Raw genomic sequence first — 47,415 nt, 5'->3', positions numbered from 1 at the left:
CAGAAAAATCCGACCTAACAAAACGACACCAAAACTGGCATCAAAAAAAACAACAGGTCACACCCTAAACGGGAAAAAGAATGCAACCAAAAAACAACAAACAAAAACCACCAAACACACTATTGAGTTCTCAAACAACACACCCGAGCCAACCGCACAGTCATCCCGCGGCCAAAAGCCGCAGAACCAAGGGCGGACAGTAAGAAACCCCCACCAAAGTGGGAGACTCACTCGGACTTTGTCTTCACTCCCCGGCCTCAGACCGTGTCGCTCTGACCTGCAATAAGTTACGCCAGGGCTAACGGGGAGTCAAATCGCCTGGTCACTCCCGCAACACTGCAGGTCCCAGCCTAGAGAGCCGGCCAGCTGGGCTGTTGGTCGCGCGATTCGTGCCGCTCAAATCAGGTCCAGTCCTGAGCTGCCCAACTGGCTGAGGGCTTCACAATGCGCGCAACGGCACGGTTCCCTATTCACCCGCCGTCCGGAAAACAATTGCAGTTATTTCCTCCGGTGCGCCACGTTGCGAATCGTCGACCGCATAAAGCGCGGCAAGCCACACACTCGGCTGGCCTCTGATCAACCTGGCGTATTGGAGTTCTCGGTGCCCAGCTCGCGGAGTCCGAGGTGCGGCCGCACCGTGTTGGACTCCAGTGCGTACATGCCGCGCCGAGTCAGTCCGAGTACCGGAACAGAAATTGTTGTGGAGTCTCCTGCGACGAACCGCATGAGCAAGCGGGACTGTTCCAAGACTTGGATGGCTTCCGCGATCGGTCGCAGGTCGGGATCGGTGTACGGGTTGCCCTGCCGGTAGATGAACTTGGGTTCGGCCCACAGACCCGTCCTGCACCACCCTGCGATGTTGAAGATGGCGAAGCCTTCGTGCACGTGCGGTGACATATGCGGGTAGGAGAACAGCGGAAGGATCGTCGCCGCCAACTCCTCGGGCGCGATCGCGATCCACCACGGCGAACTACCGGTCATGCGCGAATTGAACCACCCTGCGCAGCGGCGGCGTCAACATCGAGTTCGCGCGTCGTGCGCGGGCGTCACACTCAACAAAGACGCAGGCCAGGGGATGTCTCCCCTGGCCTGCCACGTAGCTAGAACGCTCCTACAACATGCAGCTGACGCAACCTTCGACTTCGGTGCCCTCCAAAGCCATCTGCCGCAGTCGGATGTAGTAGAGCGTCTTGATGCCCTTGCGCCAGGCGTAGATCTGCGCCTTGTTGACGTCGCGTGTGTTGGCGGTGTCCTTGAAGAACAGCGTCAGGCTCAGCCCCTGGTCCACATGCTGAGTGGCCGCGGCGTACGTGTCGATGATCTTCTCGTAGCCGATCTCATACGCGTCCTGGTAATACTCCAGGTTGTCGTTGGTGAGGAACGGCGCCGGGTAGTAGACCCGCCCGATCTTGCCTTCCTTGCGGATCTCGATCTTGCTGGCCACGGGGTGGATCGACGACGTCGAGTGGTTGATGTAGGAGATCGACCCGGTCGGCGGAACGGCCTGCAGATTCTGGTTGTAGATACCGTGCGCCTGCACGGACTCCTTCAGCGAGCGCCAATCATCCTGTGTCGGAACATGAATGCCGGCGTCAGTGAAGATCTGCCGCACCTTGTCGGTCTTCGGCTCCCACACCTGCTCGGTGTACTTGTCGAAGAACTCACCCGAGGCGTACTTCGACTTCTCGAAACCGCCGAAGCGCGTCCCGCGTTCGATGGCGATGAGGTTCGAGGCCCGCAGTGCGTGGAACAGCACTGTGTAGAAGTAGATGTTGGTGAAGTCGATGCCCTCTTCAGAGCCGTAGAAGATCCGCTCGCGAGCCAGATACCCGTGCAGGTTCATCTGGCCGAGGCCGATCGCGTGCGAGCTGTTGTTGCCCTGCTCGATCGATGGCACCGACCAGATGTGAGTCTGGTCGCTCACCGCGGTAAGCGCCCGGATGGCCACCTCGATGGTCTGGGCGAAGTCGGGTGAATCCATGGTCTTGGCGATGTTGAGCGAGCCGAGGTTGCAGGAGATGTCCTTGCCGACCTGCGCGTAGGACAGATCGTCGTTGAACACCGACGGTGTCGACACCTGCAGGATCTCCGAGCACAGGTTGCTGTGGGTGATCTTGCCGTCGATCGGGTTGGCCCGGTTCACGGTGTCTTCGAACATGATGTACGGGTAGCCCGATTCGAACTGCAGCTCAGCCAGCGTCTGGAAGAACTCGCGCGCCTTGATCTTGGTCTTGCGGATCTGCGCGTTGTCGACCATCTCGTAGTACTTCTCGGTGACGTTGATGTCGGCGAACGGCAGACCGTACACGCGCTCGACGTCGTAGGGCGAGAACAGGTACATGTCCTCGTTCTTCTTGGCCAGCTCGAAGGTGATGTCCGGGATCACCACGCCTAGGCTCAGCGTCTTGATCCGGATCTTCTCGTCGGCGTTCTCGCGCTTGGTGTCGAGGAAGCGGTAGATGTCCGGGTGGTGAGCGTGCAGGTACACCGCGCCCGCGCCCTGGCGGGCACCGAGCTGGTTGGCGTAGGAGAACGAGTCCTCCAGCAGCTTCATGATCGGGATGACACCAGACGACTGGTTCTCGATATTCTTGATCGGGGCGCCATGCTCACGAATGTTGCTGAGCAGCAATGCAACTCCGCCACCGCGCTTGGACAGCTGCAGTGCGGAGTTGATGGAGCGCCCGATGGACTCCATGTTGTCCTCGATGCGCAGCAGGAAGCAGCTCACCGGCTCGCCGCGCTGTTTCTTGCCCGAGTTGAGGAACGTCGGGGTGGCCGGCTGGAACCGACCGTCGATGATCTCGTCGACCAGCTTCTCGGCGAGGTCGGTGTCACCGGCCGCCAGGGTCAGCGCAACCATGACGACACGATCCTCGAACCGCTCCAGGTAACGCTTGCCGTCGAAGGTCTTCAGCGTGTAGCTCGTGTAGTACTTGAACGCGCCCAGGAAGGTCGGGAACCGGAACTTCTTGGCGTAGGCCCGGTCCAGCAGCGACTTCACGAAGTTGCGGCTGTACTGGTCGAGCACCTCGCGCTCGTAGTAGTTCTTCTCGATCAGGTAGTCGAGCTTCTCGTCCTGACTGTGGAAGAAGACCGTGTTCTGGTTGACGTGCTGCAGGAAGTACTCGCGCGCCGCCTGCTTGTCCTTGTCGAACTGAATCTTGCCGTCTTTGTCGTACAGATTCAGCATCGCGTTGAGGGCGTGGTAATCCGTCTCCCCCGGAAGCGCGTGCGTGCTGTCGCTTACAGGCTCTGCAGCTGTGACGGTCGGTGGCACGTCTGTTCCTTCCAGAAGTCTTCCAGCCCTGCACGGACGGCTTCCACGTCGTCAGGGGTACCCATGAGTTCGAAGCGATACAAGTACGGGACGCCACACTTGCGCGAGACCACATTGCCCGCGTAGGCGAACTCCGCACCGAAGTTGTTGTTGCCCGCGGCGATGACGCCGCGGATCAACGACCGGTTGTGTTCATTGTTGAGAAACGCGATGACCTGCTTGGGCACATAGCCACCGTTGTTGATGTCGGGGGTGGCCCGGCCTCCGCCGTACGTGGGCAGGATCAAAACGAATGGTTCGTCCACCTCGATACGGCCGTGCAGCGGGATCCGGGTCGCGGGGATGCCCAGCTTCTCGACGAACCGATGAGTGTTTTCCGAGACGCTGGAGAAGTAGACGAGATTGGTCATCCTGTCCCCGATCCTTCCCCATGGTTACTTCCTCCGTTACGCGCTGACCGCTGCGCCGCTGAGCGCCTTGATCCGGTCCGGACGGAAGCCTGACCAGTGCTCGTTGCCGGCCACGACAACCGGAGCCTGCAGGTAACCCAGGGCCATCACGAAGTCGCGGGCCTCACTGTCGAGGGTGATGTCCACCTTCTCGTAAGCGATGCCCTGCTTGTCCAGCGCCTTGTAGGTGGCGTTGCACTGCACGCATGCGGGCTTGGTGTACACGGTGACGGTCATCTTCGGTACGGCTCCTCTTGCGGTAAGTGAAAGATCGAAACCCGGACTGGCAACTTGGTTGGATCACTGTGTTCGCTAAACTTCAGCGACCTCCAGCCCTCCAAAATTCCTGGCGCCAGAAGCCGCCCTCCGGTCGGTCCTGGGACCGATTCCGCCGGATTCGCTGCGCTCCGGCGGGCTCCCGAACCGTGGTGGCCTGTCGGTGTCACAGACACTACACCTAGTGGCCGATCATCCGAAGCCATACAAGATGTTCTGAATAACATTTCTGAAATTCCCAGGTCGTAAGCTCATCGCAAGCCCCGCGCCCGGCGTGTCGCAAGCGGCCGCAGGGCGCGTGTCGCGCTATATCTATGGGTGTACCACCAGCCACCGACAAGTACGCCTCGCCTAGCACATCAAGATCGCCGGTAGCAAACCCGCTGCAGGCGGTCTGCGGCTGTACGCGCCCGCTCGGCGAGGCGCTCGGGGCCGGTGGACCGATCCCGTGCCGCGACGCGCAGATCTGGCGAAGATCCCGACATGACAAAGCTGGGCCGACATTGTCGACCCAGCCCTGGTATTGACCGTGCCGGCCCAGCGGAGCCGACTGAGATTCGCCGCCTCAGTTCACCTCGGCAGCGAGCTTGCCGACGATGTCGCGCACTGTCGCGGCGACCTCTTCGTTCTCCCGGGGGTGACGTCCGTCCAGAGCCTTGCCGGGCAGTGACAGTTTGAGGTCTTCGACAACCCGGGGCCCGGCGATGCCGAAGGACTTGCGCGTCTCGTCGTGCGCCCACACCCCGCCGTACTGGCCCAGCGCCGTGCCGACCACCGCCAGCGGCTTGTCCTTGAGCGCACCGTTGCCGAACGGCCGCGACAGCCAGTCGATGGCGTTCTTCAGCACACCCGGGATGCTTCCGTTGTATTCAGGCGTGACCACGAGTGCCGCGTCGGCCCCGGCAGCCGCGCTGCGCAATGCCGTCACCGACTCGGCCACATCGTCACCGTCGATGTCCTCGTTGTAGAACGGCAGCTCCCCCAGCTGGTCGAAGATCCGCAGGTCCACGCCGTCCGGCGCGACCTCGACGGCAAGCTCGGCGAGCTGCCGGTTGGTCGACGCCGCCCGCAGGCTGCCCACCAGTACCAGAACCTTGATATCGGCCATGTCATTACTCCCTATGTCGTCTGACCCGATCTTCGCCCACAGCAACCGGACTGTGGTCCGATTAATTCCGCCTGAGTTAAAGTTCAAAGGTGACTGCTTCTGACCGACGAGCCAGGCTCGCGGTCACCGATGCGACGCCGGCCGAACGAGGCGATGCCGCCCGCAACCGCGAACTCCTGCTCGACGCCGCACGGCGCCTCATCGCAGAACGCGGACCCGACGCGGTGAGTACCGACGATATCGCGGTCGCCGCCGGCGTGGGCAAGGGAACATTGTTCCGCCGGTTCGGCAGCCGCGCCGGACTGATGATGGTCCTGCTCGACGAGGACGAAAAGGTCGAACAGGAAGCGTTCATGTTCGGACCTCCCCCACTCGGCCCCGGCGCACCGCCCCTCGAACGGCTGCTCGCCTACGGCCGCGACCGGCTGCGGTTCGTGCATTGCCACCACGCGCTGCTGTCTGATGCAGCCCGCGACCCGCAGACCCGCTACGCAGGCCCGGCGATGTTGCACCGCGCACACGTCCGGATGCTGCTCGAAGCCGCAAACACCACAGGCGATCTCGATGCTCAGGCCGATGCGCTGATCGCCCTGCTGGATGCCGACTATGTCGCACATCAGCTCAACGACCGTGGCCGGACCCTCGACGAGCTCGGCGCGGCATGGGAGGCGACGGCACGCAAACTCTGCGGTTGCTAGCTCGATGAGCGGCTGGATTCTTCACGTCGACCTCGACCAGTTCCTGGCGTCGGTGGAGTTGCGGCGCCACCCCGAGTTGGTCGGCCTTCCGGTCATCGTCGGCGGCAACGGCGACCCCACGGAACCCCGCAAGGTCGTCACCTGTGCGTCGTATCAAGCCCGGGAGTTCGGCGTGCACGCCGGTATGCCACTGCGAACCGCGGCCCGCAAGTGTCCGGACGCCACCTTCCTGCCGTCCGACCCGGCCGCGTACGACGAGGCGTCCGAACAGGTCATGGGCCTGCTGCGCGATCTCGGCCATCCGCTGGAGGTCTGGGGATGGGACGAGGCGTACCTGGGCACCGACGATACGGTCGATCCCGTCGAACTGGCCGAACGCATCCGCACAGTGGTGGCCGCCGAGACGGGGCTGTCGTGCTCGGTGGGCATCAGCGACAACAAGCAGCGGGCCAAGATCGCCACCGGGCTGGCCAAGCCGACGCGCACGCGAGGAGCAGATCAGACCCCAGGCGTGTACCGGCTCACAGCGGACAGCTGGATGGACGTGATGGGCGACCGCCCGCCCGACGCCCTGTGGGGCGTCGGGCCGAAGACCACCAAAAAGCTTGCCACGCTTGGTATCACGACGGTCGCACAGCTGGCTGCCACCGACGCGGAGGTGCTCACGTCGGCATTCGGTCCGACCACCGGTCTGTGGATCCTGTTGCTCGCCAAGGGCGGTGGTGACACCGAGGTCAGCGCGGAACCGTGGGTGCCGCGGTCGCGTAGCCACGTCATCACCTTCGCCCACGATCTCACCGACCGCACGGAGATCGACGCGGCGGTACGTGACCTGAGCCTGCGCACCCTGACCGAGGTGGTCGAACAGGAACGCGTCGTGACCCGGGTGGCGGTTACCGTGCGCACCAACACGTTCTATACGCGCACCAAGATCCGCAAACTGCCGCAACCGGGCACCGACGCCGAGGTGATCACCGATACCGCCCTGGCCGTGCTGGACCTGTTCAAACTCGACCGGCCGATCCGGTTGCTCGGTGTGCGGCTCGAGCTGGCCATGCCACCGAGTGCTGGTGTCGGACCGGGTCAATAACCTGGTCGCATGCTGCAGACCATCGCCATCCGGGGCTACCGGTCACTGCGCGACGTAACGCTGCCGCTGGCCGACCTCACCGTCGTCACCGGCGCCAACGGCACCGGCAAGTCGTCGATCTATCGGGCGCTGCGCCTGCTCGCCGATTGCGGAGGCGGCCAGGTGATCGGATCGCTGGCGCGGGAGGGCGGGTTGCAATCAGTGCTGTGGGCCGGGCCGGAGCAGCCGGCCGAGGTGGCGCAAGGCACCACCCGTACCCGCCCGGTTTCACTCGAACTTGGTTTCGCTTCAGACGATTTCGGCTACCTGGTCGATCTTGGCCTACCGCAGATGGCAGGCACCGGGCCGACGGCGTTCGCGCTGGATCCCGAGATCAAACGCGAGATGGTCTTCGCGGGCCCGGTGTTGCGCCCCAGTTCGGCACTGGTGCGTCGCACTCGCGAATACGCCGAGGTGGCAGCCGAATCCGGCCGCGGTTTCGATGAACTGAGCCGGTCGCTGCCCTCCTACCGCAGCGTGCTCGCCGAGTACGCCCATCCCCACGCCCTGCCGGAGCTGTCGGCGGTCTCCGAACGGCTGCGCGACTGGCGGTTCTACGACGGCTTCCGCGTCGACGCGGCCGCCCCGGCGCGCCAGCCTCAGGTGGGCACCCGCACCCCGGTGCTCTCCGACGACGGAGCCGATCTCGCCGCGGCCACCCAGACCATCATCGAGGCCGGGCTGGACGACCTGGCCCGGGCGGTCGCCGACGCGTTCGACGGCGCCACCGTCTCAGTCGCCGTCAACGACGGCCTTTTCGATCTGCAGCTGCACCAACGCGGTATGTTGCGGCCCCTGCGCGCCGCTGAATTGTCCGACGGCACACTGCGTTTCCTGCTGTGGGCGGCGGCCTTGTTGAGTCCAAGACCGCCGTCTCTGATGGTGCTCAACGAACCGGAGACGTCGTTGCACCCAGACCTGGTTCGGCCCTTGGCGACCCTGATCGCCACGGCCGCGAACCAGACGCAGGTGGTGGTGGTCACGCACTCCCGGGCCCTGCTGGAATTCCTCGACACCACACCGGTCGCCGACGAGGAACGCGGCCGCGCCATCGAGGTGGAGCTCTACAAGCAGTGGGGTGAAACGAAAGTCGCAGGACTGGGCTTGCTGACCACGCCTGCGTGGCACTGGGGAAATCGCTGAGCCAGAAGGCCGTCCGCCCGGTGGACACCGGCGGTCCACCTCGGAGGGTTCAGACGAGGAGGCTTCGATCAGCGGCGTGGCCGCAGGGCCCGGGTGAACAGCACGTTCACCTGGCGCATCGCCACGCTGTATGGCCACCAGGCGAGGCGTTTGAAGGCGTACAGGGCGCGGATGTCGGGTGAGGTGTAAATCAGGAATCGGTTACGGCGCACGCCGGCCAGGATCTTGACGGCTGCCTTCTCCGGGGACACGGCATGCCCGGCGAACCGGTCCACCCACTTCTGCACATCGGGATCGTCGCGGTCGACGCCGGCAATCTGAACCGTCTGCACCAGACCGGTTTTCACCGCGCCGGGCACCACCACCGACACCCCGATGCGGTGCCGAGCCAGGTCGAACCGAAGCACCTCGCTGAGCCCCCGCAGCCCGTACTTGCTGGCGCTGTAGGCACTGTGCCAGGGCAGGGCCACGATGCCTGCGGCCGACGACACGTTCACCAGCTGACCACCCCTGCGGGCGGCGACCATCGGCGGCACGAACGTCTCGATGACGTGGATCGGACCCATGAGGTTGACGTCGATCATCGAGCGCCAGTGCTGATGGGTCAGCTGATCGACGGTGCCCCACGCGGAGATGCCCGCGACGTTCATCACCACGTCCATCGCGGAGTGCGCAGCGTGGATGTCGGCTGCGAATGCGGCGACCTGGTCGTAGTCCGAGATGTCCAGTGCCCGGTGCGCGGGCACCTGCGCGCCAAGCGCCTGTGCGTCAGCCACCGTCTGTGCCAGACCGTCGGCGTCGCGGTCGGTCAGATACAGTTCGGCGCCCTGCGCCGCCAGGGCGAGCGCAGTGGCCCGCCCGATCCCGCTCGCCGCCCCCGTGATGAAGCAACGTTTCCCCCGAAAATCGCTCCCCTGCGCCATAGCGGTGACCATACCGGGGCGGCTAGCGGTGCTGACCGCCCCACAGGGCATTGAGCCAGAGTCGTTCCAGCACGTCGACCGCGCGCTGCGGATCCTCGCCGCGGCCGATGAACGCCGGATCGTGGGACAGCGTCATCGCGGTGGTCGCAACCAGCATGCGCACCAGCCCGGAGATGTCCTCGGAGATCGGGCGAGCCCCGCTGTCCTGCTCGACGAGGCCGACAATCTTGGCGATCACCCCGTCCTCGAAGTCGTTCATCAGCTCGCGGATCTGCGCATCGGTGTTCTGCGCGATGGTGCAGGCCGACATGATCGGGTCGTTGGTGGCGAATACCAGGGCGGCATTGCCGACCATCCGCTTGGCGAACGCCGCGGGTTCCTCGTCGGGCTCGCGCGGCGCGTAGTTGTGCGTGAGTTGGTCGAGCTGCTCCATCGCCTCGGCCACGATGACCGCGAGGACCGCGTACTTGGTGTCGAAGTAGAAGTAGAAACCCGAGCGGGCCACCCCGGCGCGTTCGCTGATCGCGCTGACCGACAGGTCGGCGAACGACTGCTCCTCGAGCAGCTCCCGAACAGCCTTGACGATGGCCTCGCGCTGCCGGTCACCACGGCTGCGCCGCACCGGGCCTTCGTTGCTGTCCTCCGGGATCTGTTCGGCGGTCATGGCACTAGACCTTCGCATTGCGACAGGCCAGAACAAAACTTGACATGCGTCAAGTCTGACAGCCAGGATGGCCTCAGGTGGTGACATCGACCACACATTGTCAATTTCAGCGGCCTCAGGAGCGGTTCATGGCAACGATCAGCACTCCGCACTATCTCCTTGATCAGGCAAAGCGACGCTTCACTCCGACACCGAACACGCTGCCGGGCATGGCCGCCGTGGAGAAGCGCCTGAAGGAGAAGGACTGGGATCAGTTCGTCTTCGCCGAGCCACCGGCGGGCAGCGACCTCAAGCCGGTCCTGGGCGACTCGGGGCTGCCGATCATCGGCCACATGATCGAGATCTTCCGTGGCGGTCCGGACTTCATCCTCGAGCTGTACCGCAAGCACGGCCCGGTCTACTACGCGCACACGCCTGCGTTGTCACAGGTGATGGCACTGGGCCCGGACGCCACGCAGATCGTGTTCTCCAATCGCAACAAGGACTTCTCCCAGCGCGCGTGGGACCCGGTGATCGGCCCGTTCTTCGAGGGCGGCCTCATGCTCCTGGATTTCGACGAGCACATGTTCCACCGCCGGATCATGCAGGAAGCCTTCACGCGGACCAGGCTGACGGGCTACGTCTCACACATCGATTCGGTCGCGACGCAGGTGCTGGCCAACGACTGGGTCGCCAACGACCCGCGGTTCCTGTTCCACCCCGCGGCCAAAGAGCTGACCCTCGACATCGCCTCCGAGGTCTTCATGGGCCACCCCGCGGGTACCGACCACAAGCTCGTGACCACCATCAACCAGGCCTTCACCACCACGACCCGGGCCGGCAACGCGATTGTGCGCACGCCCGTGCCGCCGCTGTCGTGGTGGCGCGGCATCCAGGCCCGCAAAACCCTGGAGGACTACTTCGCCGGTCGGATCGCGGAGAAGCGCCGGTCGGAGGGCTCCGACATGTTCAGCGTGCTCTGTCACGCCCAGGACGAGGACGGCCAAAGCTTCACCGACGACCAGATCGTCGCGCACATGATCTTCCTGATGATGGCCGCGCACGACACCACGACGTCGACGCTGACCACCATGGCGTATCACCTGGCGGCCAACCCGCAGTGGCAGGACAAGCTGCGCGAGGAATCCGAACGCATCGGTGATGCTCCGCTGGACATCGAGGCGCTGGAGAAGCTGGAGACCTACGACCTGGTGATCAACGAAGCGCTGCGGATGCAGACGCCGCTGGGCTTCAACTTCCGGCGCGCCGTGCGTGACACCGAGATACTCGGCTACTACATTCCCGCAGGCACCGATGTGGTCACCTGGCCGGCGATCAATCACCGGCTACCCGAATTGTGGACGGACCCAGAACGTTTCGACCCCGACCGCTTCGCCGAGCCGCGCAGCGAGCACAAGAAGCACCGCTACGCGTTCGCGCCGTTCGGCGGTGGCGCGCACAAGTGCATCGGCATGGTGTTCGGTCAGCTGGAGATCAAGACCGTCATGCACCGGCTCATGCGCCGGTACCGGTTGGAGTTGGCGCACCCGGGCTATCAGCCGTGGTACGACTACGGCGGCATGGCCGTGCCGGTCGACGGCATGCCGATCGTGCTGCGCCCGATCCACTGAGGCAGTTTCAGGCGCTCATCAACCGGTTCACGCACGCGATGACGGCCCGCAGCGCCGACAGCTCCGGGTCGTCGTCCAGGCCCATCGCCCACATGCTGTGGGTTCCGTCGCTGCCCTGCAGGAAGGTGGCGGTGCGTCCGCCGGTCGGCAGCTGGTGAAACGACATGGTCTCCAGGGCGATACCGCGGTCGTACAGCATCGCGGTCAGCGCGGCGATCGGACCGCTGGCGGCGGCACGTGACGTGCTGACGGTGTCGCCGACGGCAATCGTGGCCTGGTAGCGGCGGCTCTGCGGTCCCAGCCTGTATCCCGGGCGGGCGGTGTCGGCGCAGCTCCACTGACGCATGCGCAGCGGCCCGCCACTGGGGGCGTACTCGGCCACGAAATCATCCCAGGACACCGACTCCGCGGCGGCGCGCACGCCGCGCGGCAGCGGCGCGGTGAAACTGGCCGCGAACACGGGGCGGTGGTGCGTGGCTGGTGTTGCCGATGAGGGATACATGTGCCGGCCTTCTCTTGTCCAGAGGAATTGACCGACGACGTAGCAATGACCCACAGCGAGGGGTCGGTCGAGATCAGACCCCGCTGCGGGTTGCTACTACAAGTCGCCTTGGCACGTTGGCGATGCTAGACGCTCCCCCGGCAGTCGCGCAATCACTTTCACTCGGTAACGTCGGCGCCGTGGACGCCTCATGAGCTTTTGGGACGTCGCACTGCTCATCGCCGCAGGGATCGTCGGCGGGTTGTCCGGCAGCATCGCCGGCCTCGCGTCGGTCGCCACTTACCCGGCACTACTGCTCATCGGACTGCCGCCGGTGACGGCGAATGTGACCAACACCGTGGCCCTCGTGTTCAACGGCATCGGGTCGGTGTGGGGTTCACGTCCGGAGTTGGCCGGGCAGGGTGCGTGGATCAAGCGGATCATGCCGGTCGCCGTGGTCGGTGGCGCGGTGGGCGCGGCACTGCTGCTGTGCACTCCGGCCGCCGGCTTCGAGAAAGCGGTGCCGCTGCTCATCGGCATCGCGTCGTTGGCGATCCTGTTGCCGCCCAAGGAGCATCGGGAAGCACACACGGATGATCACCGCGATCACATCGGCCGCGTGACCGTGGAAGCCGGAGCGATCTTTCTCATCACGATCTACGGCGGCTATTTCGGTGCCGCCGCGGGAGTGCTGTTGCTGGCCCTGTTGCTCCGGGCCGGCGGTGCCACCCTGGCCCATGCCAACGCGGGCAAGAACGTCATACTCGGCGTCGCCAATTCTGTTGCTGCCCTTGCCTTCGTGTTCTTGGCGCCCGTGTACTGGCCTGCGGTGCTGCCGCTCGGGTTGGGCTGTCTCGTCGGCTCACGACTGGGGCCGATCGTGGTGCGGCACGCGCCGGCCACGCCGCTGCGGGTGCTGATCGGGTTGGCCGGTTTCGCGCTGGCCGTCAAACTCGCCGTCGACGCCTACTGACCTTCACCGCGAGCAGGCGTTGCGGTACGCGACACGCCGCATTTCGCGTACCGCGCTGTCTGCTCGCCGGTCAAACGAACGGGTTGTCCCCCTTGGCGACGCGGGTTCCGAGGTCGATCAGGTTGGCCGCCGAGGCGTGCAGTTGTTCACCGGCCTCCCGGCTGGCGCGCCCGGCCAGGTAGCGCGACCACGTGCCCTCGATCACGATGCCGAGCTTGAAACACGCCAGGGCCACATACCAGTCCAACGTAGAGGTCGTGCGGCCACCGGCGTCGCGGTAGGCATCGAGCAGATCGCGCCGCCCGGCGAGCCCGCCCAGAGCGGCCAGCGCCGAGCCGGCGTTGATCGGGTTGGGTTGGTCCGGCCAGCACACCAACATCCAGCCAAGATCCAGGAGCGGGTCGCCGATGGTGCACATCTCCCAGTCGATGAACGTGGCCAACTGCGGGCTCTCGCGGCGCAACAGCACGTTGTTCAGGTGGGCGTCGCCGTGCATGATCCCGGGCTCGGCGTCGGGCGGCCGGTTGGATTCCAGCCATTGCGCCAACTCCGCGACGGCGGGCAGTGATTCCGGCGCATAGCGTTCGTGGCGATAGCTCTCCAGCAGTCGCAGAAACTGCGGAACCTGGCGGGCCAGAAAGGAACCCGGCGGCCGGATCTCGGCCAGCGGGCTGTCGATCCAGGCGGCGTTGCCGAGTTCGGCCAGGCTGGCGGCGTAGGACAGCCCGACGCGGTAGCGCAGGTCCGGATCGGCGCGGTAGGCCTCGGCGACCTCGGTGCCCGGATTGAATCCGTCCACCTGCTCCATGAGATAGAACACGACACCGAGCACGTCGAGATCAGTGCAGCCGGCGATGAATCCGGGATGGGGTACCGCCGACCCTGCCAGGGTGCGCAGCACCGCGATCTCACGCAACATCGTCTTGTCGCTGGTCGGCCGCGGGTGCAGCGGCGGACGGCGCAGCACCATCTGTCTGCCGTCGACCCTCAGGCCGACCACGATGTTCTGCGTTCCGCCGGTCAGCGGCGCCACATCGGTGATGGTCGAACCGATTCCCTGGCTCTGCAGCCAGGGCCTCAACGCCGCCAGATCGGCGTCACTGAGCGTCGGCAGCTGGTGCGCGTCGTCCGGCATTCAGTCATAGTGCCAGCCCGCATTCAACGCTTACGCGCGGTCACCAGAAGGTACTGCCAGGCCATCGAGCCGTCGCTGATGTTGCGGTCGCCCAGGGCAGCGATGTCGGTGTCCAGCGCCGCCACCCGCGCCGGGTCGTCGGCGATACCGCGGTACGCCGCGATCGTCGGGCCGTAGTTGGCCTTGAAATAGTCACGGAAAGCGGCCCCGTTGGGGAAAGCGTCGACTGTGAGGTCGCGCCGGTCCGTCGTGATGTCGACGACTGCGTCGCCCAGCAACGCACTGACGTAGGCCTCACCGCCCCACAGCGGCGGCGCGGAAACCCCAGCGGGGGGCGCGGGCACGTACGGTTTCATGGTCGCGAACAGCTGCCCGATGAAACCCTCAGGGGTCCAACTGATCACGCCGATACGGCCACCCGGGCGGCACACCCGGACCAGCTCATCGGCGGCCTGCTGATGATGCGGCGCGAACATCACCCCGATGCACGACATCACCACATCGAACTCGTCGTCCCCGAACGGGAGCGCTTCGGCGTTGGCTTCGCGCCACTGCAGTTCGACGCCGCGTTCGGTGGCCTGTTGCCTGCCCCGCTGCACCAACTCCGGGCACAGATCGCTGGCGATGACATGCGCGCCGGTCATCGCGGCCGGAATCGCCGCATTGCCCGTTCCGGCCGCGACATCGAGCACTCGGTCCCGGGGTCCGACGCCGCAGGCCGCCACAAGCTCAGGACCCAGCGGCGCCACCACGTCGGCGGCGATCGCGGCGTAATCGCCCAACGCCCACAGCGCACGGTGCTTGGCTACCAAATCGTCCACTACAGCGCTCATCGGTGACTCCTCTCGCACGGGTGAACCCATGATCCGGCCCGGCAGCACGCACATCCAGTTCCAGTTCTGTACCGGCTCCGATACTGAATCTGTACTGGGCACGCCGGCTGCGAGACCATAGATTCGGCGACGATCCACGAAAGGTGCGGGTATGTCGGGATACGGCCAGTTCTGCCCGATGGCCAAGGCCATGGAATTGCTCGATGAACGCTGGACGATGCTGGTGGTGCGGGAACTCCTGCTGGGCAGCACCCATTTCAACGATCTGCGTCGTGGAGTGCCGAAGATGTCCCCTGCGTTGCTGTCAAAGCGACTCAAGACCCTGACCCGCGCCGGTGTCGTCGAGCGTGCCGAAATCGATGGTCGCACAACGTATTCCCTCACCGAATGCGGTCAAGAGCTGGCCGGCATCGTCACCGCTCTCGGCGCGTGGGGAGTTCGTTGGATCGGTGAGCTCGGGGAGGCCGACCTCGATCCGCACCTGCTGTTCTGGGACATGCGCCGCACCATCCCGATCGAGAACTGGCCGCGCTCGCGCACCACGGTCGCCTTCATTCTCGACGGCGTCGCAGTCAAGGCGTCGCGGTGGTGGCTGGTGGTGTCCGACGGCCAAGCCGATGTGTGTGATTTCGACCCGGGCTACGACGTGACGGGCACCGTCGAAACCAGCCTGCGCACCCTGACCCGAATCTGGCGTGGCGACCAGGGCTGGACACACGCTGTGCTCGACGGCAGCGTCGCGTTGTCCGGTCCCGGTGATGTGCGCCGCGCGATCCCCAAGTGGCTCGGGCAGAGCGCGTCAGCCGCAGTGCCCCGGCCGGCCTGAACTCCGTTGCGAGACAACGGCGGTCAGTCCAGGATGCGGCGGGCGACGTTGGTGGTGACCAGGTCGAGCAGTTCGTCGGCGCGGCCGGCCAGGATGGTCCGGATGGCATACAGCGAGAAGCCTTTGGCCTGTTCGACGGTGATGGCCGGCGGTATCGACAGTTCCTGACGAGCGGTGACGACGTCCACCACAACGGGACCGTCGTGCGCGAACGCATCAGCCAGGGCCCGTTCCAGCGCGGCCGGCTCGGTCACCCGCCTCCCGAACATCCCCATCGACTGGGCGACGGCGGCGAAGTCGGGATTGACCAGGTCGGTGCCGAACGTGACGATGCCCGCCGCTTTCATCTCCAGCTCGACGAAGTTCAGCGACGAGTTGTTGAACACGATCAGCTTGACCGGCAACCGGTTCTGGAGCAGCGTCACCAGCTCCCCGAACAGCATCGTCAGCCCGCCGTCACCGGCAAGCGCGACAACCTGCCGACCCGGGTAAGCGGTCTGGGCGCCGATGGCGTGCGGCAGCGCATTGGCCATGGTGCCGTGGTTGAACGACCCGATCAACCTACGCCTGCCGTTCATGGTGAGGTAACGCGCCGCCCACACCACCGGCGACCCGACGTCGCAGGTGAACACCGCATCATCGTCGGCGAGCCGGTTGGCCAGCGCGGCAACATATTCCGGTCTGATCGGAGTCTTGTCACGGTCATTGACGGCCAGCGCGTCCAAAGACGCGCGCGTTTTGGCGTAGTGCCGTAGCGCCCGGTTGAGATGTTCGCGATCGGACTTGGCCCGCAGCAGCGGCTGCAGCGCGGCCAGGGTGTCCTTGACCGTGCCCCGCAAACCCAGGTCGATCGGCGTGCGACGGCCCAGGTTCCGGCCACGAGTGTCGACCTGGATGATCGACGCGCCCTCGGGATAGAACTGCTGATACGGGAAATCGGTACCCAGCATCAACAGCGTATCGGCCTCTTTGATGGCCTTGTATCCCGACGCAAACCCGAGCAGCCCGGTCATCCCCACATCGAACGGGTTGTCGTATTCGATGAACTCCTTGCCGCGCAACGCATGCACGATCGGCGCCTGCAACGTCGCGGCCGCCTCGATCAGCTCGCCGTGCGCGCCCGCCACCCCGGCCCCACCGAGGATGGTGACCCGCTCGGCGGCATTGAGCAGATCCGCCGCCCGGCGTATCGATGCGTCGTCGGGGCGCAGTATCGAGTGCGTCGGCAGCACCGGGCGCGAGGTCCACGCCGACGCAGCGGTGCGCGCCAGGAAGATCTCCCCCGGCACCACGACGACGGCGACCCCGTTCTCTTCAATCGCGGCGCGCATCGCCATCTCGAGAATGCGCGGCGCCATCTCCGGGGTGCTGACCAATTCGCAGTAGACGCTGCACTCGCCGAACAGCTGCTGCGGGTGGGTTTCCTGGAAGTAGTCCGAGCCGATTTCGGTGCGTGGAATGTGTGCGGCGATGGCCACCACCGGAACCCGGCTGCGCTGCGCGTCGAACAGGCCGTTGATCAAGTGCAGATTGCCCGGCCCGCAACTGCCCGCGCAGACCGCCAATTGACCGGTCAGCGCCGCGTCCGCCGCCGCGGCGAACCCCGCCGTCTCCTCATGCCGCACGTGTTGCCACGTGATGGCCTCCGAGCGCCGGATGGCATCGGTGAACCCGTTGAGACTGTCCCCCGGCAACCCGTACACCCGCCGAACCCCACTGGCGCTCAACGCCGAGATCACCTGGTCTGCAACGGTTGCCATGACGCCTCCCGGTATGCGATGTCGGAGCGACCGGTCCGCACGGAGCATGACCGGTCACGCCGCATCACTCTACTTGGGGGCGAAGCGCTGGCCGGCGTCCAAACGGATGCACTGGCCGTTGAGCATGGGGTTCTCGATGATCGCGACGGCGAGCTTGGCGTACTCCTCCGGGCGGCCGAGCCGCTTCGGGAACGCGGCGTCTTTGGTCAGTTGCGTGGCGAACTCGTCCGGAATGCCCTGCGTCAACCCGGTCGCGAAGAGGCTGGGCGCGATGGCCAGCACCCGGATACCCATGCTGCCCAGGTCACGGGCCATGGTCAGGGACATGCCCGCGATCGCGGCTTTTGACGCGGTATAGGCGACTTGGCCGATCTGCCCCTCGAAGGCGGCGATCGAGGCGGTGTTGATGATGACGCCACGTTCCTCGGCCTCGGTGTCGACCGGCTGATTCTTGCTCATCTGCCACGCCGCGAGTCGGCTGATGTTAAATGTCCCGATCAGGTTGAGGTCGACGCTGGCGCGGAACGATTCCAGGCTGTGCGGGCCGTTCCTGCTGATGGTGCGCTCGCCGATACCGCCGCCCGCGGTGGTGACCACGATGTGCAGGCCGTCGAGACTGGCCACGGCCCGCTCCAGCGCCTCCTCGGTGCCGGTGAAGTCGGTGACGTCGACCTCGAAGAACGTGCCACCGATCTCGTCGGCGACTTCCCTGCCCTTGGACTGCGGTCGGTCCAGCACCGCGACGCTGGCGCCGCGCTTGGCCAGTGCCTCTGCTGTCGCCTTGCCGAAGCCTGACGCGCCACCGACGACGATGGCCTTCTTGCCTTCGATCTCCATCTGGCTCCCTTTCCAAAAATGACAGAATCTGTAAAGCAACCTATCGGATGGATCCCTTTCGGTAGGCCTTTCGGGTGCGGTTTTGCATGACGGCTCGGCCGTCATGGTTTCGTCAGCTCCGTCGGGGTCGTCCGCAGGTAGCGTGTGAATATGGCCGATCGCACAGCTCCCGCGCCGGCGCTGGCAGGCGTCGCGGCGGCGGCGGTGGCCGTTGGTGTCACCGGATTGTTGGCTGCGCTCTTCGGACCGGCCTCCGATGCCCGCACGGCGGTCGGATCTGCGGTCATCGATCTGACCCCTGGGCCGGTCCGGGAGTGGGCCATCACGACTTTCGGTACCGCCGACAAGCCAATGCTGACCGTTGCGGTGCTGGTCATCATCGCCACGATCGCCGCGGTGGCCGCCACCTGGGAAACGGGCAGAGTGCCGGTGGGCAGCATCGCCATCGGGCTCGGCGGGGTCGCCGGCTGCGTGGCGGTGCTGTCCCGGACCGGGGCGAGCTGGTCGGCGGTGATTCCGACGATCATCGGCACACTGTGCGGGATTGCAACGTTGCGCCTCCTGGTCTCAGAAGGGCTGCGCGACAAACCCGTTGCCGATGACGGTGTGGATCCCGGCCGCCGCCGATCACTGGTGACGCTGGGCCTGCTGGCCGCCGGTGTGGTCAGCGGCGTGGCCGGGGTGGTGTTGTCCCGGTTGGCCTCCTCGGTCACCGACGACCGCAACGCCTTCACCTTGCCCCGACCGCTTCATCCGGCGCCGCCTGTGCCGCCCGCCGTACAGCCCGAAGGCGTTGCGGTGCCGTCGTTCATCACACCGTCGGCACGGTTCTACCGGATCGACACCGCGCTGACCGTGCCGCAGCTCAGCCGCGACGACTGGCGGCTGCGCATCCACGGGATGACCGACCGCGAAATCACCCTGCACTGGGCGGATCTGGAGCGCTTCGAGGTCGTCGAGAAGGTCGTGACGCTGACATGCGTTTCCAACCCGGTCGGCGGCAACCTGATCTCCAACGCCACCTGGACCGGTTACCGCGTGCGGGATCTGTTGGCCGCGGCGGGTGTTCACTCCGACGCCGACATGGTGCTCTCGACATCGGTGGACGGTTTCACCGCGGGCACACCGGTCGACGCGCTCACCGACGGACGCGACGCGCTGCTGGCGATCGGGATGAACGGTGAGCCGCTACCCACCGAGCACGGCTATCCGGCACGGCTGGTGGTGCCCGGACTCTACGGATATGTGTCCGCCACCAAGTGGGTGACCGATCTGGAACTGACCCGGTTCGACCGCGCCGAGGCCTACTGGACCAGGCTCGGCTGGTCGGCGCGCGGCCCGATCAAGACCGAGTCACGCGTCGATGTCCCGCGTGACGGGCAACGGGTCGACCGCGGCCCGGTACGGTTCGGCGGGGTGGCGTGGGCCCAGCACCGCGGGGTGCGCGCGGTGGAGGTTCGCATCGACGGGCCTGGGCGCCAAGGTGATTGGCAGCCGGCCCAGCTGGGCGCCGCGTACTCCGACGACACCTGGCGGTTGTGGAGCTTCGACTGGACTGCCAGCGACCCCGGCCGGTACACCATCACCGTGCGGGCCACCGACAACACCGGCACGGTCCAGACGCCCGAGTTGGCCGATCCCGTGCCGGACGGCGCCACCGGATGGCACCGCGTGACCTTCGACGTGACGTGATCCTTCCCACCCCCAGGCACCGCGAGCGCGCGTGTCTGTTGCCCGACACTCCGTGTTCAGCTGGCATTTCGCGCACGCTCGGTGAAGTCGACCGCGCCAGAAAATGCTTCGACGTATCCTCCTCGGCCGAATAGGTTGTCATGACATGACACCAGCACAACATTGGCGCGACACGTTGCGCCGCGGGCTGATGTCGGCACGCAAGGCCCGCGACACCCCGCGTGTGGTCGCGTTGCGGTCGGCGCTCAGCGCGATCGACAACGCAGAAGCCCCCGAGGTCGCCGCCTTCGCGGTATCTGTGGCAGGACCCTTCGCCGCGTCGGTGCCGGGCCTGGGCGCCGCCGAGGTCGCTCGGCTCGAGCTCTCCGATGGCGAGATTCGTCGCCTCATCGAGTCCGAGGTCGACGAACGCCTCTCGGCCGCAGATGAATTCGTGGCAGCGGGCTACCACGTGCGGGCGGCCGAGCTGCGCTCCCAAGCCGCGGTGCTGGTGCAGACGCTGAGGAATGTCTGACCGTCGTGGCACGCTGAACGCATGCTGCTTGCCGAGGTTGTCGCCGCATCCGCCGACGTGGCGGCGAGCTCGGGCCGGCTGGCCAAAACCGGGCGCATCGCCACGCTGCTGTCCGCGGTCGCCGCCGCAGGCGATCCCGTCGCGGTCGTGGTCGCGTGGCTCTCCGGGGAGCTGCCGCAACGCCAGATCGGCGTGGGCTGGGCGGGGTTGCGCGACCTGCCGACGCCGGCAGTCACCCCGACGCTGACCATCACCGATGTGGACAGCCGGCTCACGGCGATCGGCACGGTCACCGGCAAAGGCTCCCAGGCGCACCGGGCCCGCCTGGTGCACGAGCTGTTCGGCGCTGCCACCGCCGGTGAGCAGACCTTCCTGCGCCGGCTGCTCGGCGGCGAGTTGCGTCAGGGCGCCCTGGCCGGGGTGATGGCCGACGCCGTCGCGCGCTCATCGGGCATTCCGGCGGCCGACGTGCGCCGCGCGGCCATGCTGGCCGGTGATCTGCCTGCCGTCGCGGCCGCGGCAGCCACCGGCGGCGTCTCTGCGGTACAGGCTTTCGGCCTTCAGGTGGGCCGCCCGGTGGGGCCGATGCTGGCGCAGACCGCAAACGACATCGACGACGCCCTCGAAAGGCTGGGCGGCACAGCCGTTCTGGAGACCAAACTGGACGGCGCGCGGGTGCAGATCCACCGCGTCGGGTCCGACGTGTCCATCTACACCCGCAGCCTCGACGACGTCACCGCGCGCCTGCCGGAGGTTGTCGCGGCGACGCTGGCGCTTCCGGTCACCGACCTGATCGCCGACGCGGAGGCGATCGCCCTGCGTCCGGACGGCAGGCCACACCGGTTCCAGGTCACCGCCTCGCGTTTCGGTCGCCGGAATCCGACCGACGAGGTGCCGCTGTCGGTGTTCTTTTTCGACCTGCTGCACGTCGACGGGCGTGATCTCCTCGACCTGCCGACCCTCGAACGCCGCGCCGCACTCGATGCGATCGTCCCGGCCTCCCGGCGCGTCGACCACATCGTGACCGCCGACCCCGAGCAGGCCCGGGAATTCGTGGCCGCGACACTGGAGGCCGGGCACGAAGGGGTGATGGCGAAGGCCCCGGGGGCGCCGTACGAGGCAGGGCGCCGCGGGGCGGGGTGGCTCAAGGTCAAGCCGGTGCACACCCTGGATCTGGTGGTGCTCGCGGTGGAATGGGGCTCGGGGCGGCGTACCGGCAAGCTCTCCAACATTCATCTGGGCGCACGCGATCCGGCAACCGGCGGATTCGTGATGCTGGGCAAGACGTTCAAAGGTATGACCGACGCGATGCTTGCCTGGCAGACCGAACGTTTCACCGAACTCGCCGACGGCCCCACCGACGGGTACGTGGTGAAACTACGGCCCGAGCAGGTCGTCGAGATCGCGTTCGACGGCGTGCAAGGCTCGTCACGATACCCCGGCGGGATGGCGCTGCGGTTTGCCCGTGTGTTGCGTTACCGCGACGACAAATCGCCCGAAGAGGCCGACACCGTCGAGACCGTCCGCGCCCTGTACGAACGCTGAGGAGGGTTCCGCCACGCGACCGCGGCGGCGATGAAAAGATCGGCCCATGGCCACACCCACCGCGTCCGACCGGATCGAGGAGACCGACGGCGACGTCACCTACATCCGCACCGACAAGGATCTGCCGCCGGTCGCAATAATTGATCGCCGCGGGATCACCACGCGGCACAAAATCGTCTTCGCGATCATCGCGCTCGTCGGCGCTGTCGCCTGGGCGGTGATCGCGTTCTTCCGCGGGGAGACCGTCAACGCGGTCTGGTTCGTGATCGCCGCGATCTGCACCTACGTCATCGGTTTCCGGTTCTACGCCCGGCTGATCGAGATGAAGATCGTCAAACCCCGTGACGACAATGCCACTCCGGCAGAACTTTTCGAGAACGCCACCGACTACGTACCCACCGACCGACGGGTGCTGTTCGGTCATCACTTCGCGGCCATCGCCGGGGCCGGCCCGCTGGTCGGCCCGGTGCTCGCCATGCAGATGGGTTATCTGCCCGGCACCATCTGGATCATCGTGGGAGCCGTGGTGGCCGGCTGCGTCCAGGACTACCTGGTGCTGGCCATCTCGGTCCGGCGCCGCGGCCGGTCACTGGGCCAGATGGCACGTGACGAACTCGGCGCCATCGGCGGTGTGTCGGCCATCGTCGGCGTGCTGGTCATCATGGTGATCCTGCTGGCGGTCCTGGCCCTGGTGGTCGTCAACGCCCTGGCCGAAAGCCCGTGGGGTGTGTTCTCCATCGCGATGACCATTCCGATCGCCATTTTCATGGGCCTCTATCTGCGATTCCTGCGACCCGGCCGGGTGTCGGAAGTGTCGCTGATCGGCGTCGTGCTTCTCCTGCTCGCGGTGGTCTCCGGCGGGTGGGTCGCCGAAACCGACTGGGGCACTGACTGGTTCACCCTGTCGAAGGTGACGCTGTCATGGTGCATCATCGTCTACGGCCTGGCTGCCTCGGTGCTGCCGGTGTGGCTCCTGCTGGCGCCCCGTGACTATCTGTCGACGTTCATGAAGGTCGGCACCATCGCGTTGCTGGCGCTCGGCATCCTCATCGCCCGGCCGGTGATGGAGGCGCCCGCCATCTCGCAGTTCGCCACCAGTGGCACCGGCCCGGTGTTCGCGGGCTCGCTGTTCCCGTTCCTGTTCATCACCATCGCCTGCGGCGCCCTGTCGGGCTTCCACTCCCTGATCTCCTCGGGCACGACCCCGAAGCTCCTGGAGAAGGAAAGCCAGATGAGGCTCATCGGGTACGGCGGCATGCTCACCGAGTCGTTCGTCGCGATCATGGCGTTGATCACCGCGGCGATCATCAACCAGCATCTGTACTTCGCCATCAACGCGCCGTCGGCGCAGACCGGGACCACCGCGCAGACCGCGGCCACCTACGTCAACGGCCTCGGCCTGTCCGGTTCCCCCATCACCCCGGATCAGATCACCGCGGCGGCCGAGGGTGTCGGAGAGGAGACGGTCGTCTCGCGCACCGGTGGCGCGCCGACCCTGGCGTTCGGCATGTCCGAGGTGCTGCACCAGGTGTTCGGCGGGGCGGGCCTCAAAGCGTTCTGGTACCACTTCGCGATCATGTTCGAGGCGCTGTTCATCCTCACCACCGTCGACGCGGGCACGCGGGTGGCGCGGTTCATGCTTTCCGACGGCCTGAGCAACCTCGGCGGCCCGATGAAGAAGTTCCGCAATCCGAGCTGGCGGGTCGGCGCGTGGGCCTGCAGCATCATCGTGGTGGCGGCGTGGGGATCGATCCTGTTGATGGGCGTGACCGATCCGCTGGGCGGCATCAACACGCTGTTCCCGCTGTTCGGCATCGCCAACCAGTTGCTGGCCGCGATCGCGCTGACCGTCGCCACCGTCGTGGTGATCAAGCGCGGACTGGTGAAATGGGCCTGGATTCCGGGGGTTCCGCTGATGTGGGATCTCGTCGTCACGATGACGGCGTCGTGGCAGAAGATCTTCTCCGGCGACCCCAAGGTCGGCTACTGGAAGCAGCATTCGCAGTACGTCGCAGCCAAGGAGGCAGGCAAGTCGACATTCGGTGCGGCCAAGAACCCGGACCAGATCGACGCCGTCATCCGCAACACGTTCATCCAGGGCACACTCTCGGTGATCTTCGCGGTGCTCGTACTCATCGTGTTCGTCGCCGGCGTGGTGATGGCGGCCCGCGCGCTGCGCGGCACCGGCCGCCCGCTCACCGAGGACGATCCGGTGCCGTCGCGCATCTTCGCGCCATCGGGCCTGATCCCGACGCATGTCGAGAAGGAGGTGCAGAAACAATGGGACGCCTTGCCTGGCGCACACGCCGGGCCGCACACCAAATCGGTTGGTACGTCGCCACATTGATGGGCGACAACCACTACCGGCGGTACGTCGAGCACCGGGCCCGCACCCACCCCGGCGAGCCGGTGCTCACCGAGCGCGACTACTGGAAGATGCGCCACCGGCACACCGAGGCCAACCCCGGCGCACGCTGCTGCTGACCCCGTTTGCGCCGAGACGACGGTTTTTAGGGTGAAAACGGCTTTTCTTCGCCATAAACCGTCGTCTCGGCGCACTGGTCCCCGCAGGTCGTAGGCTGATGCCTATGACGCCGATCACAGCCGAGTTCTCGACGGCCGGCTTGCCGGCCGACGAGCGGATCGAGCGCTGGGAACGGCACAACTCGACGTCGCTGATCGGATTGCAGTGCCGCACAATCGGCTCCGGCGTTCTCGACGCGCGCGAGATCAATGTCGAACTCGGGACACTCGGGCTCGCGCGGGTGACCGCCGGTCCACACATCGTCGAGCGCAGCACCGCGCACATCGCCGCCTCGCCCGTCGATTCCATCGCGTTGTACTTCACCCTGTCCGGGGAGGCCTTCTTCTACCGCGACGACGGTGTGCGCACGCTGCGTCCCGGGCAAGTGCTGGCGATGGACGCCGACAAGCCCTTTGTCCGCGGCTTCTCCGGCGGGCTGGATGAACTGGTCGTCCGTGTCCCGCGCGCCGCTTTCGCCGACCACACCGGCGTCACCGATCTCGATAGTCCGGTCGTCGCCGCCTTTACCGGCGATCCGCAGGCCGACGCGCTGGCTCGGCTCGTCGCGCGCGTGCTCAGTGCCGATGCGACAGCTCCCGTCGATGAGAACACCCTGCTGGATCTGGTCGCGTTCATAGCGACCGGCGGGCGGCGTGCGGGCGCGTCGGCACATCTGGCCGCGGCGAAAGCGTTCATCGCTGCCCACCTGACCGATCCCCGCCTCGGTGCCGCAATGGTCGCGGCCGGTGTGGGGCTCAGTCCCCGACAGCTGTCCCGCGTGTTCGCCGATTCCGGCGTCAGCGTGCCGCACTACATCCGGGAGCGCCGGCTCGACCGGGCCCACGCGCTGCTGATCGACACTGCCCACCGGCTCTTGCCGGTGGCCGACATCGCCGCACAATGCGGCTTCGGCTCGGCCGCACACTTCTCGACCGCTTTCGCCGAACGGTTCGGCGCCGCACCGAGCGAAGTCCGACGACGCCGCTGACGGCCCTCCCCCGCTTTCGCGGATCGGCCATCCGTACCCGTTTCGGCCGCATCGCCGCCGGATCCTTCCGGTACGCCGTTGTGACGCAACACACTCAACGGGTCAGTGCAGCAGCGCAAAAGGAGCGTCAGCCATGCCCGAGTTCTCCGACGGACAATCGCAGACCCGACTGCCGAAGGGCGACGTCGTGACCACCGACGTGCTCATCGTCGGATCCGGCCCCGCAGGGTCGTCGGCGGCGTTGGCGCTGTCGACGCTGGGAATCGACAACATCATGATCACCAAGTTCCGGTGGACGGCCAACACCCCGCGAGCGCACATCACCAACCAGCGGTCGATGGAGATCTTCCGGGATCTGGGCATCGCCGATCAGGTGCTCGCCGACGCAACCGACCATTCACTGGTCGGCGACACGGTGTTCTGCACGTCGATCGCCGGCGAGGAGATCGGCCGGATCCGCACCTGGGGTACCGGCGCCGCCCGCGAGGCCGACTATCAGCTCGCGTCGCCGTGCCTGACCGTCGACATCCCCCAGACCTACCTTGAGCCGATCCTGCTGCGCAACGCGACGGTCCGCGGGACGCAGACGCGCTTCTCCACCGAGTATCTGTCGCATCGTCAGGACGACGAGGGTGTCGACGTCGCCGTCCGCGATCGGCTGACCGGCCACGAGTACACGATTCGAGCCCGCTACCTCATCGGTGCCGACGGGGCGCGGTCGAAGATCGCCGCCGACATCGGGCTACCTTTCGAAGGTCGCATGGATATTGCAGGTTCGATGAACATCACCTTCAAGGCCGACATCGCTCAGTACGTCGGACACCGGCCGTCGGTGCTCTACTGGGTGGTCCAGCCCGGCGCGAACGTCGGCGGCATCGGTGCCGGCCTGGTCCGCATGGTGCGCCCGTGGAACGAGTGGCTCATCGTCTGGGGCTTCGACATCGACCAGCCCGCGCCAGAACTCGACGATGCCGCCGCAGTGAAGATCGTGCGTGACCTGCTCGGGATGCCCGACATCGACGTCGAGATCACCGGTAAGTCGTTGTGGGGCAACAACGAGATGTACGCGACACGGCTGCAGCAGGGCCGCGTGTTCTGCGCGGGTGACGCGATCCACCGCCACCCGCCGAGCAACGGTCTTGGCTCCAACACCTCGGTTCAGGATTCCTACAACCTGACGTGGAAGCTGGCCGCGGTTCTGCGCGGCCAGGCCGACGCGTCCCTGCTCGATACCTACACCACCGAGCGCGCTCCGGTCGCCGAGCGAATCGTCAAGCGGGCCAACAAGTCCAGCCGCGAATTCAGGCATTTCTTCGACGCGCTCGGTGTGACCGACGCCAAGGACGCGATCGCGATGGCCGCAGCGATCGAGGAGCGCAAGGCCAATACGCCTGCGGGAGCGACCAAACGCGCCGCCCTGGTCGAGGCGATGGAGCTCAAGAACTACGAATTCAACGCGCACGGAGTCGAACTCGGACAGTTCTATGAATCCACGGCCGTGATCTCCGATGGCCCCGCGCCCGTCGGCGATCGCGACCCCGACCTGTACTACGTGCCGTCGACCGTGCCGGGAGCTCACCTGCCGCATGCATGGGTGGGCAACCATCGGGAGAAGTTTGCCCTCATGGATCTGGCGCCGTACCACCGCTTCACGCTGCTGACCGGTGTCGCGGGCGAGGCGTGGGAAGCCGCAGCCGCTGATGTCGCGGCCGCATTGGGCATCGACGTCGAGACCGTGGTGATCGGCCCGGGTCGCGAGATCACTGACCTCTATTACGACTGGGCCAAGCTGCGTGAGATCGACGAATCCGGCGCGTTGTTGATCCGTCCCGACAAACACATCGCATGGCGGTCGAACACACTGCCCGACGATCCGGCGGATGCGCTCAAGAGCGCACTGTCCACGGTGCTGGGACGCTGACATGGACTTCACCCACGACACCCTCCCCCAGCGCGTCACCTTCGCAACCGGGGGCGCCGTCGCCGCCGTGGCCTCCGAGATCACCCGTCTCGATGCACGGCGGGTGATGCTTGTTGCCGGCGAATCAGCGGCGGACCTTGCCGATCGCATCGGTGAGCTGATCCCGATTGCCGTGCGGCACAGTGACATCGTGATGCATGTCCCCGTTGACAGCGCGGAACGGGCCCGTGCCGCAGCCGCCGCACACGACGCCGATGCGATCCTCTGCATCGGCGGGGGCTCGGCGACCGGACTGGCCAAAGCCGTCGCGTTGACCACCGGCCTCCCGATCGTCGCGGTGCCCACGACATATGCGGGATCCGAGGCGACGCCGATGTGGGGTCTCACCGACAACGGACGCAAGACCACGGGTGTCGACGCGACCGTCCTGCCGCGGTCAGTGGTCTACGACGCGACGCTGCTCGCGTCCTTACCCGCCGATCTGGCCGTCGCATCCGGACTGAACGCGCTCGCGCACTGCATCGATGCCATGTGGGCACCGCGCGCGGACCCGATCGATCGCGCGCTGGCCGGTGAAGGCATCCGGGCACTGTCCTCGGGTCTACCCCGGGTCGCAACGGACGGGATCGCCGGGATCGAACAAACGCTCTACGGCGCATATCTTGCGGCGACGGCATTCGCGTCGGCGGGTGCGGGCATGCATCACAAGATCTGTCACGTCCTGGGCGGGATGTTCAATCTGCCTCACGCTCAGACACATTCGGTGGTGCTACCGCATGTGCTGGCATTCAACGAACCCAACGCGGTCGACGCTGCCGCCCGAATCGCCGCCGCGTTCGGCAGCGATACGGCATCGACCGGGCTCGCGCAGCTGCGCTCAGCCGTCGACGCTCCCCGGGCACTACGCGATTACGGACTCGCCGAATCCGATCTGCCCGCAGCCGTCGACGCCATCCTTCCGGTGATTCCGGCCGACAATCCCACACCCGTAACCCCAGAGAATCTGGCCGCTCTCCTGCATGCGGCCTGGGAAGGAGACGATCCCCGATGACACTCTCACCCGAACAGCAACTGCGCGAACAAGATCTCGTCGATCAGGTTGTTGCGTCATTCGCGGCGACCCCGGACCCGCGGCTGCGCGAGCTGATGGGCGCGGTGGTGCGCCACCTGCACGCGTTCCTGCGTGAGGTGCGCCTGACCGAGGCCGAATGGACCGCCGCGATCGAGTTCCTCACGGCCGTCGGGCACATCACCGACGACCGGCGGCAGGAGTTCATCCTCCTGTCGGACACTCTCGGGGCGTCGATGCAGACCATCGCGATGAACAACGAGGCTTATGCCAACGCCACGGAGGCAACGGTTTTCGGACCGTTCTTCGTCGACGACTCACCGCAGATCGACGCGGGCGGTGACATCGCGGCCGGAGCGTCGGGCGAGCCCTGCTATGTGGAAGGCACCGTGACCGATACTTCCGGAGCCCCGATTCCCGGTGCACGCCTGGAGGTTTGGGAGGCCGACGACAAAGGCTTCTACGACGTGCAATACGGCGACGACCGTACTGCGGGCAGGGCCCATCTGTTCGCCGAGTCGGACGGCTCGTTCCGGTTCTGGGCGATCACCCCGACGCCGTACCCCATCCCGCACGACGGGCCGGTCGGGGCGATGCTCGCTGCGACCGGCCGGTCGCCGATGCGAGCGGCACACCTCCATTTCATGGTGACGGCGCCCGAACACCGCACCCTGGTTACGCACATCTTCGTACGCGGGGACACCTACATCGAGCGCGACAGTGTGTTCGGCGTGAAGGAGTCGCTCATCACCGACTTCACGCCACAACCCGCAGGCACACCTACCCCCGACGGCCGCGCCGTCGACGGACCGTGGTCGCGAGCGCGGTTCGACATCGTGCTGGCCCCTGGAGACTGATCCCGGATCCAGATAAGCTGTCGCGGCCACGACAAGGCACTCGATGTTTCGAGCTGACGGGAGAACCTCGTGAGCATCCAACCACCCCCGGGATACCACACCGTCACACCGCGCATGGTGGTCACGGATGTCGTTGCCGCCGTGGAGTTCCTGCGCACGGTCTTCGGAGCTACCGGCGACGTGCATCCCGACCGCCCGGCTGAGATGCGCATCGGCGACTCGTTGGTCATGGTCAGCTCGGCCGGCGAACGTGAGGAGTTCCCGGCGTTTCTCTACATTTACGTCGAGGACGCCGACCGCGTCTACCAGCGGGCGATCGCCGCAGGCGCCACGAGCGTGGAAGCACCGCTCGAGACACCGTACGGCGACAGGCGCGCCATGGTTTCCGACCAGCACGGCAACGTGTTTCAGATCGCCCGCCGCCGCACCGGGTGAATTCCACCCGCCTCAGCGGTCCAGCGGGTTGCGCCGTCCGACGATCAGCGGATCGACCGGGGTGAACGGGAATTCGGGCAGATCCTCGATGTGCGTGTCGAACACCGCGGCCAGCACTGCGCGTGAGTATGCGCTGGCCGAGGTGCGGTAACCGATATCGGCCGGGGTGGGCTGGTCGAAGAAGATCAGGAAGTGCAGGCCACTGCCTGAATTGCTCGTCGAGTCCGCAGGTGCATCGAAGACCTCGATGTGGTGCGGGTACGCCCGCGGCACGAAGTACACGTCGCCGCGCTGCAGCAGCCAGGTATCGAGCGTCCCATCCGGATCCATCACGGTCATCCGAGCCGAACCACTTTGCACATAACCCATTTCAGCGGTAGCAGGGTGCCAGTGCGGTTCGCGCATGCCGTCTTCGCGCACCCGTAGCGAGTACATCGACAGATCTTTCAGCGCCGGCCAGAACTGCACCCGAGCCGTGCGGGCCGAGCCGACCGCCGAAGTCACCGGTGGCGTCATCGCCTCCACCGCGAACTTGTGGGGGTCGGGGTAGCCGGCGGTATCGGGGATCACCGGGTCGCCCGCCCGACGAGCCAGTTTGCGGTCCACGGTGTCACGGCGCAGCGTCGCGAAGTCCGACGCGTCCAGATCGTAGGTATTACCCAGCACGGCATCGGTCATGGCGCCGAACGCCGCGCCCAGCGCGAAGTCCTCCGGCCGCTCATGACGGAAGGTGATGATGAACTCGGCGGGCTCGGTGCCGATGTTCTCGATGTGATGCAGCGAGCCTGAATCGGCGTGGAACATCTCGCCCGCGCTGACCGTGAAGGCCGCGAACTTGTTTCCGGTGTCCAGCACCGACACCAACGCCGTGCCCGAGACACAGTAGGTCAATTCGTTGGCGTTGGCATGCCAGTGCGGTGTGCGCATCGCTCCGGGGTTGATCACCAGTCGCTTGATCGACATGCCGCGCAGGATCGGGAAGTTGTCGGCGGTCACGCGCCGGATCGAGCCGTAGTCGTTTTCCTCCACGACTTCCCCGTCGAGCAGGGACGTAGCGTGTGCGCTCCGGGTGGTTGATCGGGTCAGGGAGATGGTCATCTCTGCGCCTCCTTCGGTGCTCCGGTGTTCCGCCTTGAACCTTGGTCCACCGAAGGCGCGGTGTCGTCACCGTTAACCGGACACCTGCACCCCCTGCCAGCAGGCATTGACAACCACCGTACCGGCAGCGCTTCAGGTTTCACGCGATGAAAGACGTTCATGCCGTGCGCGTCGGGAGCCGATAGTCGCTCAAGCGTGCGAGAACCGGGCCGCGCGACGGTGGACGCGGTGTTGGTATCCACGGGTGCGATGGGGCTGACCGAACATGCGCATGGGCTCCGAGTAGAACACCTTCTTCGCCAACTCCACGAGGACGAGGTAAGTGACGACGAATGCGCCGAGCGCGCCGAAGAACTGCCATGGCAACGGGGTGAACCCGAGGGTCGCCGAGATGGGTGACACCGTCAGCAGCACCCCGACCGCTACGACGGCAAGGCTCGTGGCGGTCAACAAACCGCCGGGCCGGCTCCGGAAAAACGGCACCTTGCGGGTGCGGATGGCGAAGATGATCAGCGTCTGCGTCGCAAGCGATTCCACGAACCACCCCGTGCGGAACTCGACGGCTCCGGCGTGCAGAACGCCGAGCATGAGCCCGAAGGTCATGAAATCGAACAGCGAGCTGATCGGCCCGAAGACGAGCATGAACCTCCGGATGAAACCGACGTTCCAGTGTGACGGCGCGTGCAGCTGCTCGACGTCCACCCGATCTGTCGGGATGGCCAGTTGCGAGCTGTCGTAGAGCAGGTTGTTCAGCAGGATCTGGCTCGGCAGCATCGGCAGGAACGGCAGCAACGCTGAAGCCGCTGCAGCGGAGAACATGTTGCCGAAGTTGCTCGATGTTCCCATGAGTACATATTTGATGGTGTTGGCGAAGATCCGACGGCCCTCGGCGACACCGGTGGCCAGCACACCGAGGTCTTTTTCGAGCAGCACGACATCTGCCGCATCCTTGGCGACGTCGGTGGCGGTGTCCACGGAGATCCCCACGTCGGCGGCATGCAGCGCCAACGCGTCGTTGACCCCGTCACCGAGGAACCCGACGGAACGGCCCGTGCGCCGGGCCGCAGTGACCAACCGTGCCTTCTGTTCGGGCGAGATGCGCGCAAAGATGGTGTGGTCAGCGGTGGCCTTGGCGAAGCTGTCGTCGTCGAGTCCGTCGAGCTGGCTACCGGTGATCGTTCCCTTGGATGCCAGTCCCAGGTCGCCACAGACCTTTTCGGCGACCTGGGCGTTGTCACCCGTGGCGATCTTGAGCTCGATCCCCAAAGCGGCCAGCTCTGTCAACGACTGCCGTGCCGCGGCCTTCGGCTCGTCGGCGAAGACCAAGAAACCGGCCAGCATCAACTCAGCTTCATCAGCGGCGGTGATGGCAGACAGGTTCGGTGCTGGTTTCACCGCAACCGCCACCACCCGCCGCCCCGCAGCGAACAACTCGTCCAGTGTTCCCTGGGCGGCTGGGTCGGTCATCGAGCACCGCTCCAGTATCTGCTCGGGAGCGCCCTTCACGACAAGGACGCGTTGGCCGTTGTCATCGATCAGGGCTGACGTCGAGCGCCGCAGGTGATCAAACGGCAGCAGCGCGACGCGGTGAGCTGCTGCGACGGCCGGAAGCGCGTTCGGGGCCTCGCACAGGGCAGCGTCGAGCGGGTTCGCGCTGACACCGCCGTCCTGCAGGTCCACATCGGACGCGAAGAGGCCTAAGCGAAGCACCGAATCGGCATGGTTCCCTGCGGGATTGACGGTGTCGACGAGGCTGATCCGGCCTTCGGTCAGGGTGCCGGTCTTGTCGGTGATCAAGATGTCGATGTCACCGAGGTCTTCGATGCACACCAGGCGCTTGACCAACACTTTTGCCTTGGCGAGTTGTCGCGATCCCGTGGCCAGACTGGCGCTGACCACGGCGGGCAACAGTTGCGGGGTGATGCCGACGGCGATCGCCAACGAGAACAACACCGAATCGATGAGCGGTTTGCGCAGCAGCAGATTGCTGACCAGGATCAGCAAGGTCAGGGCGATCGCCACGCGCAGCAGCAGATACGAGAAGCGGCGCAGGCCGACCTGGAAGTCCGTCTCGGGTTGCCGTTCACCCAAACCTGCCGCGATACGTCCGAATTCAGCGTTGCGCCCGGTGGCATAGACGACGCCGAGACCTTCTCCGGCATTGACGATCGTGCCCATGAACGCCAGATCCGTGCAATCGGCGAGATCCGCGTCCCCGGCAACGCGATTCGGGGACTTTTCCGATCCGATCGACTCACCCGTCAGGATGCTCTCATTGCACTCCAGCCCGGTACTCTCGATCAGCCGGACATCGGCAGGGACCGCCTCCCCCAACGTCAACCGGATGACGTCACCCGGCACCAGCGTGGCAACGTCGACTGAGACGAACTGATCGTCCCGCCGCACCACTGCACTGTGCCGCATCCGCGAGTGCAGGGCCGCGGCTGCCTGCTCGGCACGGTATTCGTTGAAGAACCCCAGCCCGATGCTGGCGGTGAGGATGATGCCGATGATGGCGGCTTGCATGCTGTCGCCGAGGAAGAACGACACGATCGCGGTTGCGGCGAGCAGGATCAACACCGCGTTGCGCAACTGACGTCCCAGTACCGCAAGCGCTTTGACCTGGTGGGTGCGTACTGCATTCGGGCCGAGCCTCGCCAGACGCGTCGACGCTTCGGTATTGGACAGTCCCGCCGTCGTGCTGTTCAAGGCTGCCAGCACCTCGTCGACGGACGCCGCGGCGGCCTGTCTCGCGGTGAGTACATCCAACGCGGGTTCGTAGGTGACCGCCGGTGTCATCGCGATTGCAGCCCCGTCACGCGGCCGCAGGCAACTGTGGGCCGATCCATGTCCATGGCCATAGTCTCGACGGCCCCCCGCACGGGACATAGGGCACAAAGACCCCAGCGCGGCGCTCCTCCGAGCGGGAGGACCTTTGGCCCTCACCCAGAGGGCAGATGGACGGTGCATGTTGACGCATCTCGGAGAACGATCGGAGTCCATGAGCAGTGCGGTTATCGACTCCGCCGGGATACATCAGCTGGTGTGCGCGCTGATCGACCGCGGCTATCGGGTGGTGGGGCCCACCCGATCGGACAACGCGATCGTGCTCGCCGAGGTGTCGTCGGCCGACGACCTGCCCAGTGGCTGGGGTGTCGACGTGGGTCCGGGGCACTATCGGCTGCGCCGACGCGACGACGACGCGCTGTTCGGCCATTCTGCCGGCCCGCAATCGTGGAAACAGTACCTGCACCCGCCACGGCAGCGGTTGTGGTCATCGGATGACTCGACGCCGGAGGAACTGATCCGGTACGCCTTTGTCGGTGTGCGGGCCTGCGATCTGGCGGCGATCGCGCGGCTGAACACCGTCCTCGGGGAGAGCGAACATCCCGACCAGGGCTTCGCGAGACGACGCCGTCGTAACTTCGTGGTCGCGGTCAACTGTACGGAACCCGGCGGGTTGTGTTTCTGCGCATCGATGGGCACAGGACCGCAGGCGGGGCCGGGCTATGACCTGGCACTCACCGAACTATCCGACGACGGCACACTACATTACGTCGTCGACGTCGGCAGTGACGATGGCGCCGAAGTTTTGGCTGCGCTGGATCACCGCGATGCCCAACAAGACGAAATTGATTCAGCCAGACACGAAGTCGCCCGAGCAGGGCAACACATGGGACGCCGAATGCCCGACGTCGACCTGCGCGAGCTGCTCATCCGATCGCGGGAGTCGGAGCACTGGGACGAGGTCGCCAGTCGATGCCTGACGTGTGGCAATTGCACGATGGTCTGCCCCACCTGCTTCTGCACGACTGTCGAAGACGTCACGGATCTCACCGGCGAGCACGCCGAGCGGTGGATGCACTGGTCGTCGTGCTTCGAGCTCGAGTTCACGTACGTGCACGGGGGCGCTGTCCGGGAGTCCGGACCGGCCCGGTACCGGCATTGGCTCACCCACAAGCTCGGTACTTGGCACGACCAATTCGGCACGAGCGGATGTGTCGGCTGCGGGCGGTGTATCGCGTGGTGTCCCACCGGAATCGACATCACCGCGGAGATGGCTACCCTCGCGAATCTCGATGAGCGACGCGATGACTGATGCGTCATCGGCAATGGCACCGGTGCCCTACCGGGTGCAGCGACTCGTCAGCGAAAACCGCGACTCCTCGACGCTGCATCTGCGGCCCGTCCGCAACGCCCTGAATTCTCCGCAGCCCGGTGAGTTCATGATGATGTACGCGTTCGGGATCGGCGAGATCGCCATCTCGGTCAGCGGCGTCCCCACCCGGTCAGATCCGACCATCTCCCACACCGTCCGCTCCGTCGGCGCGGTGAGCCGCGCATTGCACGATTCCAGGCCAGGAACGGTGATCGGCATGCGAGGCCCGTTCGGCACCAACTGGGGGTTGACCGCGGCCGTCGGCCGTGACCTGGTCATCGTCGCCGGCGGCGTCGGGCTTGCCCCGCTTCGTCCGGTCGTGCTCGGCGCGCTCGCCGACCGCAGCGCGTACGGGTGCATCACCGTGATCGCCGGCGCCCGATCCCGTGACGACTTCCTCTTTGACGCGGAGCTGCGCCAATGGACGCATGACGACACCATCGACGTGCACCTGACCGTCGACGTTCCGGTTCAGGGGTGGCCGGGTGAGGTCGGCTTGGTCACCGAACCGCTGCGGCGACTGTCACTGCGGCCTGAGGAGACGACCGCCTTGCTGTGCGGACCCGAACCGATGATGCGCAGCGCCGCCCAGGAGCTCATGCGAAAGGGCGTGGCGGCCAGCGATATCCGGGTGTCTCTGGAACGCAATATGCAATGCGGCATCGGCTGGTGTGGCCACTGTCAGCTGGGCCCGCTGCTGTTGTGCCGGGACGGGCCCGTCGTTGGTTACGACGTCGCCGAACCCCTGCTCTCGGTGAAGGAGCTGTAGATGAGCACGCCCACCCTGGCCGTATGGAAGTTCGCCTCGTGCGACGGCTGTCAGCTCACCCTGCTCGACTGTGAAGACGAATTGCTCGCCCTCGCGGGGCAGGTTCAGATCGCCACCTTCCTGGAAGCGTCCAGCGCGGTGATGGGCGGCCCCTATGACGTGTCACTGGTCGAGGGTTCCATCACCACTGCAGCAGATGAACGGCGGATCACCGAAATCCGCGAGCAGTCGAAGATCGTGGTGACGATCGGCGCCTGCGCCACGACCGGCGGCATCCAGGCGCTGCGGAATTTCGCCGACGTCGCCGAGTTCGCTTCGGTTGTCTATGCCCATCCCGACTACATCGGTACCCTGGCCACGTCGACGGCTGCGGCCGATCACATCAAGGTCGACTACCAGCTGCAAGGCTGCCCGATCGACCGGGGCCAGTTGCTCGATACGCTTGCCGCGCTGTTGATCGGACGCCAGCCGCACGTGCCCGCAAAAACGGTGTGTACCGAGTGCAAACTGCGCGGGGTTACGTGTGTCGTTGTGGCCGAGGGCATCCCATGCCTGGGTCCCGTCACCCACGCCGGTTGCGGGGCATTGTGCCCGACGTTTCATCGCGGCTGCTACGGCTGCTTCGGGCCTGCGGCCACACCCAATACCGCGGCACTGGTCCCTTTGTTGCGCCGCGACGGTCTGTCGACGGATGAGGTCGACAGGGTGTTTTCGACGTTCAATGTGACCCGTTTCTCAGCCGAGCGGAACGATCGATGAAGCCCGAGGTGCGGACCATTTCGGTCGGTGCGCTGACCAGGGTCGAGGGCGAGGGCGCCCTGCATGTAATGCTCCGCGACGGTGCCGTCGAAAGCGTCGAACTCAACATCTATGAGCCGCCACGGTTTTTCGAGGCATTTCTGCGGGACCGCGCCTATACCGAGCCCCCGGATCTGACAGCGCGTATCTGCGGTATCTGCCCGGTTGCCTACCAGGTGAGCGCATGTAACGCCATCGAAGACGCCTGCGGGGTGTCAATCGATACTGAGCTGATCGAACTGCGCCGCCTCCTCTACTGCGGAGAGTGGATTCACAGCCACGCCCTGCACATATTTCTGTTGCACATGCCAGATTTCCTGGGATACCCCGACGGCATCAGCCTCGCCAGGGACCGGCCGGATCTGATCGAACGTGGCCTGGCCCTGAAGAAGGCAGGCAATCGGTTGATGGAGGAGATCGGCGGGCGCGCCATCCATCCGATCAATGTCCGACTCGGCGGGTTCTACTCGGTGCCCGCACCCGACGACCTCAAGCCCGTGGCCGAACAGTTGCGTCGCGCGCTCGACGACGCTCTGTCAACCTTGCACGACGTGGCTGAATTCGACTATCCGGATAGCGAATTCGATCACGAGTTCCTGGCGCTCACGCAACCCGGTCGCTATCCGATAGAGAACGGCGCGATCGCACGCAGCGCAGGGCCGGCATTCCCGCTCGCCACGTTCACCGATCACGTGATCGAGACCCAGGTCCGACGTTCGACGGCGTTACATTCCACTCTCGACGGCACCCGCTACCTGACCGGGCCGTTGGCCCGTTACTCGCTCAACCATGGCGCGCTGTCACCGGTCGCCCGGGAGGCAGCAGCCGCCGCCGGGCTGTCGGCACAGTGTCGAAATCCCTTCCGCAGCATCATTGTCCGACTGGTCGAGGTCATCTATGCCATCGATGAAGCGCTGCGCATCATCGACGACTATCGGCGCCCGCGGCGGCCCTTCGTCACGGTCGCGGCTCGCGCCGGTGTTGGGCATGGGGTGAGCGAGGCGCCGCGCGGGTTGCTCTATCACCGTTACGCCATCGGAGCGGACGGTTTGATCCGATCCGCGACGATCGTGCCGCCGACCGCGCAGAACCAGGCAGCGATCGAACACGAGATGGCCGAGCTGGTCGCGGCCAATCTGACTCTCGACGATGCCTCGTTGACCTCATTGTGCGAGAAGGCGATTCGCAACCACGACCCGTGCATCTCGTGTTCGGCACACTTTCTGACATTGACCGTGGATCGCACATGAGTGGCGGTGTCTTGGTCATCGGGATCGGGAACGCTTTTCGGTGCGACGACGGAGTCGGGCTCGCAGTGGCCGCCGCGGTCGCCCGACGGCACATTCCGGGGGTGCAGGTGATGACCGATATCGGCGACCCGGGCTCCATCCTCGATGCCTGGACCGGTGCCGACCTCGCAATCGTTGTGGACGCTGCCGTCAGCCAGCCCGGCACACCCGGCAGGGTCCGGCGCTGGACACCGGCAGACGGCGGCGGCCCCCGAGTGGTGAGCTCGCACATGTTGGGTCTGGCGCAGACGTACTCGCTCGGCGAGGCACTCGGGCGACTACCGAGCAGGTTGGTGGTCTTCACCGTGGACGTCGCGGACGTCGGCCATGGCGACACATTGACACCAGTGGTGGCCGCCGCGGTGCTTCGTGTGGTCGAGGCAGTCGAGGCCGAGCTTCCTCCTACGGAATCGGCGTGACGGTGGCCATGCCGTCTGATTGCGCCGAGCGAAGCTCGCCGTAGTGCTCGTACTCTGCGCGCGCCGTGCGTTCAGCTCGCTTACGCAGACCGCGCATCATCGCATGCTCCATGATGAAGTGGGCGATGTCGAACCAGGGGCGTCCAACAAAGCCGCCGCTACCACGCACGATGAGGCGGGCCCACCCGTTGCGGCGCCGCACATGGAAACTCCACACACCAGAAGCCTTCTCCCCCTGCTGGACCCGTTCGAAATCAGCAGGCGACATCAATACCAGGTCGGATTCCGGCTCGATCCGCGCCACCACCTGACGAGCGTCGCCGCCGTAGCGCCGCGCCAGCCAGATGGTGTCGCCGACATGGAGGTCCTGCCACTCGGGATGGATCCGGTGCGCGTTGTGAATGCGCGCCCCCACCGCCCGCTCCAGAAATGCGTAACTGTAGAAGCCGCCTCGGCCTTCACCGATCTGAACCAACCACGACCATATCGTCCGCACCGGGGCATCGATCGTCACGGCCCGGGTTGTCCGCGGGGCGTCGGCCTCTACCAGCTCGTCGCCGGGAAGCTCGGCGGCCACTTCCTCTTTGCCTGCGCCCCAGGTGTACATCCAGGGGCGAAACGCGCCTCGATAGATCACCACTACGCCGACTACGGCCATCAGTCCTGCGAGGCAAGGGCGTTGCTTTCCCATATCCAGAGGCTAGGAGCACCGACATAGATGGAGAAGGGTCGAAGGTCCTCGGTGTCGGCGTCCTCAAGTCAACCGGTCAGGCCACGATCGATATCGTCTCGTCGAATCCTGCAGCGAGACAGCCATGCAACACATCGGGGTCCGGAATCGCACCGGTATCCACGTTGATTCCGATCGCACACGTATCGACATACGTGAGCATGGTGGTGTTGATACTCGCGCCCAAAGTTGGGGAAAATGCGTACTGCATGCGCACCGGGGCGCCGCCCAGACGCAGCGGGAGGGGGAAGCCAGGGACGTCACTGGCGACGAAGTCGACCCGACGCAGCTCGGAGCGGACGTAGCGGCGCGGCATGGCGTTGAGACCTGACGCGATGAGCTGAGTGTAGGCAAGCGACCGCTCGGCTCTTGCCTTGCTGGTCCGTTCGTGTACCTCGCAGATCCTGCGCGCGGGATCCGTGATGCCGACCGGGACCGCCAGGCGCATAAGGGTCGCCCGATTACCTCCGGCGACGTCGTCCTGGCGCCGGATGCTGATCGGCATCGACAGCACCAGTTCGTCGACTGCGACATCGTGGCACTCGTGATAGCGGCGAAGCCCGCCGGCCACCGCCGCGATGAAGGCGTCGTTCAGCGAACCCCCGGCTGCTCGCCCGGCACACTGCAGGGCGGGCTTGCTTACCTCCAGGATGTCGAGATGCCGAGTCGGGGTGCGGTCGCGCATGATGGGCGATCGAGGACCAGCGATCGGACGCACGGCCCGGTAGATCGACAGCGCAGTCGGAATGGCCGCCAGCGCGGCGTCGACAGGGTGCCGCAGGGCCGTCATCGCACGCGGTGCCAGGCCGAGTGACCGCGACGGTCGCCGCCCACCTTCCGGGGGCATTCCCAGGTTGTCGTACAGGATTGTCGCGATCTGTACTGCACCGATACCGTCGGTCAGCGCATGATCGAATTTGCACAGCAGCGCGCCACCTCCGTCGGGCAATCCGTCGACAAACGTTGCCTCCCAAAGAGGTCGGCGGTGGTCATAGCCGGCCATGAGTGCGGCGGCGGCGAGAGCGAGCAGATCCGACTGCCGAAGCCCCGATCCGGCCGATCGGTGCAGATGGAACCCGATGTCAAAGTCAGGATCAAGCTCCCAGCGCGGCGGCAACAGCGGAATCGACCGCACGACCCGTTGCCGGAAGCGGGGAACGGCTCGACTGATCTGGTCGAAACGATCGGCAACCAGTTGCCAGTCGGGGGCCCGCTCTAACTCGATGAGCGTGACAATCGTCGAACGCAATACCGGATCCTTGCCGAGCGACCACATGAATGCATCAGCGCCGCTGAGGTATTCGCACATCGTCTAACGCACCGCGCGATCACGCCGCGACCGCGACGTCAATGGACAGCCGGTCGGCAACTGCATGCGCTGCCGGCCAGTCGTCGGCGCACACGGCTTTGGCGAGCTCGTCGACCAGGGGGCTGTGCGCTCCGAGTTCAGCAAGCCACGCTGCAACGGTACGAGGAAGTTGATCGGCACGCACCTGTACTTTGCGGCCCTCATGGAGGCGATCGGTCAGCAGATACCAAGCGACGGGTGCTGACTTGTGGTGATGCCACATCAGGTAATCCAGAGTTTTCATCACTACTCCTCGTCAGATCCTGCCTATTCATCACACCGCTGCCGCCGGCCGGGCCCCAGAGTCGAAAGCCACGATGCTGCAACAACTTGAGTCCCAAGCCCGAGACGCCATCAGCCCGTCGTTCTGCCGTCGGTCGTCGGGACCTACGGCCCTGCGCGGCCGTGACCTTCGGCGCGCGATCCCACCCTCGCGGCGCGTCGTTCACCTGCAGGTGACCCGCGTTCCCAGGGTGACCTGAAAGGGGTCTTTCGGCCCTACCTTGTCGGCCCGGTTGCACGCATTGTCACCGCAGTATCTAGAACACGGGAATCCGCTCGAAGAAAGGTCGACGAACATGATGTGGTACGGCGGAGGCTGGGGCTGGATCGTGATGACCTTGTTCATGTTGCTGTTCGCGAGCGGTTTGATCGCCGCCGTCGAGGTGACGGCCCGCGCCTTGGTGCCCGAGAGCCGGCACCGCGGCGGCGCGGCCGTATGGCGGCGGGCCGATGACCTGTTGACCGAACGGTTCGCGCGTGGCGAGATCGACGAGGACGAGTTTCGCCGCCGCATGACGCTGTTGCGCGAGCACCGCTGACACGACGGCCATGCGCTCGCATCTGAACTCCCGCGAATCCTGGGTTGCCCTGCAGCTCAGTCGGATCCGCCCACTGATCGAACCCGCCCTCGCTGTTACGACCGTGGTTGCCCTGGGTGGTGGCGGAATAGCGTGGCTGACCGCATCCCGACAACTGGCCGACAGCTTCTGGATTGCCGGCACAGTACTGGCAGTGGTGCCCGCGGTGGCGTGGGTGGTCGCGGGGCTGCGTCGGGGCCAATTCGGCGTGGACGTGATAGCCGTGCTGTCGTTGGTCGGCACGCTGCTGGTGGGTGAGTATCTGGCCGGCGCCCTGGTCGCGGTGATGCTGGCCGGTGGACGTGCCCTCGACTCCGCGGCAGCGCGGCGGGCATCTCACGATCTGCGGGCGTTGATGGAGCGGGCACCAAAATTTGCCCGGCGCCGGGCCGGCACGACGGTCGAGACGATCCCGCTGGCCGAAGTGGTCGTCGATGACCTGCTGGTCGTGGGGTCAGGCGAAGTGGTCCCGGTCGACGGTCGAGTGGCCGACGTGGTTGCGGTTCTTGACGAGTCGGCACTGACGGGCGAATCGGTTCAGGTGGAACGCGGTGTCGGCGACCCGGTCCGCAGCGGTGTGGTCAACGCCGGCGGCGCATTCGAATTGCGTGCCACTGCCACAGCCGAGGACAGCACCTATGCCGGGATTGTGCGGCTGGCACAGCAGGCCGGCGCGGAGAGTGCTCCGCTGGTGCGTTTGGCCGACAGGTACGCGGCGTGGTTCCTGCCTCTGGCGTTGTTACTCGCGGGCATTGCGTGGCTGGCCAGCGGCTCGCCGGTGCGGGCGGTGGCGGTGTTGGTGGTGGCGACCCCGTGTCCGCTGTTGTTGGCGGCGCCGGTGGCGATCGTGTCGGGCTTGTCACGGGCATCCCGGGCCGGCGTGATCGTGCGGGGCGGCGGCGCGTTGGAGAATCTGGGACAGGCAACGACTTTGGTGATGGACAAGACCGGGACATTGACGATGGGACGTCCGGCGGTCATTGACGTCGTCGGCGCGCCGGGCCATACCACGACCGAATTGTTGCGGTTGGCCGCGTCCGTGGATCAGTACTCCCCTCACGTGCTGGCTGAGGCGATAGTCACCGAGGCCCTGACCCGCGGAATTCATCTGTCGCTGCCCGAGGACGTCGTAGAAGAGTCCGGCCGAGGGGTCACCGCCACGATCGAGGGCCGGCGGATTTTCGTCGGGAAAATACCTGTCGGCGCAGTGTCTGGTGACTGGGCTCGCGCCGTCATCAACCGGGCGCGCCTCGACGGCGCAGCCGTCGCGTGGGTATGCCTCGACGACACGCCAAGCGGTGCCGTGCTGCTGCGGGATCCGTTGCGTCGCCATGCGCCCCGCACCATGCGGCGGCTGCGCGACGCGGGCATGAACCGCCTGGTCATGTTGACCGGTGACCGCGCCGAACCAGCGCGCGAAGTCGCCACCGTGTTGGGACTGGACGAGGTGTACGCCGAGCAGACTCCCGCCGACAAGGTCGCTGCCGTGCGTTGCGAACGCGAACGTGCGGTGACGGTGATGGTTGGTGACGGAATCAACGACGCGCCTGCACTGGCAGCCGCGACCGTCGGCGTGGCGATGGGGGCACGCGGCGCCACCGCGTCCTCCGAAGCCGCCGATATCGTATTGACCACCGACCGCCTCGACCGGCTCGCCGACGCCATGGATATCGCCCGCTGGTCGCGGCACATCGCCGTACAAAGCGCCGTCGCGGGCATGAGCTTGTCGCTGCTGGCGATGGTGGTTGCCGCGGTGGGCTGGTTACCGCCCGCGGCTGGTGCGCTACTGCAAGAAGGTATCGATGTCGCCGTGATTCTCAATGCGCTGCGCGCCTTGCGTGGGAATACCACCGACGTCGAGGTGCCCGCCGATACCGAGAAAATGCTGCGCCGCTTCTCCGCCGAACACGACGAGTTGCGGGACACGCTCGGGGTCCTGCGGGACAGCGCCGACCTGCTGGCCGCCGCACCCGACGCCACGGCGCTCCAATCACTGCTCACTGCGCACCGTCTGCTCGTCGATCGAATTCTGCCCCACGAACAGGCGGAGGAAACCCTGTTGTACCCCGCGCTGGCGCGCCCCCTCGGAGGGGGTGAGGCCACCGCCACCATGAGCCGCACCCACGCCGAGATTCAGCGGCTCGCGGATCGGATCGGCGCACACGCGGGGCTTGCCGAAGCAGCCGGGGCAATCCAACCTGATCAGATCGACGACCTGCTGGCGTGCCTCTACGGCCTCTACGCGCTGCTTCGCCTGCACTTCGTTCAGGAAGAAGAAAACTACTTCACGCTGGCCGAGGCTGCGCCCGAAAGCGATCTGAATGCCGGCGACGAATCACACCCCATCGCCCGTTGAGAAACGCAGCAGCGCACCGATTCCATCGGTCAGCGCCAATGAATCGTCCACCGCCACAAGGGACGCGCCGACGGCAATCGCGGCGAACGGCAACGCCTCGTCGGCCCGGGCGACACGGCTGACGGGCTCCCCCATCAATGACAGCGTGTCCGCGTCGGGAGCCACCACCGCGCGATCAGCTCCGGTGACCACCGTGGCGTCGCCTATCAGTCCGATGATCAATGCCGCTACATTGCGCGCGCGCAAGGCGGTGCACACAGCCGAGATTCCCTCCACCGCCATCCCCGACTTCGATTCCATCTCAGCGAGGTACTTCCGGACGGTCTCGGCGATCTCGACACATCCCAGGCGCTGCAGAACGCCCTTGACTAGCTCACCGAGTTCGGTTTCATTGGCTCGCTGTCCACGAGATCCCGCGTGCAGCTGCGAAACCTTTTGCGCGACACGGGGTGGCAGTTCGGAAATGACATCGTTTCGGGAGCGAACCTCACCGCTGATGAGCACGACGTCCGGACTCATCTGATCGACGATCTCGGTGATCCGTTCGGCCACCGCGCGCACATTCACGCGAATGGCCTCGTCTGTCGTCGACCGGAAGTCCACGTATCCGCTGAATCCTGAAGTTGCCGCCTTGTGTAGCGGATAGCCTTCGCCTTCAACGACCTCTGTGCGCAGGTCACCGTCACTGTGCACGGTGATCTCGGCACCCGAACGGTCGACGGCGACAAACACATACGGTGGGTGCGCGTAGCCAAACTCCACCAACGGCACCAGGAACGGGTAGTCCGATACGCGGAGCACCGGCGCCACCGGCGGACGGGACACATGTTCGTTGATCAGTATCCGTTCACGCGTCACCACAACAGCCCGGCCCTGCCTACCGACCGCCGGCCGGCTGTGCAATATGGCCTGCTCCATGTGATCGAGCGCCGAAGGGTCGGCTCCCATGTGCTCCAGTTTGCTGCTGAGACTGCGCCATTCCACGTTCGGCCGCTTCGCTGCATCAGACCGCGAATCGTCGAGATAAGCGGACACGAACGGCCCCGGAATGTCGACGAGGCGACGGAAATCTTCAGTGTTCATCTCTTGTGTCCTAGCTCGAAATCTTTTGTGGGGTCTTGACTTTTACGGCCTTGGCGACGCCAAGTCGCTCGAACGTACGGCGCCGTCGCCGTGACAGCTGTGGCGCTACCTGTGCCAGGTCGACAATGCTCGGGTCGGTAACCTCGCGCGTCTGACCGTCGGACGTGATCGTCGCCCGACCCGCTGCGAGCACATTGCGCAACCAGTCGACCCTGGTGCCGTACGGCAGCGGGATGATGTACCCGTCGACCGCTTTTTCGGCGACCACGGGTGTGGCGTACTGCCTGCCCGAGACACGACCGGTGTGTCTGATCACCGATGCATACCAGTGTTTTCGGCCGGCCAGATGCAGCATCGCGGGATTGAGTACGTACTTGTTGAAGCGACGCACCGCATCTCGGAACGGTGCCTGCATGTCGGTAGACATTCCACGATGCTCGCTCCCGGGCCGGCCGTGCGACAGGGCCGTCCGGATCCAGAGCAGAGGACTTAGGGCACTCGGACGGCATCGCCGGAGTTCGGGGCTTTCGCGGGGACTTTGGTCTCTATTGCCACGACGGCGGTACGGACACGATGTGGTCGGTAGGTGCTCCCGAGAAGGGAATCGTGATGACCACAGCCGAGTGCTCCAAGTTGACCGGACCGCAGATGGAAGCCGTTGCCTGGGGTTTTCTGCGGTCGGAATTCACCCAGCAGATCTACGCCGGCTGGCCGATGGACCGACGAATCAGTGCGTATCTGCACCACCACGGCCTCGATCAGATCATCGACGACGGCTCCGCCTTCGACCGGTTGACCGAACGGGTGATGGCGAACCTGGGCCGTGCGCTGCGCAGTGGCCTCTTGGGATTGCCGAAGGATCAGTCGTGACCGTCATCCACAAAGCACCTGCCGCGATGGCGGTTCGGCCGAACCTGAGCGACTACGACGAGACTTGCGCGTCGTTCGATTGGGCCGACGTGCCGAACTTATGTGAGGGCATGGGTAAAGGCCTGTGCAACATCGGGTATGCCGCAGTGGACCGTCACTTGGGTGGGCCGAGCGCGAACGCCACCGCGTTACGCTTTGTTACCGCCGCAGGGTGGGACGGCGCCGTCGCGACGCGCGACCTGACCTACGCCGAGCTCAGCCGGCTTACCGGCCGTTTCACCAACGTTCTTCGGTCACTGGGCGTCGAAAATGGCGATCGCGTATTCACAATCATGGGCCGCATCCCCGAGCTCTATATCGCGATTCTCGGGGCACTGCGTAACGGAAGTGTCGTGTCGCCGCTCTTTTCGGCATTCGGGCCAGAGCCCATCGCCACCCGGGTTGCGATCGGTGAGCCCGTCGTACTGGTCACAACGAAGAGCATTTACCGACGCAAGATCGCCCCGATCCGCGCACGGCTTAGGTCTGTTGAGCACGTACTGGTGGTCGACGACGGCGGCGAACGCGGCGAGCTGCCAGGGACACTGAACTTCTGGCACTGGATGGCGGCAGCGGAGCAGGATGCTCCGGTCCACCCCACGACCGCCGACGACGAGGCGCTGCTGCATTTCACCAGCGGCACGACGGGCACGCCCAAAGGCGCCATCCATGTTCACGGCGCGGTGGCGATGCACTACGCCACCGGGCTGTACGCACTGGATTTGCATCCCGACGACGTCTACTGGTGCACGGCGGACCCGGGTTGGGTCACCGGAACGTCCTACGGCGTCATCGCGCCACTCCTGCACGGAATCACATCGGTCGTGGACGAGGGCGACTTCGACGCCGAACGGTGGTATCGGATCCTGCAATCGCTGGACGTCAGCGTGTGGTACACCGCGCCGACGGCCATTCGCATGCTGATAAAGGCCGGCCCTGAAGTCGCACACAGTTTCCGGTATCCGCGATTGCGATTCATCGCCAGCGTCGGAGAACCCCTCAACCCCGAGGCGGTGTTGTGGGGCGAGCGCGTACTCGGGCTCCCGATACATGACAACTGGTGGCAGACCGAGACCGGCGGCATCATGATCGCCAACACACCGGCGTTCGACATCAAGCCGGGCTCGATGGGACGGCCGTTGCCCGGCGTGGCCGCATACGTGGTGCACACCGAGACAGACGGCCACGTGACCGTCATCGACAAGCCCGATGTCGAAGGTGAGCTGGCCCTCAAACCAGGGTGGCCATCGATGTTCCGCGGGTACTTGCACGAAGACGACCGCTATCGGAAGTGCTTCCGCGATGACCTCTATCTGACGGGCGATCTCGTCAAGCGGGATTCCGACGGCTACTTCTGGTTCGTCGCACGCACCGACGACGTCATCAAATCGGCCGGCCACCTGATCGGGCCATTCGAGGTGGAGAACGCGCTGACGGAACATCCCGCGGTCGCCGAAGCCGGAGTGATCGGCAAGCCCGATCCGACCGTGGGCGAACTGGTCAAGGCGTTTGTGACCCTCAAAGACGGGTTCGCCGCAACCGATGACCTGGAGCTGGAGATCCTCGGCCACGCCCGCAAGCGGCTTGGTGCCGCAGTGGCGCCGAAGGAAATTCAGTTCGTCGATACGTTGCCCCACACCAGAAGCGGCAAGGTCATGCGGCGCCTGCTCAAGGCCCGGGAGCTTGGCTTACCGCAGGGCGACGTGTCGACCGTAGAAACCGGTGCCGACCTACAGGAGTCGGCCCCATGAGCGGAGAAGAACTCGCCCGCACGCTGTTGTCGGACATGATCCGCGTACGCCGGATGGAAGAGAAGTGCGCGGAACTGTATGGGGAAGCCAAGATTCGCGGGTTCCTGCACCTGTACGTCGGCGAGGAGGCGATCGCTGCCGGATCGCTGCGGGCACTGACCACAGGGGATGCCGTC

The 47,415-nt window shown here is 65.7% G+C and carries 45 protein-coding genes (1 of these 45 cut by a window edge); 26 read left to right on the top strand and 19 right to left on the bottom strand.

The window, feature by feature from the left end; genetic code table 11:
- Positions 1–576 precede the first annotated feature (576 nt).
- From A5784_RS34375 to A5784_RS34355, 5 genes are all read right to left on the bottom strand, one after another.
- A complete protein-coding gene (locus A5784_RS34375) occupies positions 577–981 on the bottom strand; it encodes a hypothetical protein (RefSeq protein WP_064949334.1) in 405 nt (134 codons plus the stop codon).
- Positions 982–1,111: 130 nt separating this feature from the next.
- Positions 1,112–3,280, bottom strand: coding sequence for a class 1b ribonucleoside-diphosphate reductase subunit alpha (gene nrdE / locus A5784_RS34370; RefSeq protein ID WP_082945254.1), 2,169 nt, complete (start codon positions 3,278–3,280; stop codon positions 1,112–1,114).
- Positions 3,247–3,690 (bottom strand): class Ib ribonucleoside-diphosphate reductase assembly flavoprotein NrdI, encoded by a 444-nt coding sequence (gene nrdI, locus A5784_RS34365; RefSeq protein WP_064949332.1) that lies wholly within the window; start codon positions 3,688–3,690, stop codon positions 3,247–3,249. Before nrdI ends, nrdE begins: the two co-directional genes overlap by 34 nt.
- A gap of 36 nt (positions 3,691–3,726) precedes the next feature.
- On the bottom strand, positions 3,727–3,966 hold the full coding sequence (locus A5784_RS34360; RefSeq protein WP_029367354.1) for a redoxin NrdH: 240 nt from the start codon (positions 3,964–3,966) through the stop codon (positions 3,727–3,729).
- Positions 3,967–4,570: 604 nt separating this feature from the next.
- Positions 4,571–5,113, bottom strand: a complete 543-nt coding sequence (locus tag A5784_RS34355) for an NADPH-dependent FMN reductase (RefSeq protein WP_064949331.1) — start codon at positions 5,111–5,113, stop codon at positions 4,571–4,573.
- Positions 5,114–5,202: 89 nt separating this feature from the next.
- On the opposite strand from A5784_RS34355, the gene A5784_RS34350 reads away from it, so the two are divergent.
- From A5784_RS34350 to A5784_RS34340, 3 genes are read left to right on the top strand one after another with little or no spacing between them, the layout of a single operon-like run.
- Complete coding sequence (locus A5784_RS34350; protein WP_064949330.1) at positions 5,203–5,811, top strand: TetR/AcrR family transcriptional regulator; 609 nt, start codon at positions 5,203–5,205, stop codon at positions 5,809–5,811.
- A gap of 4 nt (positions 5,812–5,815) precedes the next feature.
- A complete protein-coding gene (locus A5784_RS34345) occupies positions 5,816–6,901 on the top strand; it encodes a DNA polymerase IV (protein WP_064949329.1) in 1,086 nt (361 codons plus the stop codon).
- 9 nt (positions 6,902–6,910) lie between these two features.
- Positions 6,911–8,083 (top strand): AAA family ATPase, encoded by a 1,173-nt coding sequence (locus A5784_RS34340; protein WP_064949328.1) that lies wholly within the window; start codon positions 6,911–6,913, stop codon positions 8,081–8,083.
- Between the two features lie 68 nt (positions 8,084–8,151).
- Here A5784_RS34340 and A5784_RS34335 read toward each other — a convergent pair whose 3' ends face one another.
- Both A5784_RS34335 and A5784_RS34330 read right to left on the bottom strand, forming a co-directional pair.
- Positions 8,152–9,006, bottom strand: coding sequence for an SDR family oxidoreductase (locus A5784_RS34335; RefSeq protein ID WP_064949347.1), 855 nt, complete (start codon positions 9,004–9,006; stop codon positions 8,152–8,154).
- A 22-nt stretch (positions 9,007–9,028) separates the two neighbouring features.
- Positions 9,029–9,670: a TetR/AcrR family transcriptional regulator gene (locus A5784_RS34330; RefSeq protein ID WP_064949327.1), complete on the bottom strand. Its 642-nt coding sequence runs from the start codon at positions 9,668–9,670 to the stop codon at positions 9,029–9,031.
- A gap of 128 nt (positions 9,671–9,798) precedes the next feature.
- Between A5784_RS34330 and A5784_RS34325 the strand changes: the two genes are divergently transcribed.
- Positions 9,799–11,280 carry a cytochrome P450 gene (locus A5784_RS34325; protein ID WP_064949326.1) on the top strand — a complete coding sequence of 494 codons (1,482 nt, stop codon included), beginning with the start codon at positions 9,799–9,801 and terminating at the stop codon, positions 11,278–11,280.
- A gap of 7 nt (positions 11,281–11,287) precedes the next feature.
- Here the strand turns inward: A5784_RS34325 and A5784_RS34320 are convergent, their stop codons facing one another.
- On the bottom strand, positions 11,288–11,782 hold the full coding sequence (locus A5784_RS34320) for a 2-isopropylmalate synthase (RefSeq protein ID WP_064949325.1): 495 nt from the start codon (positions 11,780–11,782) through the stop codon (positions 11,288–11,290).
- A gap of 190 nt (positions 11,783–11,972) precedes the next feature.
- Between A5784_RS34320 and A5784_RS34315 the strand changes: the two genes are divergently transcribed.
- The gene (locus A5784_RS34315; protein ID WP_064949324.1) at positions 11,973–12,734 is read left to right on the top strand and encodes a sulfite exporter TauE/SafE family protein; all 762 of its coding nucleotides are present in this window, start codon (positions 11,973–11,975) and stop codon (positions 12,732–12,734) included.
- Between the two features lie 70 nt (positions 12,735–12,804).
- On the opposite strand, the gene A5784_RS34310 is transcribed toward A5784_RS34315, so the two are convergent.
- Both A5784_RS34310 and A5784_RS34305 read right to left on the bottom strand, forming a co-directional pair.
- Entirely contained in the window at positions 12,805–13,869 is a 1,065-nt protein-coding gene (locus A5784_RS34310) for a phosphotransferase family protein (protein ID WP_064949323.1), read from the bottom strand.
- 23 nt (positions 13,870–13,892) lie between these two features.
- Entirely contained in the window at positions 13,893–14,702 is an 810-nt protein-coding gene (locus A5784_RS34305) for a class I SAM-dependent methyltransferase (protein ID WP_064949346.1), read from the bottom strand.
- Between the two features lie 151 nt (positions 14,703–14,853).
- Between A5784_RS34305 and A5784_RS34300 the strand changes: the two genes are divergently transcribed.
- On the top strand, positions 14,854–15,528 hold the full coding sequence (locus A5784_RS34300; protein WP_064949322.1) for a winged helix-turn-helix transcriptional regulator: 675 nt from the start codon (positions 14,854–14,856) through the stop codon (positions 15,526–15,528).
- 23 nt (positions 15,529–15,551) lie between these two features.
- On the opposite strand, the gene poxB is transcribed toward A5784_RS34300, so the two are convergent.
- Positions 15,552–17,288, bottom strand: a complete 1,737-nt coding sequence (gene poxB, locus A5784_RS34295) for a ubiquinone-dependent pyruvate dehydrogenase (protein ID WP_064949321.1) — start codon at positions 17,286–17,288, stop codon at positions 15,552–15,554.
- A 69-nt stretch (positions 17,289–17,357) separates the two neighbouring features.
- Positions 17,358–18,125, bottom strand: a complete 768-nt coding sequence (locus tag A5784_RS34290) for an SDR family NAD(P)-dependent oxidoreductase (protein ID WP_064949320.1) — start codon at positions 18,123–18,125, stop codon at positions 17,358–17,360.
- A gap of 150 nt (positions 18,126–18,275) precedes the next feature.
- On the opposite strand from A5784_RS34290, the gene A5784_RS34285 reads away from it, so the two are divergent.
- The 10 genes from A5784_RS34285 (at position 18,276) to A5784_RS34245 (ending at position 29,670) form a co-directional block, all read left to right on the top strand.
- A complete protein-coding gene (locus A5784_RS34285; protein WP_064949319.1) occupies positions 18,276–19,817 on the top strand; it encodes a molybdopterin-dependent oxidoreductase in 1,542 nt (513 codons plus the stop codon).
- A 145-nt stretch (positions 19,818–19,962) separates the two neighbouring features.
- Positions 19,963–20,331: a GatB/YqeY domain-containing protein gene (locus A5784_RS34280; protein WP_064949318.1), complete on the top strand. Its 369-nt coding sequence runs from the start codon at positions 19,963–19,965 to the stop codon at positions 20,329–20,331.
- A 21-nt stretch (positions 20,332–20,352) separates the two neighbouring features.
- Entirely contained in the window at positions 20,353–21,876 is a 1,524-nt protein-coding gene (locus tag A5784_RS34275; protein WP_064949317.1) for an ATP-dependent DNA ligase, read from the top strand.
- A gap of 46 nt (positions 21,877–21,922) precedes the next feature.
- On the top strand, positions 21,923–24,223 hold the full coding sequence (locus tag A5784_RS34270) for a carbon starvation CstA family protein (RefSeq protein WP_064949316.1): 2,301 nt from the start codon (positions 21,923–21,925) through the stop codon (positions 24,221–24,223).
- On the top strand, positions 24,157–24,360 hold the full coding sequence (locus tag A5784_RS38010; protein ID WP_082945253.1) for a YbdD/YjiX family protein: 204 nt from the start codon (positions 24,157–24,159) through the stop codon (positions 24,358–24,360). The genes A5784_RS34270 and A5784_RS38010 overlap by 67 nt, the downstream gene beginning before the upstream one ends.
- Positions 24,361–24,464: 104 nt before the next feature.
- The gene (locus tag A5784_RS34265) at positions 24,465–25,388 is read left to right on the top strand and encodes a helix-turn-helix domain-containing protein (protein WP_197514978.1); all 924 of its coding nucleotides are present in this window, start codon (positions 24,465–24,467) and stop codon (positions 25,386–25,388) included.
- A 133-nt stretch (positions 25,389–25,521) separates the two neighbouring features.
- Positions 25,522–27,309 (top strand): FAD-dependent oxidoreductase, encoded by a 1,788-nt coding sequence (locus A5784_RS34260; RefSeq protein WP_064949314.1) that lies wholly within the window; start codon positions 25,522–25,524, stop codon positions 27,307–27,309.
- A gap of 1 nt (position 27,310) precedes the next feature.
- Positions 27,311–28,360 carry a maleylacetate reductase gene (locus A5784_RS34255; protein ID WP_064949313.1) on the top strand — a complete coding sequence of 350 codons (1,050 nt, stop codon included), beginning with the start codon at positions 27,311–27,313 and terminating at the stop codon, positions 28,358–28,360.
- Entirely contained in the window at positions 28,357–29,235 is an 879-nt protein-coding gene (locus tag A5784_RS34250; protein WP_064949312.1) for a hydroxyquinol 1,2-dioxygenase, read from the top strand. The genes A5784_RS34255 and A5784_RS34250 overlap by 4 nt, the downstream gene beginning before the upstream one ends.
- A gap of 69 nt (positions 29,236–29,304) precedes the next feature.
- Complete coding sequence (locus A5784_RS34245; protein ID WP_232006361.1) at positions 29,305–29,670, top strand: VOC family protein; 366 nt, start codon at positions 29,305–29,307, stop codon at positions 29,668–29,670.
- Positions 29,671–29,682: 12 nt separating this feature from the next.
- On the opposite strand, the gene A5784_RS34240 is transcribed toward A5784_RS34245, so the two are convergent.
- Positions 29,683–30,768, bottom strand: coding sequence for a cupin domain-containing protein (locus tag A5784_RS34240; RefSeq protein ID WP_064949311.1), 1,086 nt, complete (start codon positions 30,766–30,768; stop codon positions 29,683–29,685).
- Between the two features lie 189 nt (positions 30,769–30,957).
- Positions 30,958–33,567 carry a magnesium-translocating P-type ATPase gene (gene mgtA / locus A5784_RS34235; protein WP_064949310.1) on the bottom strand — a complete coding sequence of 870 codons (2,610 nt, stop codon included), beginning with the start codon at positions 33,565–33,567 and terminating at the stop codon, positions 30,958–30,960.
- A 202-nt stretch (positions 33,568–33,769) separates the two neighbouring features.
- Between mgtA and A5784_RS34230 the strand changes: the two genes are divergently transcribed.
- Genes A5784_RS34230 through A5784_RS34210 form a run of 5 tightly spaced genes read left to right on the top strand, consistent with a single transcriptional unit; the run spans position 33,770 to position 38,202 of the window.
- Complete coding sequence (locus A5784_RS34230) at positions 33,770–34,867, top strand: 4Fe-4S dicluster domain-containing protein (RefSeq protein ID WP_064949309.1); 1,098 nt, start codon at positions 33,770–33,772, stop codon at positions 34,865–34,867.
- Positions 34,860–35,696, top strand: a complete 837-nt coding sequence (locus A5784_RS34225; RefSeq protein ID WP_232006360.1) for an FAD/NAD(P)-binding protein — start codon at positions 34,860–34,862, stop codon at positions 35,694–35,696. The genes A5784_RS34230 and A5784_RS34225 overlap by 8 nt, the downstream gene beginning before the upstream one ends.
- Positions 35,697–36,455: an NADH-quinone oxidoreductase subunit B family protein gene (locus tag A5784_RS34220; RefSeq protein WP_064949307.1), complete on the top strand. Its 759-nt coding sequence runs from the start codon at positions 35,697–35,699 to the stop codon at positions 36,453–36,455.
- On the top strand, positions 36,452–37,744 hold the full coding sequence (locus A5784_RS34215) for a Ni/Fe hydrogenase subunit alpha (protein WP_064949306.1): 1,293 nt from the start codon (positions 36,452–36,454) through the stop codon (positions 37,742–37,744). The genes A5784_RS34220 and A5784_RS34215 overlap by 4 nt, the downstream gene beginning before the upstream one ends.
- Positions 37,741–38,202, top strand: a complete 462-nt coding sequence (locus A5784_RS34210) for a hydrogenase maturation protease (RefSeq protein WP_064949305.1) — start codon at positions 37,741–37,743, stop codon at positions 38,200–38,202. The genes A5784_RS34215 and A5784_RS34210 overlap by 4 nt, the downstream gene beginning before the upstream one ends.
- Here the strand turns inward: A5784_RS34210 and A5784_RS34205 are convergent.
- The 3 genes from A5784_RS34205 to A5784_RS34195 all read right to left on the bottom strand — a co-directional run bounded on the left by A5784_RS34205 (position 38,186) and on the right by A5784_RS34195 (position 40,524).
- Complete coding sequence (locus tag A5784_RS34205) at positions 38,186–38,893, bottom strand: hypothetical protein (protein WP_232006359.1); 708 nt, start codon at positions 38,891–38,893, stop codon at positions 38,186–38,188. The two genes, A5784_RS34210 and A5784_RS34205, sit on opposite strands and share 17 nt — an antisense overlap.
- Positions 38,894–38,969: 76 nt before the next feature.
- Complete coding sequence (locus A5784_RS34200) at positions 38,970–40,241, bottom strand: wax ester/triacylglycerol synthase domain-containing protein (protein WP_064949303.1); 1,272 nt, start codon at positions 40,239–40,241, stop codon at positions 38,970–38,972.
- A 19-nt stretch (positions 40,242–40,260) separates the two neighbouring features.
- Positions 40,261–40,524, bottom strand: coding sequence for an Rv2628 protein family (locus tag A5784_RS34195; protein ID WP_064949302.1), 264 nt, complete (start codon positions 40,522–40,524; stop codon positions 40,261–40,263).
- 337 nt (positions 40,525–40,861) lie between these two features.
- On the opposite strand from A5784_RS34195, the gene A5784_RS34190 reads away from it, so the two are divergent.
- Both A5784_RS34190 and A5784_RS34185 read left to right on the top strand, forming a co-directional pair.
- Positions 40,862–41,101, top strand: coding sequence for an SHOCT domain-containing protein (locus tag A5784_RS34190; protein ID WP_502687562.1), 240 nt, complete (start codon positions 40,862–40,864; stop codon positions 41,099–41,101).
- Between the two features lie 10 nt (positions 41,102–41,111).
- A complete protein-coding gene (locus A5784_RS34185; protein ID WP_197514977.1) occupies positions 41,112–43,496 on the top strand; it encodes a heavy metal translocating P-type ATPase in 2,385 nt (794 codons plus the stop codon).
- Here the strand turns inward: A5784_RS34185 and A5784_RS34180 are convergent.
- Positions 43,476–44,579, bottom strand: a complete 1,104-nt coding sequence (locus A5784_RS34180) for an Rv2629 family ribosome hibernation factor (RefSeq protein ID WP_064949300.1) — start codon at positions 44,577–44,579, stop codon at positions 43,476–43,478. The two genes, A5784_RS34185 and A5784_RS34180, sit on opposite strands and share 21 nt — an antisense overlap.
- 10 nt (positions 44,580–44,589) lie before the next feature.
- On the bottom strand, positions 44,590–45,006 hold the full coding sequence (locus A5784_RS34175; protein ID WP_064949299.1) for a PNPOx family protein: 417 nt from the start codon (positions 45,004–45,006) through the stop codon (positions 44,590–44,592).
- A gap of 182 nt (positions 45,007–45,188) precedes the next feature.
- On the opposite strand from A5784_RS34175, the gene A5784_RS39510 reads away from it, so the two are divergent.
- The 3 genes in view from A5784_RS39510 to pdhA are tightly spaced (each overlapping or abutting the next) and all read left to right on the top strand, a layout consistent with a single transcriptional unit that may run on beyond the window.
- Positions 45,189–45,449, top strand: coding sequence for a hypothetical protein (locus tag A5784_RS39510; RefSeq protein WP_064949343.1), 261 nt, complete (start codon positions 45,189–45,191; stop codon positions 45,447–45,449).
- Positions 45,446–47,239 (top strand): acetate--CoA ligase, encoded by a 1,794-nt coding sequence (gene acsA, locus A5784_RS34165; protein ID WP_064949298.1) that lies wholly within the window; start codon positions 45,446–45,448, stop codon positions 47,237–47,239. The genes A5784_RS39510 and acsA overlap by 4 nt, the downstream gene beginning before the upstream one ends.
- On the top strand, positions 47,236–47,415 hold the start of the coding sequence (gene pdhA / locus A5784_RS34160) for a pyruvate dehydrogenase (acetyl-transferring) E1 component subunit alpha (RefSeq protein ID WP_064949297.1). Its footprint extends 792 nt past the window's final position; the window shows 180 of its 972 coding nt (coding positions 1–180); the start codon lies at positions 47,236–47,238; its stop codon lies beyond the right edge, outside the window. The genes acsA and pdhA overlap by 4 nt, the downstream gene beginning before the upstream one ends.

Origin of the sequence: Mycobacterium sp. 852013-50091_SCH5140682 (assembly GCF_001665685.1) — a bacterium.
Lineage (GTDB): Bacteria > Actinomycetota > Actinomycetes > Mycobacteriales > Mycobacteriaceae > Mycobacterium.
Note: the sequence above shows the minus strand (reverse complement) of the source record. Positions and strands in the feature narration are given on the sequence as shown.

Coding starts and splice junctions, on each gene's coding strand:
- A5784_RS34375 (WP_064949334.1), bottom strand. CDS start 981: ATGACCGGTAGTTCGCCGTGGTGGATCGCGATCGCGCCCGAGGAGTTG.
- nrdI (WP_064949332.1), bottom strand. CDS start 3,690: ATGACCAATCTCGTCTACTTCTCCAGCGTCTCGGAAAACACTCATCGG.
- A5784_RS34360 (WP_029367354.1), bottom strand. CDS start 3,966: ATGACCGTCACCGTGTACACCAAGCCCGCATGCGTGCAGTGCAACGCC.
- A5784_RS34355 (WP_064949331.1), bottom strand. CDS start 5,113: ATGGCCGATATCAAGGTTCTGGTACTGGTGGGCAGCCTGCGGGCGGCG.
- A5784_RS34345 (WP_064949329.1), top strand. CDS start 5,816: ATGAGCGGCTGGATTCTTCACGTCGACCTCGACCAGTTCCTGGCGTCG.
- A5784_RS34340 (WP_064949328.1), top strand. CDS start 6,911: ATGCTGCAGACCATCGCCATCCGGGGCTACCGGTCACTGCGCGACGTA.
- A5784_RS34335 (WP_064949347.1), bottom strand. CDS start 9,006: ATGGCGCAGGGGAGCGATTTTCGGGGGAAACGTTGCTTCATCACGGGG.
- A5784_RS34330 (WP_064949327.1), bottom strand. CDS start 9,670: ATGACCGCCGAACAGATCCCGGAGGACAGCAACGAAGGCCCGGTGCGG.
- A5784_RS34325 (WP_064949326.1), top strand. CDS start 9,799: ATGGCAACGATCAGCACTCCGCACTATCTCCTTGATCAGGCAAAGCGA.
- A5784_RS34320 (WP_064949325.1), bottom strand. CDS start 11,782: ATGTATCCCTCATCGGCAACACCAGCCACGCACCACCGCCCCGTGTTC.
- A5784_RS34315 (WP_064949324.1), top strand. CDS start 11,973: ATGAGCTTTTGGGACGTCGCACTGCTCATCGCCGCAGGGATCGTCGGC.
- A5784_RS34310 (WP_064949323.1), bottom strand. CDS start 13,869: ATGCCGGACGACGCGCACCAGCTGCCGACGCTCAGTGACGCCGATCTG.
- A5784_RS34305 (WP_064949346.1), bottom strand. CDS start 14,702: ATGAGCGCTGTAGTGGACGATTTGGTAGCCAAGCACCGTGCGCTGTGG.
- A5784_RS34300 (WP_064949322.1), top strand. CDS start 14,854: ATGTCGGGATACGGCCAGTTCTGCCCGATGGCCAAGGCCATGGAATTG.
- poxB (WP_064949321.1), bottom strand. CDS start 17,288: ATGGCAACCGTTGCAGACCAGGTGATCTCGGCGTTGAGCGCCAGTGGG.
- A5784_RS34290 (WP_064949320.1), bottom strand. CDS start 18,125: ATGGAGATCGAAGGCAAGAAGGCCATCGTCGTCGGTGGCGCGTCAGGC.
- A5784_RS34285 (WP_064949319.1), top strand. CDS start 18,276: ATGGCCGATCGCACAGCTCCCGCGCCGGCGCTGGCAGGCGTCGCGGCG.
- A5784_RS34280 (WP_064949318.1), top strand. CDS start 19,963: ATGACACCAGCACAACATTGGCGCGACACGTTGCGCCGCGGGCTGATG.
- A5784_RS34275 (WP_064949317.1), top strand. CDS start 20,353: ATGCTGCTTGCCGAGGTTGTCGCCGCATCCGCCGACGTGGCGGCGAGC.
- A5784_RS34270 (WP_064949316.1), top strand. CDS start 21,923: ATGGCCACACCCACCGCGTCCGACCGGATCGAGGAGACCGACGGCGAC.
- A5784_RS38010 (WP_082945253.1), top strand. CDS start 24,157: ATGGGACGCCTTGCCTGGCGCACACGCCGGGCCGCACACCAAATCGGT.
- A5784_RS34265 (WP_197514978.1), top strand. CDS start 24,465: ATGACGCCGATCACAGCCGAGTTCTCGACGGCCGGCTTGCCGGCCGAC.
- A5784_RS34260 (WP_064949314.1), top strand. CDS start 25,522: ATGCCCGAGTTCTCCGACGGACAATCGCAGACCCGACTGCCGAAGGGC.
- A5784_RS34255 (WP_064949313.1), top strand. CDS start 27,311: ATGGACTTCACCCACGACACCCTCCCCCAGCGCGTCACCTTCGCAACC.
- A5784_RS34250 (WP_064949312.1), top strand. CDS start 28,357: ATGACACTCTCACCCGAACAGCAACTGCGCGAACAAGATCTCGTCGAT.
- A5784_RS34240 (WP_064949311.1), bottom strand. CDS start 30,768: ATGACCATCTCCCTGACCCGATCAACCACCCGGAGCGCACACGCTACG.
- mgtA (WP_064949310.1), bottom strand. CDS start 33,567: ATGACACCGGCGGTCACCTACGAACCCGCGTTGGATGTACTCACCGCG.
- A5784_RS34230 (WP_064949309.1), top strand. CDS start 33,770: ATGAGCAGTGCGGTTATCGACTCCGCCGGGATACATCAGCTGGTGTGC.
- A5784_RS34225 (WP_232006360.1), top strand. CDS start 34,860: ATGACTGATGCGTCATCGGCAATGGCACCGGTGCCCTACCGGGTGCAG.
- A5784_RS34220 (WP_064949307.1), top strand. CDS start 35,697: ATGAGCACGCCCACCCTGGCCGTATGGAAGTTCGCCTCGTGCGACGGC.
- A5784_RS34215 (WP_064949306.1), top strand. CDS start 36,452: ATGAAGCCCGAGGTGCGGACCATTTCGGTCGGTGCGCTGACCAGGGTC.
- A5784_RS34210 (WP_064949305.1), top strand. CDS start 37,741: ATGAGTGGCGGTGTCTTGGTCATCGGGATCGGGAACGCTTTTCGGTGC.
- A5784_RS34205 (WP_232006359.1), bottom strand. CDS start 38,893: ATGGGAAAGCAACGCCCTTGCCTCGCAGGACTGATGGCCGTAGTCGGC.
- A5784_RS34200 (WP_064949303.1), bottom strand. CDS start 40,241: ATGTGCGAATACCTCAGCGGCGCTGATGCATTCATGTGGTCGCTCGGC.
- A5784_RS34195 (WP_064949302.1), bottom strand. CDS start 40,524: ATGAAAACTCTGGATTACCTGATGTGGCATCACCACAAGTCAGCACCC.
- A5784_RS34190 (WP_502687562.1), top strand. CDS start 40,862: ATGTGGTACGGCGGAGGCTGGGGCTGGATCGTGATGACCTTGTTCATG.
- A5784_RS34185 (WP_197514977.1), top strand. CDS start 41,112: ATGCGCTCGCATCTGAACTCCCGCGAATCCTGGGTTGCCCTGCAGCTC.
- A5784_RS34180 (WP_064949300.1), bottom strand. CDS start 44,579: ATGAACACTGAAGATTTCCGTCGCCTCGTCGACATTCCGGGGCCGTTC.
- A5784_RS34175 (WP_064949299.1), bottom strand. CDS start 45,006: ATGTCTACCGACATGCAGGCACCGTTCCGAGATGCGGTGCGTCGCTTC.
- A5784_RS39510 (WP_064949343.1), top strand. CDS start 45,189: ATGACCACAGCCGAGTGCTCCAAGTTGACCGGACCGCAGATGGAAGCC.